49 protein-coding genes, 1 tRNA gene and 1 riboswitch (2 of these 51 cut by a window edge) are annotated in these 57,671 nt (G+C 40.1%); of the genes, 18 read left to right on the top strand and 32 right to left on the bottom strand.

Going from position 1 to position 57,671, the window contains the following annotated elements; genetic code table 11:
* Positions 1-1,340, bottom strand: the 5' portion of a protein-coding gene (gene trkA / locus EZJ28_RS02910; protein ID WP_131394721.1) for a Trk system potassium transporter TrkA. Its footprint begins 10 nt before the window's first position; the window shows 1,340 of its 1,350 coding nt (coding positions 1-1,340); its start codon is at positions 1,338-1,340; its stop codon lies beyond the left edge, outside the window.
* A 132-nt stretch (positions 1,341-1,472) separates the two neighbouring features.
* Between trkA and ubiE the strand changes: the two genes are divergently transcribed.
* Together ubiE and EZJ28_RS02900 are read left to right on the top strand one after the other, a co-directional pair.
* A complete protein-coding gene (gene ubiE / locus EZJ28_RS02905; protein WP_131394719.1) occupies positions 1,473-2,201 on the top strand; it encodes a bifunctional demethylmenaquinone methyltransferase/2-methoxy-6-polyprenyl-1,4-benzoquinol methylase UbiE in 729 nt (242 codons plus the stop codon).
* A 4-nt stretch (positions 2,202-2,205) separates the two neighbouring features.
* Positions 2,206-2,913 carry a porin family protein gene (locus tag EZJ28_RS02900; protein WP_131394717.1) on the top strand — a complete coding sequence of 236 codons (708 nt, stop codon included), beginning with the start codon at positions 2,206-2,208 and terminating at the stop codon, positions 2,911-2,913.
* Here the strand turns inward: EZJ28_RS02900 and EZJ28_RS02895 are convergent.
* On the bottom strand, positions 2,900-3,640 hold the full coding sequence (locus tag EZJ28_RS02895; protein ID WP_131394715.1) for an RNA methyltransferase: 741 nt from the start codon (positions 3,638-3,640) through the stop codon (positions 2,900-2,902). The two genes, EZJ28_RS02900 and EZJ28_RS02895, sit on opposite strands and share 14 nt — an antisense overlap.
* 37 nt (positions 3,641-3,677) lie before the next feature.
* Between EZJ28_RS02895 and EZJ28_RS02890 the strand changes: the two genes are divergently transcribed.
* The 9 genes from EZJ28_RS02890 (at position 3,678) to EZJ28_RS02850 (ending at position 14,559) form a co-directional block, all read left to right on the top strand.
* A complete protein-coding gene (locus EZJ28_RS02890) occupies positions 3,678-6,248 on the top strand; it encodes a BamA/TamA family outer membrane protein (protein ID WP_131394713.1) in 2,571 nt (856 codons plus the stop codon).
* A 44-nt stretch (positions 6,249-6,292) separates the two neighbouring features.
* Positions 6,293-7,360, top strand: coding sequence for a class II fructose-bisphosphate aldolase (gene fbaA / locus EZJ28_RS02885; RefSeq protein WP_131394711.1), 1,068 nt, complete (start codon positions 6,293-6,295; stop codon positions 7,358-7,360).
* 73 nt (positions 7,361-7,433) lie between these two features.
* Entirely contained in the window at positions 7,434-8,291 is an 858-nt protein-coding gene (gene accD / locus EZJ28_RS02880) for an acetyl-CoA carboxylase, carboxyltransferase subunit beta (RefSeq protein ID WP_131394709.1), read from the top strand.
* A gap of 110 nt (positions 8,292-8,401) precedes the next feature.
* The gene (rpsO, locus tag EZJ28_RS02875) at positions 8,402-8,671 is read left to right on the top strand and encodes a 30S ribosomal protein S15 (protein WP_131394707.1); all 270 of its coding nucleotides are present in this window, start codon (positions 8,402-8,404) and stop codon (positions 8,669-8,671) included.
* Between the two features lie 237 nt (positions 8,672-8,908).
* Complete coding sequence (locus tag EZJ28_RS02870) at positions 8,909-11,125, top strand: polyribonucleotide nucleotidyltransferase (protein WP_131394705.1); 2,217 nt, start codon at positions 8,909-8,911, stop codon at positions 11,123-11,125.
* Positions 11,126-11,388: 263 nt separating this feature from the next.
* Positions 11,389-12,252, top strand: a complete 864-nt coding sequence (locus EZJ28_RS02865; RefSeq protein WP_072552879.1) for an RNA polymerase sigma factor RpoD/SigA — start codon at positions 11,389-11,391, stop codon at positions 12,250-12,252.
* A gap of 199 nt (positions 12,253-12,451) precedes the next feature.
* Complete coding sequence (locus EZJ28_RS02860; protein ID WP_131394703.1) at positions 12,452-12,853, top strand: BLUF domain-containing protein; 402 nt, start codon at positions 12,452-12,454, stop codon at positions 12,851-12,853.
* 55 nt (positions 12,854-12,908) lie between these two features.
* Positions 12,909-13,571: a ribulose-phosphate 3-epimerase gene (gene rpe / locus EZJ28_RS02855; protein WP_131394701.1), complete on the top strand. Its 663-nt coding sequence runs from the start codon at positions 12,909-12,911 to the stop codon at positions 13,569-13,571.
* Positions 13,558-14,559: a YpdA family putative bacillithiol disulfide reductase gene (locus EZJ28_RS02850; RefSeq protein WP_131394699.1), complete on the top strand. Its 1,002-nt coding sequence runs from the start codon at positions 13,558-13,560 to the stop codon at positions 14,557-14,559. Before rpe ends, EZJ28_RS02850 begins: the two co-directional genes overlap by 14 nt.
* Positions 14,560-14,605: 46 nt before the next feature.
* Here the strand turns inward: EZJ28_RS02850 and EZJ28_RS02845 are convergent, their stop codons facing one another.
* From EZJ28_RS02845 to EZJ28_RS02835, 3 genes are all read right to left on the bottom strand, one after another.
* The gene (locus tag EZJ28_RS02845) at positions 14,606-14,965 is read right to left on the bottom strand and encodes a hypothetical protein (RefSeq protein ID WP_131394697.1); all 360 of its coding nucleotides are present in this window, start codon (positions 14,963-14,965) and stop codon (positions 14,606-14,608) included.
* 279 nt (positions 14,966-15,244) lie between these two features.
* Positions 15,245-15,318 (bottom strand) — tRNA-Arg (locus tag EZJ28_RS02840).
* A 13-nt stretch (positions 15,319-15,331) separates the two neighbouring features.
* Positions 15,332-15,781: a GatB/YqeY domain-containing protein gene (locus EZJ28_RS02835; protein ID WP_131394695.1), complete on the bottom strand. Its 450-nt coding sequence runs from the start codon at positions 15,779-15,781 to the stop codon at positions 15,332-15,334.
* A gap of 104 nt (positions 15,782-15,885) precedes the next feature.
* Between EZJ28_RS02835 and EZJ28_RS02830 the strand changes: the two genes are divergently transcribed.
* Genes EZJ28_RS02830 through EZJ28_RS02820 form a run of 3 tightly spaced genes read left to right on the top strand, consistent with a single transcriptional unit; the run spans position 15,886 to position 20,558 of the window.
* Positions 15,886-16,794: an alpha/beta hydrolase gene (locus tag EZJ28_RS02830; RefSeq protein ID WP_131394693.1), complete on the top strand. Its 909-nt coding sequence runs from the start codon at positions 15,886-15,888 to the stop codon at positions 16,792-16,794.
* Positions 16,791-17,969, top strand: a complete 1,179-nt coding sequence (locus tag EZJ28_RS02825) for a histidinol-phosphatase (RefSeq protein ID WP_131394691.1) — start codon at positions 16,791-16,793, stop codon at positions 17,967-17,969. The genes EZJ28_RS02830 and EZJ28_RS02825 overlap by 4 nt, the downstream gene beginning before the upstream one ends.
* Before the next feature lie 9 nt (positions 17,970-17,978).
* Positions 17,979-20,558, top strand: a complete 2,580-nt coding sequence (locus EZJ28_RS02820; RefSeq protein ID WP_131394689.1) for a glycoside hydrolase family 2 TIM barrel-domain containing protein — start codon at positions 17,979-17,981, stop codon at positions 20,556-20,558.
* A 55-nt stretch (positions 20,559-20,613) separates the two neighbouring features.
* Here the strand turns inward: EZJ28_RS02820 and bglX are convergent, their stop codons facing one another.
* From bglX to EZJ28_RS02785, 7 genes are all read right to left on the bottom strand, one after another.
* Positions 20,614-22,887, bottom strand: coding sequence for a beta-glucosidase BglX (gene bglX / locus EZJ28_RS02815; protein WP_131394687.1), 2,274 nt, complete (start codon positions 22,885-22,887; stop codon positions 20,614-20,616).
* Positions 22,888-22,930: 43 nt separating this feature from the next.
* Positions 22,931-23,731, bottom strand: coding sequence for a prolyl oligopeptidase family serine peptidase (locus EZJ28_RS02810; RefSeq protein WP_131394685.1), 801 nt, complete (start codon positions 23,729-23,731; stop codon positions 22,931-22,933).
* On the bottom strand, positions 23,721-25,100 hold the full coding sequence (locus EZJ28_RS02805; RefSeq protein WP_131394683.1) for a glucoamylase family protein: 1,380 nt from the start codon (positions 25,098-25,100) through the stop codon (positions 23,721-23,723). Before EZJ28_RS02805 ends, EZJ28_RS02810 begins: the two co-directional genes overlap by 11 nt.
* 30 nt (positions 25,101-25,130) lie before the next feature.
* On the bottom strand, positions 25,131-26,471 hold the full coding sequence (locus tag EZJ28_RS02800) for a glucoamylase family protein (protein ID WP_131394681.1): 1,341 nt from the start codon (positions 26,469-26,471) through the stop codon (positions 25,131-25,133).
* 3 nt (positions 26,472-26,474) lie between these two features.
* A complete protein-coding gene (locus EZJ28_RS02795; RefSeq protein WP_131394679.1) occupies positions 26,475-27,914 on the bottom strand; it encodes a RagB/SusD family nutrient uptake outer membrane protein in 1,440 nt (479 codons plus the stop codon).
* 10 nt (positions 27,915-27,924) lie between these two features.
* A complete protein-coding gene (locus tag EZJ28_RS02790) occupies positions 27,925-30,918 on the bottom strand; it encodes a TonB-dependent receptor (protein ID WP_131394677.1) in 2,994 nt (997 codons plus the stop codon).
* Positions 30,919-31,145: 227 nt separating this feature from the next.
* The gene (locus EZJ28_RS02785) at positions 31,146-33,887 is read right to left on the bottom strand and encodes a LuxR C-terminal-related transcriptional regulator (RefSeq protein ID WP_131394675.1); all 2,742 of its coding nucleotides are present in this window, start codon (positions 33,885-33,887) and stop codon (positions 31,146-31,148) included.
* Between the two features lie 94 nt (positions 33,888-33,981).
* Here EZJ28_RS02785 and EZJ28_RS02780 point away from each other — a divergent pair, with 94 nt between their 5' ends.
* From EZJ28_RS02780 to EZJ28_RS02770, 3 genes are all read left to right on the top strand, one after another.
* The gene (locus EZJ28_RS02780; RefSeq protein ID WP_131394673.1) at positions 33,982-35,676 is read left to right on the top strand and encodes a sulfatase; all 1,695 of its coding nucleotides are present in this window, start codon (positions 33,982-33,984) and stop codon (positions 35,674-35,676) included.
* Positions 35,677-36,026: 350 nt separating this feature from the next.
* The gene (locus tag EZJ28_RS02775) at positions 36,027-36,254 is read left to right on the top strand and encodes a hypothetical protein (RefSeq protein ID WP_131394671.1); all 228 of its coding nucleotides are present in this window, start codon (positions 36,027-36,029) and stop codon (positions 36,252-36,254) included.
* Positions 36,255-36,332: 78 nt separating this feature from the next.
* Entirely contained in the window at positions 36,333-36,578 is a 246-nt protein-coding gene (locus tag EZJ28_RS02770; RefSeq protein ID WP_131394670.1) for a hypothetical protein, read from the top strand.
* A 49-nt stretch (positions 36,579-36,627) separates the two neighbouring features.
* On the opposite strand, the gene EZJ28_RS02765 is transcribed toward EZJ28_RS02770, so the two are convergent.
* The 12 genes from EZJ28_RS02765 to EZJ28_RS02710 all read right to left on the bottom strand — a co-directional run bounded on the left by EZJ28_RS02765 (position 36,628) and on the right by EZJ28_RS02710 (position 47,218).
* Positions 36,628-37,605: a polyprenyl synthetase family protein gene (locus EZJ28_RS02765; protein WP_131394668.1), complete on the bottom strand. Its 978-nt coding sequence runs from the start codon at positions 37,603-37,605 to the stop codon at positions 36,628-36,630.
* A gap of 57 nt (positions 37,606-37,662) precedes the next feature.
* The gene (rlmN, locus tag EZJ28_RS02760) at positions 37,663-38,706 is read right to left on the bottom strand and encodes a 23S rRNA (adenine(2503)-C(2))-methyltransferase RlmN (protein ID WP_131394665.1); all 1,044 of its coding nucleotides are present in this window, start codon (positions 38,704-38,706) and stop codon (positions 37,663-37,665) included.
* 117 nt (positions 38,707-38,823) lie between these two features.
* Positions 38,824-39,879, bottom strand: coding sequence for a tRNA preQ1(34) S-adenosylmethionine ribosyltransferase-isomerase QueA (gene queA / locus EZJ28_RS02755; protein WP_207388425.1), 1,056 nt, complete (start codon positions 39,877-39,879; stop codon positions 38,824-38,826).
* Between the two features lie 75 nt (positions 39,880-39,954).
* Entirely contained in the window at positions 39,955-41,181 is a 1,227-nt protein-coding gene (locus EZJ28_RS02750; RefSeq protein WP_131394662.1) for a 3-phosphoshikimate 1-carboxyvinyltransferase, read from the bottom strand.
* 24 nt (positions 41,182-41,205) lie between these two features.
* Entirely contained in the window at positions 41,206-41,463 is a 258-nt protein-coding gene (locus tag EZJ28_RS02745) for a hypothetical protein (RefSeq protein WP_131394659.1), read from the bottom strand.
* Complete coding sequence (locus EZJ28_RS02740) at positions 41,463-41,789, bottom strand: nucleotide pyrophosphohydrolase (protein WP_131394656.1); 327 nt, start codon at positions 41,787-41,789, stop codon at positions 41,463-41,465. The genes EZJ28_RS02745 and EZJ28_RS02740 overlap by 1 nt, the downstream gene beginning before the upstream one ends.
* Entirely contained in the window at positions 41,790-42,242 is a 453-nt protein-coding gene (gene dtd / locus EZJ28_RS02735; RefSeq protein WP_131394653.1) for a D-aminoacyl-tRNA deacylase, read from the bottom strand.
* The gene (gene rsgA / locus EZJ28_RS02730; RefSeq protein ID WP_131394651.1) at positions 42,242-43,192 is read right to left on the bottom strand and encodes a ribosome small subunit-dependent GTPase A; all 951 of its coding nucleotides are present in this window, start codon (positions 43,190-43,192) and stop codon (positions 42,242-42,244) included. Before rsgA ends, dtd begins: the two co-directional genes overlap by 1 nt.
* 97 nt (positions 43,193-43,289) lie before the next feature.
* The gene (locus tag EZJ28_RS02725) at positions 43,290-44,378 is read right to left on the bottom strand and encodes a bifunctional 3-deoxy-7-phosphoheptulonate synthase/chorismate mutase type II (RefSeq protein ID WP_131394649.1); all 1,089 of its coding nucleotides are present in this window, start codon (positions 44,376-44,378) and stop codon (positions 43,290-43,292) included.
* Complete coding sequence (locus EZJ28_RS02720; RefSeq protein WP_131394646.1) at positions 44,368-45,252, bottom strand: prephenate dehydrogenase; 885 nt, start codon at positions 45,250-45,252, stop codon at positions 44,368-44,370. Before EZJ28_RS02720 ends, EZJ28_RS02725 begins: the two co-directional genes overlap by 11 nt.
* Entirely contained in the window at positions 45,249-46,394 is a 1,146-nt protein-coding gene (locus EZJ28_RS02715; protein ID WP_131394644.1) for a pyridoxal phosphate-dependent aminotransferase, read from the bottom strand. Before EZJ28_RS02715 ends, EZJ28_RS02720 begins: the two co-directional genes overlap by 4 nt.
* Positions 46,391-47,218 carry a prephenate dehydratase gene (locus tag EZJ28_RS02710; protein ID WP_131394641.1) on the bottom strand — a complete coding sequence of 276 codons (828 nt, stop codon included), beginning with the start codon at positions 47,216-47,218 and terminating at the stop codon, positions 46,391-46,393. Before EZJ28_RS02710 ends, EZJ28_RS02715 begins: the two co-directional genes overlap by 4 nt.
* Before the next feature lie 337 nt (positions 47,219-47,555).
* Here EZJ28_RS02710 and gldA point away from each other — a divergent pair, with 337 nt between their 5' ends.
* On the top strand, positions 47,556-48,473 hold the full coding sequence (gene gldA, locus EZJ28_RS02705; RefSeq protein ID WP_131394639.1) for a gliding motility-associated ABC transporter ATP-binding subunit GldA: 918 nt from the start codon (positions 47,556-47,558) through the stop codon (positions 48,471-48,473).
* Here gldA and EZJ28_RS02700 read toward each other — a convergent pair.
* From EZJ28_RS02700 to EZJ28_RS02665, 8 genes are all read right to left on the bottom strand, one after another.
* On the bottom strand, positions 48,460-49,209 hold the full coding sequence (locus EZJ28_RS02700; protein WP_131394637.1) for a head GIN domain-containing protein: 750 nt from the start codon (positions 49,207-49,209) through the stop codon (positions 48,460-48,462). The genes gldA and EZJ28_RS02700 overlap by 14 nt on opposite strands.
* A complete protein-coding gene (locus EZJ28_RS02695; RefSeq protein ID WP_131394634.1) occupies positions 49,206-50,309 on the bottom strand; it encodes an acyloxyacyl hydrolase in 1,104 nt (367 codons plus the stop codon). The genes EZJ28_RS02700 and EZJ28_RS02695 overlap by 4 nt, the downstream gene beginning before the upstream one ends.
* Before the next feature lie 51 nt (positions 50,310-50,360).
* Complete coding sequence (gene metF / locus EZJ28_RS02690) at positions 50,361-51,314, bottom strand: methylenetetrahydrofolate reductase [NAD(P)H] (RefSeq protein ID WP_131394632.1); 954 nt, start codon at positions 51,312-51,314, stop codon at positions 50,361-50,363.
* A 188-nt stretch (positions 51,315-51,502) separates the two neighbouring features.
* Positions 51,503-54,181 carry a methionine synthase gene (metH, locus tag EZJ28_RS02685; RefSeq protein ID WP_131394629.1) on the bottom strand — a complete coding sequence of 893 codons (2,679 nt, stop codon included), beginning with the start codon at positions 54,179-54,181 and terminating at the stop codon, positions 51,503-51,505.
* A 4-nt stretch (positions 54,182-54,185) separates the two neighbouring features.
* Positions 54,186-55,202 (bottom strand): homocysteine S-methyltransferase family protein, encoded by a 1,017-nt coding sequence (locus tag EZJ28_RS02680; RefSeq protein ID WP_131394626.1) that lies wholly within the window; start codon positions 55,200-55,202, stop codon positions 54,186-54,188.
* A 47-nt stretch (positions 55,203-55,249) separates the two neighbouring features.
* Positions 55,250-55,351: riboswitch (SAM riboswitch) on the bottom strand.
* Positions 55,352-55,501: 150 nt separating this feature from the next.
* The gene (locus tag EZJ28_RS02675) at positions 55,502-55,924 is read right to left on the bottom strand and encodes an OsmC family protein (protein ID WP_131394624.1); all 423 of its coding nucleotides are present in this window, start codon (positions 55,922-55,924) and stop codon (positions 55,502-55,504) included.
* A 69-nt stretch (positions 55,925-55,993) separates the two neighbouring features.
* Positions 55,994-56,485 carry an SRPBCC domain-containing protein gene (locus tag EZJ28_RS02670; RefSeq protein ID WP_131394621.1) on the bottom strand — a complete coding sequence of 164 codons (492 nt, stop codon included), beginning with the start codon at positions 56,483-56,485 and terminating at the stop codon, positions 55,994-55,996.
* 142 nt (positions 56,486-56,627) lie between these two features.
* On the bottom strand, positions 56,628-57,671 hold the 3' portion of the coding sequence (locus EZJ28_RS02665) for an NAD(P)/FAD-dependent oxidoreductase (RefSeq protein ID WP_131394618.1). 24 nt of this gene lie beyond the right edge of the window; the window shows 1,044 of its 1,068 coding nt (coding positions 25-1,068); the start codon falls outside the window, past its right edge; its stop codon occupies positions 56,628-56,630.

Below are 57,671 nucleotides of genomic sequence, written 5' to 3'. Positions count from 1 at the left end.
AGTTTTTCTACTTTATTGATAGAACGAGGTAGACAACATACTACAATTCTATCGCCGGGTTTGATAAGGAAATCTCCCAAAGCGATCATTCCTGTACCGTTTCTTATAATCCCTCCAATAATAGCCGATCGTGGAAAATCAAGATCTTTGATTCTCTTATCGCTCACCTGTGACTCAGGTTTTACTATGAATTCCAAAAGCTCGGCGTTCATATTATTGAGTTTGGTCATAGCGACCACCTCACCTTTTCTTACGTATCTGAAAATATTGTTTGCCGCAAGAAGTTTCTTATTTATAAGTGTATCTATCCCTATAGAGTGACTTAGTTGAAAGTAATCCATATTCTCTACCAGGGAGATAGTTTTTTTAACACTTTTAGACTTGGCCACCAAGCATGACATAATATTAGTTTCCGAATTACCAGTCACCGCTATGAACGCGTCCATATCATGGATATTCTCTTCTTCGAGCAATTCCACATTTCTTCCGTCTCCATTAATAATAAGCGTATCCGGCAATTCATCAGCAAGTTCATAGGCTTTCTCCCGATCTTTTTCAACCAGCTTTACCTTGAAATTATTCCGGCAAAGATCTTCGGCAGTTTTTCGTCCTATCTTACTTCCGCCTAAAACCATCACATTTTTAATATCCTGCCTTACTTTTCCTGTAAGTTTATATAATTCTTCCACTCCATTCTTCAATGTAATGAAATAAACCTGATCCCCGTCCTTAAATTGAGTATCTCCTCTAGGAATGAGTGTATACTGGGTCCCAAACCTCTGAATCGCAATAGGCACGAAATTCAATTCGGGAAATATTTGGGCAGCTTCTTTAACCGTCTTCCCCACAAAGGTCGCGGTTCTTGAAAGACTCACACCGATCATGGTTAAAGCACCATCTTCAAATTCATAGCTATCATTAAATGCAGACTGGTTTAGGAGCAGTTCGATCTCACGAGACGCCAGGGCTTCGGGTGAAATCAATTCATCGATCCCGAATCGGGTAAATCCTAATTCGCCCTGATTTTCCAGGAACTCCGTATTGGATATTCTAGCTATAGTCCGCTTGGCACCAAGCTGTTTTGCCAGTACACAAACCGTAATATTGGTAGCTTCACTGGAAGTTACGCTTATTACCATATCGGTATACTTCACCTGGGCCTCCTTAAGAATTTTAATAGAACTCGCATCGCCCTTCACCGTTTTGATATCCAGATGGGTATCTGAATAGGCCAAATTATCCCGATTTGGATCAATTAGCGTGATGTCCTGAGATTCAAAGGAAAGTAATTTAGCTAAATGAAATCCTACTTCACCTGCACCGGCGATTATTATTTTCATATAACAGCTTCAAATTGAAAGAGCAAAGTTAAGCTATTTTAAAGAAACGAAAAATCAGATGCTTAAGATAAAAATTTCATGATCTGTAAGGTATTTTAAGCATATAAGTTATCTTTGGCCCAAAGTTTTTTTATGGGTAAAAAGGTCACGCCTTACAAGGATTCTAAACTCTCCAAAAAGCAACAGGTTGAGCAGATGTTCGATAATATTTCGGATAACTATGACGGCTTGAACAGGGTCATTTCCCTGGGTACTGATGTAAAATGGAGAAAAAAAGTAGTAGCAGCAGTTGCAGCCACTAGTCCTGATAGTATACTTGATATTGCAACTGGCACGGGCGACCTTGCTATCCAAATGGCCCAGACCGAAGCCTCCCGCATAGTTGGTCTTGATCTTTCTGAAGGGATGCTGAAAGTTGGTCGTAGAAAGATCCATGAAAAAAATCTGGATCCCAGAATTGAAATGATCCAGGGGGATTCAGAAAACTTACCATTTGAAAGTAACTCTTTTGATGCTATTACCGTAGCTTTTGGAGTTAGGAACTTTGAAAACCTGGAAAAAGGTCTGGGAGAAATCTTCAGGGTTTTGAAACCTGGCGGTATTTTCGTAGTATTGGAAACCTCGGTACCCACCAAATTTCCCTACAAGCAAGGTTACCGATTTTATTCAAATTTCATATTGCCCGTGATTGGCAAAATATTTTCAAAAGATAAGAACGCATATTCTTATTTGAGTGAAAGTGCTGCAAATTTTCCCTATGGCTCTACTTTCAACAATATTTTGGAAAAAATCGGGTTTATAAATGTAAAAGATCTGCCTCAGACATTTGGCGTATCAACCATTTATATTGCTTCAAAGTAATACCATGAAGAAGATATTGACGATTGCGCTTATAGCATTAAGTGTTAGTGCTGCAAACGCCCAGATTTTTTCAGGAGAACGCGTGCTGAATCAACAAAATTTCGATCAACAGCGCTGGTCCTGGGGTTATTTCCTGGGATTTAATAAATATGATTTTGATTTTGACTATATAAATTATAATCCAAGTCCGGTAACCGGCCAGGATTTTCGGGTTGAAACTCGCTTTGGTTTTAATGTAGGTCTATTGGGAAATCTAAAACTTAGTCATAATCTGGACTTACGTCTTGAACCAGGTGTAAATTTCAATACACGTGGCTACCAGGCTTTAAAAGCGGATGCTGGAACCTACAGAGAAATAAGTTCTACGTATGTTCATATTCCGCTACTGTTGAAATTCAGTGCGAATCGACTTAACAACTTTAAACCTTTTGTAATTGGCGGGGTCTCCACTTCCATAAACCTTAGTAGTAATGAGAACAACCCTGACGATAACAGTGCAGGACAGTTCAGAATGACTACAAATTCCTATTATTACGAAGTAGGAGTCGGGATTGACCTTTACCTTTACTACTTCAAATTATCACCATCTATAAGAGGCGTATTTGCCATTAATGATGAACTTATCCGAGATGCTGATCCTAATAGTATTTACACAGGAAATGTAGATAAGATGTCTTCCAGGGCTATTTTTATAAACTTTACTTTTCAATAAAGTGACCTCTTCTGAACTCGCTTAAAATAACTGCTGTGGCGGTAGCCACATTAAGGCTTTCGGTTTCCTGGCGTTTCCCAAATTGTGGAATATTTATTCTATTTGTAAGAAGGCCTTCTATCTCTTTTGAAACACCGTTCGCTTCATTCCCCATGACAATAAATGCCGTTTCTGGGAAGGTACTTTCATATAAGTTCTCACCATCAAGCATAGCCCCATATACAGGAATCTTATCATTCTTCATTAGCAATTCTTTTAAATCGGTATATGAAACCTTCACCCTTGTAAGTGACCCCATACTGGCCTGTACGACTTTAGGATTATAACAATCTACCGTATCTCTGGAGCAGACCAGATTCTTAATCCCAAACCAGTCGCATAGACGTATTATAGTTCCCAGATTACCCGGATCCCTTATACCATCGAGAATTATAGTTAACCCTTCTATTTCAACCATTTCCTCTTCCGGGATCTGAAAAACAGCAAGCGCCTGTTGAGGAGTTGTAAGGAAGCTTATTTTTCCCAGCTCCCTTTCATTAATGTTCTGAAATAATTCTTTGGGCACTTCAAATGATGCCCCGGTGGTAAACAAGGAAACTAAGCTGAAACTGGATTTAAGGAATTCCCTGATACTTTTCACCCCTTCCACTACAAACAGCTCATGTTTATTTCTGAACTTTTTTTGAGAAAGACTTTTTATTAACTTAATCTGGTTTTTGCTAACCATACAAAAAATGTATTTTTGAGCCTCTAATCGCTACTGTTTGAAACGGCTTTTCGCAAAAATATTATTATTTTTTTTAACCTTCGTTTTAATATTAAGCTGCAACGCCGTAAAAAGACTGGAGCCGAACGAGCATCTTCTCGTGGAGAATACTATCCTTAACAATGGTGAGGAGGTAAAAGATTCCAGGGTCTACAGCCAGCTATATCAAGAGCCTAATACAAGCTTACTGGGAATTCCTTTCCGGCTTCACTTTTACAATCTTGCCCGTCCCAATATAGATAGCATCCTAACCGTAAAATATCTTGAGAATAAAAAAAGAAGAGATCGACTTATAGGCCTCCTTTCCAAAAAACAGTTTGACCGATTCATACATTCTAGGAAAGAATTTAACCAATGGATAAAGAGAACAGGAGAAGCACCAGTTATTGTAGATGAGGAAGAGACAAAAAAATCCCTGAACAGGTTAAAATCCTGGTATTGGAATAACGGGTGGTTCAATATTGAAGCAGATTACGAAATCATTCCTATTGAAGGGAAAGAAAAAAGAGCAAGAGTGGAATATAAGGTCAGCCCCCATGAGGCTTATATTGTTGATTCCATCCATACAGCTATTTCCTCCCAACCACTGGATTCTCTTTATGAAAGCCACAAAAGTGATAGCAAGATAAAGTCTGGAGTACAATACAGCACACTTGACTTCAATGAGGAAAGAGACAGACTCTCTCAACTATTTAGAAATAATGGCGTTTATAATTTTGATCAGGAATATATAAGTTTTGATGCCGATACGGTAAACACAGATCATAAGGTGAACACTACCCTCATCATTAAAAATCGAAGAAACAATATTGGGGACAGCATTGCTAGGATACCGTTTAAAATACACGAAGTCAGCAAGGTAAATATCTTTACTGATTACACTTATGCTAATAGAAATCGTCCTCTCACTGATAGTGCCAGCCATGAAGGCTACAGTTTATATGGTTTTGACAAAATGCGCTACCGCCCCGAAGCCATTACCGATGCGGTCTTTATAAGACCTGGGGAAATATACAGCGATCTTAATAGAACCAGAACCTATAACAGACTTAATTCCCTGAGGATTTTTAAGTATCCGAACATCCAGTTTACCCCAGATCCTGAAGACAGCACTTCTACAGATCTGGTTACGAATATATTCTTAACACCACTCCCACGGTACTCTTTAGGTTTTGATTTTGATATTTCCCAGAGTAATATTCAGGAATTTGGGATCGCGTTTGGAGGCTCTTTACTTATTCGAAATATCTTTAATGGGGCTGAGAATTTTGAGATATCCGGCCGCGGGAGTGTGGGTTCCTCAACCGATGCGGCAGGTAATAGTGATGATGACCGGTTTTTCGATATTTCTGAGATCGGAGCTGACATGAAGCTGACTTTCCCACGTATCTTTCTGCCTTTTAATACTGAAAAGTTCATTCCTAAATACACATCCCCTTTCACAACACTAAGTCTAGGTGTTAGCACACAGAATAATATAGGGCTGGATAAACAGAACTTTTCAGGGATCATCAACTACCGCTGGACGCCTTCCAAGCAATTATCTAACAGGCTGGACCTATTAAACATTCAGTACGTAAGGAATTTGAATGTAGGTAATTATTTTAATGTCTACCGAAATTCATACGAAGAACTTAATGACATAGTGGAAACAGGAAATGTTACCACTAGCGAGGAGTTCCTAAATGAGGAGGGAGAACTCATTATACCTAAAGGGGCCGACGACTTCATTAACGGAGTAAGTAATAATGACGGAACAACCGCCGGTCTTACTGAGGAACAAAGACAGAATATCGTAAACATTCGAGAAAGAAAGAACAGGCTTACGGAGAACAACCTGATTTTTGCCACTAATTACACCTATCTCTGGAATACAAAACAAAACCTTTACGATCAGGAGTTTTCGAGATTTCGTTTCAAGATAGAGACCGCCGGAAATTTCTTATCGGCTATAGCTGATGTTACGGGGATGGATAAAAACGAAAACGGAAGTTATGAAGTGCTTGGAGTAGCTTTCTCTCAATACGCTAAAACAGAAATTGATTTTATAAAGCATTGGGATCTTGGAAGTGATAATATCTTGGCCGCCCGTGCTTTTGGAGGAATTGCTATCCCTTATGGAAATGCAAACAGTATTCCTTTTGCCCGTAGTTTCTTTGCTGGAGGACCAAATGACAACCGGGCCTGGCAGGCTTATGACCTGGGACCAGGTAGCAGTGGGGGCAGAAATGAATTTAATGAGGCCAACATGAAACTTGCTTTTAATTTGGAATACAGATACAATCTGGTGGGCTCTCTTAATAGCGCATTTTTTATTGATGTTGGAAATATCTGGAACGTGGCCGATATAGTAGAAGATGAAGCTTCAACCTTTGAATCTTTTTCAGATCTGAAGGACATTGCGGTAGGCTCCGGATTTGGCCTCCGTTACGACTTTAACTTTTTTGTTCTTCGGTTTGATATAGGCTTCAAAACTTATGATCCCGCAAAACCTACCGACCATCGCTGGTTCAAGGATTACAACTTTAATCATGCAGTATATAATGTAGGGATCAATTATCCTTTCTAAGCCAGTTTATTTTATTATTTTTGTAAGCCTAATTCACAAAAATTATGAGTCATAACATTAAACCAGGCGTTGCCACAGGAAAAGAAGTACAGGAAATATTTAATTATGCTAAAAAGAAAGGATTTGCCCTTCCAGCAGTAAATGTTATTGGTTCAAGTAGCATCAATGCTGTTCTGGAAACTGCTGCAGAGTTAAATTCCCCTGTAATCATTCAGTTTTCTAATGGAGGAGCGCAATTTAATGCAGGAAAAGGTTTGTCCAACGAGAACGAACGCGCTGCGATCGCTGGCGGCGTTGCAGGTGCCAAACATGTACATGAAATGGCAAAAGCATACGGGGTTCCTGTAATAATGCATACAGATCATTGTGCAAAAAAATTACTCCCCTGGATTGATGGACTACTGGACGCCAGTGAAAAATATTTTGAGCAACACGGAAAGCCTCTTTACAGTTCTCATATGATCGATCTTTCTGAAGAGCCGCTTGAAGAAAACATGGAGATCTGTAAGAAATATTTACAGAGAATGTCCAAGATGGGAATGACCCTTGAAATTGAGTTGGGGATCACAGGTGGAGAAGAAGATGGAGTAGATAACACTGATGTAGACTCTTCAAAACTTTATACACAACCTGAAGAAGTTGCCTATGCTTATGAAGAATTGAGCAAAGTAAGCGACCAGTTTACCATTGCTGCGGCTTTTGGGAATGTTCACGGTGTATATAAACCAGGAAATGTAAAGTTGACTCCAACGATCCTTAAGGATTCCCAGGAATATATCACGAAGAAATACAATGTAGAAGAAAATCATATAGATTTCGTTTTCCACGGTGGAAGTGGTTCTACAGTTGAAGAAATTCGCGAAGCAATTGGATACGGAGTGATCAAAATGAACATTGATACCGATCTCCAGTATGCCTACCTGGAAGGAATACGTGATTATATGGCCAACAAGAAGGACTATTTAGCTGCACAGATAGGAAATCCTGAAGGAGAAGATGTGCCAAATAAGAAATATTATGACCCACGCAAATGGCTACGCGAGGGAGAACTAACTTTCAAGGCCCGTCTTAAAAAGGCTTTCGAAGATTTAAATAATGTAAACACACTTTAATAAAGAAAACTGACTTTCCTCAGGGAAAGTCCGTTTTCTTTATTAAATGACGAGTGGGAAAAATTTAAAGCACATGGCTTGGTTTAAAAGAACACAAAAAGGAATCCAAACACCTACCGAACATAAGAAAGATGTTCCCAAAGGTTTATGGTATAAATCTCCTACCGGTAAAATTGTTGATGCTGAACAGCTGGAAAGTAATTTTTATGTAAGTCCGGAGGATGGTTATCACGTAAGAATAGGAAGTAACGAATACTTTAAGATACTTTTTGATGATAACAAATTCAAGGAGCTAGATAAGGGCATGACAGCAAAAGATCCTCTGGATTTCGAGGATACAAAAAAATACACCGAACGTCTTAAAGCCGCCCAGGAAAAAACCGGATTAAAAGATGCTGTAAGAACAGCTGTTGGTAAATCCAAAGGCAAAGAACTGGTGATTGCCTGTATGGATTTTAAATTCGTTGGTGGAAGTATGGGGTCTGTTGTTGGTGAAAAGATAGCCCGTGCCGCAGATTATGCCTTAAAAAATAGGCTTCCCTTCATGATCATCTCCAAATCTGGAGGTGCCAGAATGCAGGAAGCAGCCCTATCTCTTATGCAACTGGCTAAGACTTCGGTTAAGCTGGCTCAGTTGGCCGATGCAAAAATCCCGTATATTTCATTATGTACAGACCCTACAACAGGTGGAACAACTGCCTCTTTTGCTATGCTGGGGGATATTAATATTTCTGAACCCGGCGCGCTTATTGGCTTTGCCGGCCCCAGGGTCGTTAAAGACACCACCGGAAAAGATCTTCCAAAGGACTTTCAAACCGCTGAATTTTTAAAGGAAAAAGGCTTTCTTGATTTCATTGTAAAACGTTCTGAATTAAAAGACAAGATCAACCTTTATCTGGATCTTATTCAAAATCAACCGGTAAGAAAATAGTTCTTATAAAATAAATTCCAGGTTTAAATAGGTATTATTCAAATTAGTAGTATCTTTGCCGCCTGACAGAAAAACTGTCAATACATAAAAATCATTTAAATAATATTGGAATGTATTTAACAAAAGAAAAGAAGGAAGAGATCTTCGAAAAGCACGGAAACGGAAAGAAAGACACAGGTTCTGCCGAAGGACAGATAGCTCTGTTCACACACAGAATTGCTCACTTATCTGAACATCTTAAGAAAAACCGCAAAGATTTTAACTCTGAGCGTTCACTGGTTAGGTTGGTAGGAAAAAGGAGAAGTCTTCTGGACTATCTTATGAAGAAAGATATTATGAGGTATCGTGCCATCGTAAAAGAGCTTGGATTAAGAAAATAATTTTCAGGGGGCTATATGCCCCCTTTTTTTATATATTTATTTCACCTGTTTCAGGTATTTATCGAAAATCTTCTGCTTTGCAGAATAAAAATTGTCATCCGCCAAGGCGGATAGTTTTTCATTGGTCCTACAAACAACTACACACAACACACAACCCGGCCGTCCGGATGGCGGAGACCTTTGTTTAACTAAATTTGATCTGGTTGAAGTTATTCAGATCAAGAATTCAAAATTATTATGATTCCAAAAACATTTAAAGAGGTTATCGATCTGGGTGATGGTAGGACCATCTCCCTCGAAACCGGAAAACTGGCAAAACAGGCTCACGGGTCGGTTGTTGTTCAAATGGGTAATGCCATGTTGCTTTGTACGGTGGTGTCTTCTTACACCCCTACCACAATGGATTTCTTTCCTTTAACACTGGATTACCGTGAAAAGTTTGCAGCTGCAGGGCGTTTTCCTGGCGGCTATTTTAAAAGGGAAGCCAGACCCAGTAGTGAAGAGATCCTGGTAATGCGTTTAGTGGACCGTGTACTTCGTCCATTATTCCCAAAAGATTACAAATTTGAGACCCAGGTAATGATCCAGCTGATGTCTCATGATGATGAAGTTATGCCCGATGCGCTTGCAGGACTGGCAGCTTCTGCAGCTATACAATTATCAGATATACCATTCGAGACCCCTATTTCTGAAGTAAGAGTAGCCCGAATTGATGGTGAATTCGTAATCAACCCAAGCAGCGAACAGCTTAAAGAAGCAGACATGGACGTGATGGTTGGAGCATCAGCAGATTCTGTGATGATGGTAGAAGGTGAAATGGACGAATGCTCTGAAGAAGAGATGGCTGAAGCTATCAAATACGCTCATGATGCCATAAAAGTTCAGTGTGAGGCTCAGGTAAAACTTGCTGAGGCTTTCGGGAAAAAAGAAACCCGTGAATATGAAGTAGCTGAAACCGATGAGGACATTCAGAAAAAAATTCATGAAGCCGTTTATCAGAAAGCTTATGACATTGCAAAATCAGGAACAAGCAAAAAAGAAAGAAGTGAAGCCTTTTCTCAATTAAAAGAAGAGGTCCTGGCAATGTTCTCTGAAGAAGAACTGGAAGAAAAAGGAAAAATGATCTCCGGATATTTCGGAGACGCTCATAAAAAAGCAGTTCGTGACCTTACCTTAAATGAAGGTATTCGTTTGGATGGAAGGAAAACGACCGACATCAGACCCATCTGGTGTGAAGTGGATTATCTACCATCTACTCACGGATCTGCCATCTTTACCAGAGGAGAAACACAGGCTTTAGCTACTGTTACTCTTGGAACTTCAAGGGAAGCCAACCAGGTAGATCTTCCAACCCAACAGGGTGAAGAAACATTCTATTTGCATTATAACTTCCCTCCTTTCTCTACAGGTGAGGCCTACCCTATCAGGGGAACTTCAAGACGTGAGATTGGTCACGGGAACCTAGCACAACGTGCACTTAAAGGTATGATCCCTGAGGACTGCCCATATACTGTAAGAGTAGTTTCGGAAGTACTGGAATCTAACGGATCATCTTCCATGGCCACTGTTTGTGCAGGGACTATGGCACTGATGGATGCCGGTGTGCAGTTGAAGAAACCTGTTTCAGGTATTGCGATGGGGCTAATCTCTGATGGTGATAATTATGCTGTACTTTCAGACATTCTGGGTGATGAAGATCATCTTGGTGATATGGATTTCAAAGTTACAGGAACCGAAGATGGTATCACGGCCTGCCAGATGGATATCAAGATAAAAGGACTTTCTTACGAGATCCTTGTGAATGCTCTTAAACAGGCACGTGATGGTCGACTTCATATTCTGAACAAACTTACAGAAACCATTTCTGAGCCAGGAAAAGCTGTAAAATCTCACGCTCCTAAAATCATTACCCAAAGAATTCCGGGAGAGTATATTGGCGCCCTTATTGGACCTGGAGGTAAAGTTATCCAGGAACTTCAAAAAGAAACCAAAACCGAGATCGTTATCAATGAAGATCCAGTGACCGAAGAAGGTATCGTGGAGATTCTTGGTACAGATCAGGAAGGCATCGATAAAGTTCTTGCAAAAATAGACTCCATCACCTTTAAGCCTGAAAAAGGAAGTGTGTATGAAGTTAAAGTGATCAAGATCCTTGACTTTGGTGCAGTGGTAGAATTTGTGGAAGCCCCAGGAAATGAAGTATTGCTTCATATCTCAGAACTGGCATGGGAGAGGACCAACAACGTGACCGATGTTGTTAACCTTGGAGACGTAATCGATGTTAAATATTTTGGTATCGATCCAAAAACACGCAAAGAGAAGGTTTCAAGAAAAGCTTTGTTACCAAGACCAGAAAGAAGTGATAATCGTGATCGCGATAATCGAAATTCTGACAGAAGCAAAGACAATCGCAACCGTGATAACAGGAATCGCGGAGACAGAAACAGGGATTAATTCCTTTTGTTTTATATAATAAGGAAGGGCCGCACTGATGCGGCCCTTTTTTATTTTAAAATATTCCATATTAACTGTAGGGAATGAAAATTCATCCGACTAAGGGACCCGGAATAAGTTTGAAACATCAAATTAACCCAGAAAATGAGAGGTTATTTAGTCCCTGGATAAAAAACTTGATCATTTTTGTAACATTTTGATTACTTCTTACGTATAATCTAGTACAAGGAACTATGCACCATTAAAATCCAAGTAGAAGATAGATGAGACAACTGAAGATTACGAAGCAGGTTACAAATCGTGAAACCGCTTCGTTAGACAAGTATTTGCAAGAAATTGGAAAAGTAGACCTGATCACCGCTGATGAAGAGGTAGAATTAGCGCAAAGGATCAAAGCCGGTGATAACCGTGCATTAGAAAAACTTACAAAAGCGAACCTTCGATTTGTAGTTTCTGTAGCAAAACAGTATCAAAATCAGGGATTAACCCTTCCTGATCTTATTAATGAAGGAAATTTAGGTTTGATCAAAGCTGCAAAGCGTTTTGATGAAACCCGTGGGTTTAAATTTATTTCATATGCCGTATGGTGGATTCGTCAAAGTATCCTTCAGGCATTGGCTGAACAATCCAGAATTGTTCGTTTACCATTGAACAAAATTGGTTCAATAAACAAGATTAATAAGACTTTCGCATTTTTAGAGCAATCTCACGAGCGTCCGCCAAGCGCTGAAGAGATCGCGAAAGAACTTGATATGACGATTAATGATGTAAAGGAGTCTATGAAAAACTCCGGCCGTCATGTATCTATGGATGCACCTCTTGTAGAAGGAGAAGATTCTAACCTGTATGACGTTTTACGCTCAGGGGAATCTCCAAATCCCGATAAGGAGCTATTGCATGAGTCACTCAGAACAGAGATTGAACGTGCTTTAGAGACCCTTACTCCAAGAGAAGCCGATGTAATAAGACTTTATTTTGGCCTGGGTGACCAACATCCTATGACTTTAGAAGAGATTGGCGAGACTTTTGATCTAACAAGAGAAAGAGTAAGACAAATTAAAGAAAAAGCCATAAGAAGATTAAAGCATACGTCTAGGAGTAAAATTTTAAAAACGTATCTTGGCTAAAGATATTTAAAGCAACAACAGTTTAGTGGCGGCGTGATGAACCGTCATGAAAATAACTGTTCGTTTTTTGATTGATGAATGACCCCGGAGTGATGACCGGGGTTTTTTCTTTTCATAATCTTAACTTATTTCATTCGTTTTTTGTGTAATTTCATAGTACGAACCTTGATATTCCTATCATTCGTTCTAAAATGTGATTATGCGATACGCCATCTGTTATGTAAGTACTGCCAAAGAAGGAATTTCTGACCAAGAAATTGAGGAAATTCTGAACAATTCTGAGGAAAATAACAACAAGAAAGATATTACCGGACTTCTTTTATATTCTGAAGGAAATTTTTTTCAGGTGATTGAAGGTGTAAAAGAGGATGTGAAGACCCTATATGAGAGGATAAAACGGGATAAAAGGCATAGCAATGTCATAAAACTATTTGAAACCTCTATTCACAAACCTTCCTTTGACGGATACAGAAGTGATTTGGTTACGGAAACCACTAAGTTTAATCCTGTAAAAATGCAGGATTACCGTCACCATCTGGAAGTTCTTGATCCAAAAACCAAACAGGCGGTGGAAAATGTGCTTAGGGCTTTTATATATTAAGTTATAGATAACACTATTTTCTTTCTATTTTTGCACAAATCATAACAACGCAAAAATGAAAGAAACATTGATCGCCCCTTCTATGCTCGCAGCCGATTTCGGGAATCTTCAGCGCGATACGGAAATGGTTAACAATAGCGAAGCCGACTGGTTTCATATTGATATCATGGATGGTGTATTCGTCCCTAATATTTCTTACGGAATGCCAGTCTTAAAAGCCATTAGCAAACATGCTGAGAAAACGATTGATGTTCACTTAATGATCGTTGATCCTGACAGATATATTAAAGATTTTGCCGAATTAGGTGCAGATATCCTTACGGTACATTATGAAGCCTGCACTCATTTACACAGAACTTTACAGGCTATTAAAGCGGAAGGTATGAAAGCCGGAGTTGCCATAAATCCCCATACCAGTGTGGATTTACTGAAAGATATTATCAATGATATCGACGTAGTACTTGTAATGAGTGTAAATCCCGGGTTTGGCGGTCAGAGCTTTATTGAGCATACATATAATAAGATTCAAAGGCTAAAAGAGATAATTTCGATTAATAATGCCAAAACCCTTATAGAGATCGACGGAGGCGTTACCGATATGAACGCTTCACAACTTTCAAAGGCAGGAGCCGATGTACTGGTAGCCGGAAGTTTTGTCTTTAAAGCAAAAGACCAGCCCCAAACTATAAAAAACCTTAAACAGCTTGCAAATTCCTGAGAATAATACATACGAATTAGTTATAATTGGTGGGGGCCCCATTGGAATAGCCTGTGCCCTGGAAGCCCAAAAGAAAAAGCTTTCCTATATAATCCTGGAAAAGGGTTGTCTGGTAAATTCTCTTTACCACTACCCTACCAACATGACTTTTTTCTCTACTTCCGAAAAACTGGAATTGGATAATATCCCTTTTATCAGTAATAATCCCAAACCCGGCAAGAGAGAAGCCCTGGAATACTACAGGAGAATTGCGACCTCCAATAAGATTAATATAAAGTTATTTGAAAAAGTTACTTCGGTAAATACAAAGCCCGATAAAACACATCTCATTACAACAACCAAAGCTGAATATTCAGCTGAAAATGTTATCGTGGCGACGGGCTTCTATGATATCCCTAATTATCTGGGGATACCCGGTGAAGACCTCCCTAAAGTCTCTCATTATTATAATGACCCTCATTACTATGCCACTCAGAAAACCATTGTGGTGGGTGCCAGTAACTCGGCCGTAGACGCTGCGCTGGAGATCTTTAGAAAAGGGGGCGATGTTACGATGATAGTGAGAAATCCTGAAATTGGGGAGAGGGTAAAATACTGGGTAAGGCCAGACATACTTAACAGAATTAAGGAGGGAAGCATCAAGGCCTATTTTAATTCAAATCTTAAAGAGATAAGGGATAATGAAGTGGTTATAGAAACCCCTGAAGGAGAAGATATTCTTGAGAATGATTTCGTGCTTCTTCTAACAGGTTACCGCCCCAATTTTGGATTCCTCCAGGATATGGGCATTAACTTATCGACAGATGGCCGTAAAATCCCACAGTATAATGAAGAAACCATGGAAACTAATGTCCCGGGAATCTTTCTTGCGGGTGTAATTTGTGGTGGAATTGAAACGCATAAATGGTTTATTGAGAACTCCCGGATTCATGCTGAAATGATCATGGACCATCTTAGTAAAAAAGAGAAAGCTCCTTCGAACAAATAAAAAAAGCAGCCCCAGGGCTGCTTTTAATTTTTTAAGAATTTATTCATTACATCACTACCACAGAACCGGATGTTAATCCCTTACGGCGGCTTATGATCCTTCCGTAGTATTCAAGATCTTCAGTATTGTTACGAAAAGAGTGATCTACTTTTTTCCCGATCTCTTCCAGAGGAAAAGTATAAATCTTTATCTCTGGATATCCATCAAATTTATCAGACTCATTAATACCCACTTCAATGGTATTGTCCTGTTTATTGTAAACAACAAACTCTGCCAGGAAATTATGCTTTATAAGATCGATACAATCCTGTGATAGCTCCTTGCATTCTTCACATTCAGAAACGTATACTTGCACAAGTTCCTGCAGTGAACTCCTCAGTTGATTAGTATTATAATATGCTGCCATAGGTGTTAGGTTTTTATCTATGCAGGCTAATTTAGAGCTTAAGCGTACTCCACAAAATTATTTATATAAGATTTAACGCCCCGGCTTAAAAAAAACAAAACAGAATTCGAATTTTTGCCCTTTCTTTTGCATAATATTTTAAGTTTTACTTAAAGTCTTCCATTTATATTAAAAATATTATCCAACTGCTATTTTCGAGTAGTAATAAAAACGAAACAGGAAGTAAGGAGAAATTTTAAACTAAAAAGTCCGTAACTTTCGCTACGGACTTTTATTCTGTGACCCAGGGAGGATTCGAACCCCCAACCCTCAGAGCCGAAATCTGATATTCTATCCAGTTGAACTACTGGGCCTCTCTATAAACTCTTAACTTAATTTCTTTCTTACAATAGTAGAGATGGTCTTGCCATCGGCTTTCCCGGCAAGTTCTGCCGTTGCCATTCCCATAACCTTCCCCATATCCTGCATTCCTGAAGCACCTGTTTTAGCAATGATCTCATCAACCTTTGCCTCAATTTCAGCTTCGCTAAGCTGTTCAGGAAGAAACTGCTCGATAACCTCAGCCTGTCTCAATTCTGGTTCAGCCAGGTCTTCCCTGCCCTGCTCCTTATAGATCTGAGCACTTTCCTTACGCTGTTTCACAAGCTTCTGTAGAAGTTTTAACTCCTCTTCTTCAGTAAGCCCGTCTTTTGAGGAAGATTCAGTATTTGCTAAAAGAATAGCGCTTTTAACTGCTCTTAAAGCTTCCAGTTTAGCACTGTCTTTCGCTTTCATTGCCGCCTTCATTTCGGCCATTACCTTATCCTGTAAACTCATAATTGAAAAATTATGCTGCGAAGATAAAGTTTTCTGCTTGAAATTACCACTTATTTATCCCTTCAAAATTAAGTATATTCCGTACTTAAAATTTATTATTCAGCATGAAAAAGATTCTATTCTACTGCATTGCATTTTTGGCCATTCAAAGCACTGTCGCTCAGGAAAAATACATTGACAGTCTTTACAAAGTCAATCCTGTTAAGACAGAAATTTATAGCACAAAAGACGGTGAAGACTTGATTATTGACCTCTATCAGCCCGGGAATTCTAATTCTGAAAAGACTCCGCTTATAATTTTTATGCATGGAGGAGGTTTTGCAGGCGGAAGCCCGAAAAATCCCCAGGAAGTCAAATTTGCCAAACTTGCCGCTGCAAAAGGATACAGTGTAGGCCTTATTTCTTATCGCTTAATGAGAAAAGGATCTAAAACAGGATTTGGATGTGATTTTGACGCTGCCGGAAAGATAGAAACATTTCAGTTCGCGGCAGAAGATTTTATGGATGCTGCCAGATTCATGACGAAAAATGCCGATAAATTCAACATAGATCCCGAAACAATAATTGTTGGAGGAAGTAGCGCGGGGGCTGAAGCCGTACTTAATGCGGTCTATAATCCTGATCTGATGTTTGAGGATTCAGAGAAATACTCTGATATAAAATTTTCAGCATTAATATCTCTTGCCGGGGCAATTGTTGACGTTCGATATCTAAAGAAAGAAAATACAATTCCGGGGATATTCTTTCACGGGACAGATGATAATCTGGTTCCCTATGCCACGGCTCCTCATCATTACTGTGAAAGCTCCAAACCAGGATATATTATCCTGGACGGCTCAAAAACCATAGTAGAAAAGCTTGATAAACTAAATAAATCTTATCTGTTCTATACTTTTCAGGATGCAAGACATGAGATTTCCGGAATGCCTTTTGAATATTTACCTGAAGTCTTTCAATTTCTTAAACAAGTAGTATTTAACCAAAATAAAATTCAATCCACCGTATTCAAATGAAAACGCCCTTATTAACCTTATTTACGCTCATCTTATCTGTTAGCCTAAACGCTCAGGAGAGCCAGTGGTATAAAGGAAACCTGCATACCCATTCCTATTGGAGCGATGGAGACGAATTCCCTGAAATGATCATGGACTGGTATAAGAAGAATGGTTATCAGTTCGTGGCACTCTCCGACCATAATATTTTAGCGGAAGGCGAAAAATGGAAAACTATTTCCAGTGACTCTCTTTATCAAGATGCTTTTAAGCAATATCTGAATAAATATGGAGAAGACTGGGTTAATTATAAAAAGGATGAGAAAGGACTACATGTTCAGTTAAAAACACTGGAAGAATTTCGTCCTTTATTCGAAAAACCTGAGGAGTTCATGATCTATAAGGCCGAGGAAGTGACTTCTTATCTTAAAGATAAAGCAGTTCATATGGGCGCCATAAATATCCAGGAAGTCATTGAACCTCAGGAAGGAAATACAATTGTTGAGCTTATTCAGAACAATCTGGATGCGATCATGGAACAGGAAAAAGAGACCGGCGAACCGGTGTTACAACATCTTAACCATCCCAATTTCACTTATGCTATAAAAGCTGAAGATATCATCCAGATAGATGGAGAAAGATTCTTTGAGGTTTTCAACGGGCATCCTCATGTTCATAATTATGGAGATAGCATTCATAACAGTACTGAAGAGATGTGGGACCAGGTGAATATTGCCTATCACTCAATGAACAAACCACTGCTAATGGGAATTGCGACCGATGATAGTCACCATTATCACAAATTTGGTGAGAAATACAGCAATGCCGGAAGAGGCTGGGTTACGGTAAGATCAGAAGAACTTACTCCGGGGTCTATTATTAATGCCATGGAAGCTGGGGATTTCTATGCCAGCACCGGCGTTGAACTATCCGATATTAAGTTTGAAAACAATGAACTGTTTATAGATATTGAAGAAGAGGCTGGGGTGAAATATGAGATCCAGTTCATTGGTGTGAAAAAAGGTTCTACGACAAGTGAAGTATTAAAAAAGTCCAGTGAGACCAACGCCAGTTTTGAAATTCCGGATGACGTCCTATTCGTGAGAGCAAAGATCATTTCAGATAGGCTCAAGAAAAATCCATATCGAGAAGGGGATACTGAAGTTGCCTGGACACAGCCGGTTTCAAATGATTAATATTTTAATATGAGAGTTTTCAAGTTTTTACTGATCGGTTTATTATTCATCAGTTTGAATTCTGAGGCACAGCGCCTGGTAAAAACCATTAATTCAGGCTGGCAATTTAAGCTGGAAACTTCAGAAGAAGAAAAGATCGTAAATATACCCCATACCTGGAACGCTCAGGACGCCTTTAATAATGGCACTTATTTCAGGGGAAAAGGAACTTATGAGAAAAAGCTATTTATTCCGCAAGAATGGCAAAAGAGCTCGGTATTCCTGAAATTTGAAGGAGCTAACCAGCACACCCAGGTTTTTGTCAATGACAAACCGGTTGGAGAACATACAGGAGGCTACACAGCCTTTGTTTTTGAATTGACAAATCATTTGAAATTTGGAGAAGCCAACCAGGTAAGAATTCTGGTTGATAATTCCCATGATCGGAATATCCCTCCACTGGAAGCCGACTTCAATTTTTATGGCGGAATCTATCGAGATCTCGAATTAATAGTTACCGGAAAGGATCATTTTAAACTTGAAGGAGAAGCCGCAGGAAATTTACTGGTAAAAACACCCGAAGTTTCTGCAGAACTTGCCAAAGTGAACTTTTCCGGAAACATCATCAGATCCGGTAATAAACAGACCCAACTTGAAATAAAAGTAACCGATCCTAATGGAAAAGTCATAAAAACCTTGACTCCAGCTCTTACAAAGGATCATTCAGATTTTTCTGTGGATTTTGAAATTAAAACCCCCCTACTCTGGTCTCCGGAACATCCCCATCTCTATGATATTACCGCAAACCTGGTAGATTCGGATTCTGAAGAAATACTGGACACTTATTCCACCAGCTTTGGATGCCGTTGGTTTAAAGCCGATCCCGAAAAAGGATTTTTTCTAAACGGGAAACCCATCAAACTAATAGGCGCAAACCGTCATCAGGATTTCGAGAATATGGGGAATGCCGTGCCTAATTCAATCCACAGGAAAGATTACCAGATGATCAAGGATATGGGCGCAAATTTTATAAGAACAGCCCATTATCCGCAGGATCCCGATGTTTATCGGATCTGTGACGAACTTGGTCTGCTTGTATGGACAGAAGTTCCGGTGATCAATGATGTGACAGACTCTGAAGCCTATCACCAGAATGCCATAGACATGCAGCGGGAACAGATCCTTCAGCTATACAATCATCCTTCGATCGTGTTCTGGGGGTATATGAACGAGATCTTTATCAGGCTGGTATTCACGAGGGATATGAATGAAGCCGACAAGAATGTCAAGATCCAGACCAGTGTGGAACTGGCTCAAAAACTCGAATCGGCAACCAAAGAACTCGATACTTCCAGATTGAGTGTGATGGCTCTGCACGAAAATGAAATCTATAATACCTCTAAAATTGCTGATATTCCTGATGTTATCGGCTGGAACCTATATTTTGGATGGTATACACCAGGATTGGAAAATCTCGGAAAATTCCTGGACAAACAACATGAGAGATACCCGGAAAGACCACTACTCATCTCAGAATATGGCCCGGGAAGTGATTCCAGGATTCAGACCAACGATCCCAGGCCCTGGGATTTCAGTGAAGCTTATCAATTAAAAAGTCATGTGAGTTATCTGAATCAGATCATGGAAAGAGATTATATGCTGGGAATGGCAGCCTGGAATTTTGCCGATTTCGGTTCTTCCGGCAGGCAGGACAGTCGGCCATTTATCAATCAGAAAGGTCTGGTTAACTTTAACAGGGAGCCAAAGGATGTTTATTATTACTACAAAGCGAGACTGAGCAAGGAAGATTTTGTTTATGTCGCCGGAAAGAATTTTACCACCCGCTATATAGATCAAAATGAAAAAGTAAAATTGAAGGTATTTTCAAATTCTGAAAAAGTAAAGGTCAAGATTGATGATAATATCGATAAGGAAGCAATTGTAAAGGACAATATTGCCGAATTCGATCTGGATCTTGAAGAAGGAAAGCATTCAATTAAGGCTATTTCCGGGAATACAAGCCATTCAAGAACTATAGAAGTTAAATTCAGAAATAACCTGATTAAAAATATAGCGAATGAGCCGCTAAGGATCAATGTAGGCAGTCATAGCGATTTTGTTGATGAAGAGACCGGCGAGATCTGGATAAGCGATCAGTCTTTTTCTGAAAATTCCTTTGGCTATAACGGCGGCGAAGTATTTCAACAATCAAAAAGCAAGTTCCAGGGAACGGCTTCTAATATCAAAGTAACAACAAAGGAACCGCTTTTTCAAACCATGCGGGAAGGCCTTGAGAGCTATAAGTTCAATGTTCCCAAAGGAATTTACAGGATCACTTTACTTATGGCTGAACCAAATAGAAGAGCCTCTAAAGAGAATATTTATAACCTGGGATCTGATGATGAGAAAACTTCTGATGAAATTCGAAATTTTGATATCCTGATCAATGGCAAAGTCGTAGAGCAAAATCTGAACCTGGCAAGGGATTATGGTGTCCTTCAGGCAGTTGAACTAAATTATGAGATCGCTTCGGAAAAGAATATTAAGGTTCAATTCAGACCGGATAATGGAAAACCGGTGCTATCTGGCATCAAGGTAGAAAAGCTATAAAAAAGCCCTGGCGTTCCGGAAAACAACCAGGGCTCAACAAACTAAAACTAGAGAATTACTTTTTCAAAGTGAAAGACCCATCAAATTCAGAATCTGAACTTCCTGCGATAAAGAATTCAAATTCCCCGGGTTCATACACATATTCAATGTTATAATTGTAAAATTTAAGATCTTCAGGAGTGATCGTAAAGGTCACTGTTTTAGACTCGCCCTTTTTGAGAGCGATCTTTTTAAAACCTTTAAGTTCTTTTCCGGGAGGCGTTACGCTTCTCACTACATCCCGAATGTAAAGCTGTACGATTTCTTCACCATCATAATTACCGGTATTCGTAACAGTCGCACTTAGCTCAATAGAACCATCGGCACTCATACTTTCAGAACTGGCTTTTACATCGCTATATTCAAAAGTGGTATAACTTAGTCCGTAACCGAATGGCAACAACGGTGAATTTGGGGAATCAAGATAATTGGTCTTGAACTTCTGGAACTCACCAGATTCAGGACCCGGCCTACCGGTGATCTTCATTCTGTAATGAATTGGCACCTGACCTACACTTCTTGGCCAGCTATTAGTTAATTTCCCTGAAGGATTATAGTCACCAAATAAAACATCTCCAACTGCATTTCCGGCTTCCACTCCAGGATGCCATATTTGGAGGATGCTTACCGGAAGGGCCATTTCTTCTGAAATATCAAGTGGCCTACCACTCATCAACACGAGTACCAACGGCTTACCTGTTTTTGCAAGCTCGTTGATCAGCCTCTTTTGGCTATCCGGAATAGTTATATCTGTACGACTTGCAGCCTCACCACTCATTTCGGTAGCCTCACCAACCACCGCGACGATAACGTCTGAATTATTAGACAGATCAAGAGCCTCCTTTAGTAGGGCGTCAGGAGACTCATTAGAGATCTGTATTCTTTCTCCAAATACATTAACTTTTTTCGCAAAAGTGCTGTCATCAGCAATATTAGCTCCCTTCGCATAGCTGATTTGTGCGTTTGGCGCGACATTTTTTAATCCTTCCAGAATCGGAACCGATAACTGGGGATTACCAGTGGGTGCCCAGGTACCAAGCATATTGTTCTTGCTATTTGCCAGAGGACCAACCAAAGCGATCTTAGCCTCTTTGTCTAACGGAAGGGTATTATTATGCTTTTTAAGTAACACGAAAGATCTGGTCGCAGCTTTTCTCGCCAGACTTCTGTTCTCCTCAGTAAGTATATCTTTTTCAGGTCGGCTTTCATCTGAATAGAGATAAGGATCATCCAACAGACCGATCTTATATTTAGCTTCAAGGATCCTTCTCGCGGCTTTAGTGATCTGCTCTTCTGAAACCAGACCTTCTTTTACAGACTTCTTCAAGGTGGTGAGAAAGCCTTCTCCCACCATATCCATATCCAGTCCTGCGTTGATCGCCAGCGCCGAAACGGCCTGTAAATCACCCAATCCATGAGCGATCATTTCGTTTACCGAAGTATAATCTGAAACCACAAATCCATCAAAACCCCATCTTTCCCGAAGCAGATCGGTAAGCAGCCATTTATTCCCTGAAGCAGGAATACCATCAATATCATTGAAAGAAGTCATTACACTACCAACTCCCGCATCTACTGCAGCTTTATATGGAGGAAGGTATTCGTTGAACATTTTCAGGCGGCTCATATCAACGGTGTTATAGTCCCTACCGGCCTCAGGGGCTCCGTATAAAGCCATATGCTTCACCGTTGCCATCATCGTATAAGGTGCAGTGAGATCTTCACCCTGATATCCCTGAACCATAGCTTTGGCTATCTCAGAGCCAAGATAAGGGTCTTCCCCAGCACCTTCGGCAATACGTCCCCATCGGGGATCTCTGGCGATATCCACCATGGGTGAGAAGTTCCAGTTAATCCCATCGGCGGTAGCTTCCTTAGCAGCCATTTTAGCCCCCTCTTTGATCAACTCCATATCCCAGCTGGAAGAAAGGCCCAGCGGAATTGGATAAGTGGTTTTATATCCATGAATAACATCTGCACCAATAAGAAGCGGAATTCCCAACCGGGAGTTCTTAACCGCTAATTCCTGTGCCTGTCTAACTTTTTCGGGACTGGAAACCCCAAATACACCCCCCACGTTTCCGGCCTTTATCTTGGTTTCTACATCTTCACTCACCACAGAGCCGGTAGCCACTCCTCCACCAGGAGTTAAAAGATTAAGTTGACCAATCTTTTCCTCAAGGGTCATTTTTGATAGCAATTCTTCTACCTCAGGAATTTTTTCCTGGGCATTCAGCATAGATATGCCCAAACATAATATCAAGGTTATTGAAACATAAATTTTTCTCATTCTCCTATATTTTATATTCTATTTTCTAATTGATTCTTGTAGACTAATTTTTATGATGAGAGAACAGCCACTCCAGCAGATAGGGTTCTGAAAATGCAGAATCCCAGCTATTGTGATTATCCTCTGGATACAATGATAATTTGGCATTTCCGCCATAGTGGTTAATACTTCTAGCCATGGCCTTGGAAAAACGGGACGGCACTATATCATCCTTTTCTCCATGGAAGATCCAGATATTAAATCCTGCCGGATAATTTTCGGCGATTTCTTCATTCGCACCTCCGCAAATGGCAAAGGCAGCCGCGAACATATCAGGTTTCTTAAAAATGATCTCATAAGTACCCATTCCGCCCATGGAAAGACCGCCTACATACACCCTGTCTGGATTGATAAAGTCTTTTGAAACGACAGTATCCATTAGTTGCATCACGAGATCAAGAGATCTGGTTGGTTCTTCTTTATTCTTAAAATCAAACTGAAAAGGCATAGTATCTCTTTTCACTTCCACCTTCGCCCAGTAATCTTTTTTTGGTGCCTGTGGAAAAATCACAATAGCAGGAAAGTTCTCCCGGTTCTCCTTTTTTAGAAACAGATCACTGCCGTGTACCAGCTGCGATTCATTATCATCTCCCCGTTCCCCCGCACCATGTAGAAAAAGTACAAGAGGATATTTCTTATCTTCAGAAAAACCTTCAGGATATAGTATCCTGTAATTAAGGGTATCTCCTTGTGCAATAAAATGTTCTTTTCTAAACTCTTCCCTGGTTTGAGCATTCAGTAGTAACGGAAATGCCAGTAAGACAGAACCGAACATTATCATAAAATATTTCAATCTATTCTTCATAATCAAAACCAAGTTTTTCAAGTCCGCTTTTCACTTCAGGAGCCTGCATGAACAGATCCCATATAAGCCCAGAACGGTAATTCTCTATCATTACCACCATAGGGCCCTGGTCTATTGCAAGATACCAGTCAGCTACCCATGGCTCTCCTTCAAGACTATATGCGTCATAAAATCCTGCAGGACCCCAGAGCAGATCATTTTGATCTGTAAAGAAATACCTCATAGCTCTAAGTGATTTTTCAGGAGTATATGGAATTGAGCTAATTGCTGCCGTAGGCGACACTACACCTCTATCTTCATCGGGGGAATGAGCGGCATAACCTACACTACCATCCTCCTTTCGTGTATAGCTGGCAGTAAGCCCCCAGGATTCGGGTCCATAAGTCTCAAAGCCTTTAGGGTTTTCCTGGCAATACTCATAATTGATATTAGTATGGTTCACATTCAGGTTCCAGTAATTAGCATACTTATCGGTAAGGCCTTTTGGATTAAGACCTAAGTAGGAATAATGAGCCCAGAAAAGAGGGCCTCCTTTATCTCCTCGGGTATTGTGCTTTAGAATGAGAGGAATTCCATAAGATTCAACATTAGTAGTAATATCACCTCCGCGAGCCCATCCTTCATGGTATACTTCCGGCTTAATAGAGTGATCGGGAGAAGCTGCAGCCATCACATAAGTAATAAGACATTCATTATAGCCCTGAATCACAAAATTTTTTTCGAATTCGTATTCCGGTGACCAGTGCCAAATAATTCCGTTTTTATTATTGGTATACCACTCCCATTCTATTCCTTTCCATAATTCGTCATATTTCCTGGCTACCGACTTTTCCCTGTCAGAACCATTTTTCAGGTATTCGCGAACCACTAAAAAGCCCTGTGCCAGAAACGATGTTTCTACAATATCACCACCATTATCTTTTTTACTGAATGCCTGCACCTCTCCTGTTTTACCATTCAACCAGTGTGACCAGGCTCCATGAAACCTTGGTGCATTATCAAGAAAGTCGGCTATTTTATCTAGCCTTGCGACCGCCGAATCACGGGGAATGAATCCGCGTTCTATTCCTGCAACGATTCCCATCAGGCCAAAACCTGTTCCTCCGGTAGTGACCACATGTGAATCATTCTTCGGGTAATTTCCATCGGGATGATAACGTTCACGGGCCAGGCCGCTGTTGGGCTCGGCATAATCCCAGAAAAATTTCAATGTTTGTTTCTGAACGGTATCCAGCAAAGCTTCATCAGATATTTGCATTTCTGAATCTGATACTTCCTTTTCTGAACCCGCTGCGTCTTTCTTATTGTCTTTACAGCCAATAAAGGCGAATCCTACTAGCAGAATTATTAAAAAAGATTTATTGAGCATTTTAAATTTCTTGAAGTAATATTTTAATTATTAAAGAAATCCCAGTTTCTCCAGCCCGTCCTTAATTTCCTGGTTGCTCATGAATAAGTCCCACAGGAGTTGAGAACGGTAATTTTCTATCATTGCCACAATGGGACCCTGGTCGATGGCAAGCCATCCGTCAGATACCCAATCATGCTCTTCTGAAAACGCATCGTAAAAGCCATATTCTCCCCAGAGCTCGTCATGTTTATCTTCATAAAAGTGCCTTAGGGCGGTCATGGATTTTTCCGGGCTATATGGAAAAGAAGACAATGCGGCGGTTGGAGTGATCACTCCAAGATCATTGGTAGGGCTATGTGCCGCATAGCCTTCGTGACTGTCTGAAGCCGTAAGGCCCCAGCTGTCTTCTCCATATCCTTCATAATTTTTGGGGTTATCTACAGAATATTCATAATTGATTAAGGTATGAGCTGTATTCTGCTCCCAGTAGTTGGCATATTCATCCTGAAGATTTCTAGGATCCAGACCAATAAATGAATAATGACTGAAAAATAAAGGACCTCCAAACAAAGGTCCTAGCGGCATATTTATACTATAATGTAGTCGATTTCTTCTAATGTTCCCATTTGAAGCCCATCCGCTCTTATAAACCTCTTTCTCTATAGAGTAAGTGGGAGATGAAGCTGCCAGTACGTAGGTGATAAGTGCTTCGTTCCATCCTTTAATTGGAAGGTTCATTTGAAAATCGTAATTAGGTGACCAGTGCCAGTACAAAACATCTTTTCCGTTTGTGTACCAGGTCCATTCTACATTTTCCCAGATCTCAGTAATTCGGGATCTAATATCATTTTCATCAAAATACGCTCTACATATGAGCAAACCCTGTATTAAAAAAGCCGTTTCCACCAAATCCCCACCGTCATCCATCTGGCTAAACGGTCGTGTCTGACCAGTGCTGGCCAGATACCAGTGAGAATAGGCCCCATGATAAGTTGGCACACTTTCAAGGAAGTCCAGAACCTTTTCAAGCCTTGTTACAGCTTCGGATTTTGTTATCCATCCTCTTTCTACCGCAGCGGGAAAGGTAGCCAAGCCAAAGCCTGTACCTCCTGTTGTAACCAGATTAGGAGATTGCCCTCCATATGCATCATCCTGAGATCGTTCTCGTGCCATCCCACTTACCGGCTCAGCAAAATCCCAGAAATAATTAAAGGTGGTCTCCTGAACCAGGTCCAGAAGTTCTTCATCACTAAGGGAAGGAACTTCTTCCCCTGCCTCCTCATTATCCGGTACTTCTGTGGCAGGACCTTCGGGTACCGAATCGGTACCCGAGTCACTGCTACATCCCATTATAATTAGTAAAAATAATATGCCAAGTTTCCATTTCATAGATTACCAAAGAGGGTTCTGCTCTAGCAATCCACCACTTTGGGCTATCTGTTCTTGTGGAATAGGGAATAGTTCATGTTTCCCTTCTACAAAAGGTACTCCGAAGGCTTGCATTACTTCAGCAGCACGTCCCTGGCGACGAAGATCAAAAATCCTATCTCCTTCCATGGCTAATTCAAGTCTTCTCTCTTTATAGATATCCAATAAAGTAAGAGTTTCAAGATCATCCAAACCGGCACGATCTCGAATTTCATTCACTTTTTCAAGAGCAGTATCTATATTACCAAGTTGAAAAGCAGCTTCAGCATTGATCAATAATACTTCTCCATATCTAATAAGACGAACGTTCTTTTCATCTGGGCTTTCCGCTTCCAGATGAACATATGCTTTCTGATTATACCTTTCGTTAGTCACGGTTTCAGGAACAAAACGGCCATCATATAAGGTTTCTCCTCTAAAAATGATTGTTCCGTCCATTCGTTCATCACCATCCTCATAAGCATTCACCAAATCTTCACTGGGAGAATTGAATCCCCAACCCCAGCCTCCCTGGCCTCGGGCACCCTGGGAAGTTCTGTAGTTATTAACTCCAAGACTTGGGGTTTCGCCTCTTCCCTGGATCTCAAAGATAGACTCCACTCCATTTTCAAACTCTTCTTTCCAAATGTCCTCATAATTGCTTTCCAGTTGATACTCTCCCGAATTTATCACTTCCTGAGAGTAATCATAGGCTGCCTGCCATTCCTGCTGATAAAGTTTCACCTTTGCCATAAGGGCCAGGGCTGCACCTTTTGGTGCTCTACCTAGATCACTGGGTGCGTATTCACTTTTAAAAGGAAGGTTATCAATAGCGAATTGAAGATCCTTTTCAATAAAAGTATACATCTCTTCTAAAGATGCTCTTTGATAAGCCCGGTTAATATCTTCTTCACTATTAGGATCCGGAATAAAATCTATTAGCGGCACTCCCCCGAACATCTGAACCATTCTGAAATACATCAAACCTCTTAGAAATCTAGCCTCTCCTAATAAACGATTCTTCAGATCATCTTCGATATCTACATCAGGCAGAAGTAAGATCGCTCTATTTGCCCTGGCAATTCCCTGATAATGGTTTTCCCAAAGGTTTCTAAATGAAGCTTCCGTTTCAGTATAGGTATATTCAGCATGGTTCTTCTGATATGTTCCGGTATCACCTGGATCACTTCCTTTATCTGCATTATCTGAAGTGATTTCTGTAGCTCCATACCACGGAAAAGAACTCATGTTAAAGCCTAAAAACTGATTATATATAGCGTTAACCAATTGCGGAGCAACATCTGGATCTGATAAGGCTACTTCCGGGGTTTCCTGTGAAGGATTTACTTCTAGAAAATCTTCACTACAAGAAACAAATCCAATAACAGCCAATATGATTAAAAACTTTCTATTTATGGTTTTCATAGTTTCTTTTTTATAAACTTAAGTTTAATCCTAAAATAAATGATTGAGTAGATGGATAAGCGTTTAGCTCTACCCCTGCATTAGATAATGGGCCTCCTGGAATTTCCGGAGTATAACCTGAATATGCCTGAGCGATGACAGGATTTTGAGCAGTAAAGTATACTCTCGCATTTCTAATAAACAACTCTTCAGCAAGCGGCAAGGTATATCCAAGCGTTATATTATTTATTCTAAGGAAATCTCCTTTTTCTAAATAATAATCTGAAGATAAGGGTACAGCGTTAAATGGGGCTGGTTCAGTATTTGAAGGATTCTGAGGTGTCCATCTATTATCAAAAACTTCCTGCTCTATATTCTCATTACTAAACCTGTTGGCCTTTTTACCGTTGTAAACATAGTTACCCCAGTTTCCATAGCCATCTAAATTAAAGTCCCAGTTCTTATAATTCATAGAGAAATTGAATCCTCCAAAATTCTTAGGAGTATAAGCTCCAAAAAACTTCTTATCAGCATCGTTAATGGTTCCGCTATTATCAACATCATCATAAATGAACTGACCATTTTCGTCTACTCCGGTAACATCTAACAACCAGAAACTACCAAGTGGCTGGCCTTCAACCACTTTTTTAGTGATCTGACCATTACCTATACTTCCTCCAGTATTTTCAGCGAAGAACTGATTTGTAACTTTTTCGAGTTCATTATTATTAAAAGTAAGATTACCTCCAATGCTATAGCTGAAATCTTCTCCAATATTATCACTCCAGTTTAAGACAATTTCCACTCCTTCATTTCGCACCTGTCCGGCTGGTGTAAGTGTGGTGCCGCTAAATCCAAAAGCATCTGGTAATTCCACAGGCAGAATGGCATTTCGGTTTAGACGATTATAATAATCTATTTCTCCGGAAAGTTTATTTTCCAAAAATCCGAACTCCAAACCGATATCAAACTCCTCTGTAGTCTCCCAGGATAGAGCAGGATCAATCAATTCATTGATCGTTCCTCCCTCGTTAATAGATTCATCAGGCCCAAACGGGTAGTTTAATCCTGTTGCAAAGGTTAGGATGTTCAATGGTACATTCTGGTTTCCTAGTTCTCCAAAACTACCTCGAAGTTTTAGAAAGCTGATTGTTTCTGAACCAAGTAAAAATTCTTCTTCAGATATAACCCAACCGGCACCCACAGAGAAAAAGTTACCCCATTTGTTGCCTTCCTGGAACTGACTGGAACCGTCACGTCTAATTGTGGCAGTTAATAAATATTTACTGTCATAATCATAATTCGCTCTTGCAAAGTATGAATTCAATCTTATCAGGTTTCCAGACCTTCCAGAGGATAATTGAGGTTCTTCATCACCATTATTTAAAAACCAAAAATCACTTTGTGGTGGAACATTATAACGAACACCTCTTAAATATTCGCCATTCATAATGCCATTGGAACCTAACAGTTCTTCTACAGTGGTACCTAAGGTAAGTTTGAAATTATGAACATCGTTTAAAGAGTGATTGAGAGTTACGAAATTGTCTAATACCCAACGATAATTGTTGTTCTTAGTGGTGATTAGCGTATTTTTTGGACTATCTGCTGAATAGTCATCCACCGTACGGGTTGGATCCCCAGATAAGAATAGATCAAGATTAGGAACAAAAGATCTGCTTCTAAAATATTCTGTTTCTATACCGAATCTGGATGTGAAATCTATCCAATCAGCAATATCAGCCTCGATAGTAAATGTTCCCTGTAACCTTAAATTCTTCTGTTGCTGATTATTGTAGAACAAATCGCGAACAGGATTACCCACATTATTGATTCCGGTTGAAGACCCAAACTTACCTGCGAATTCATTCCCTTGAGGATATCTCACCGGGATGATAGGAGTTTGTTTGTATGCATTATTGAATGCTCCAAATGGCTTTGGAATTTCATCGGATAATGCCGCACTTACCTGTTGACTGAATTTGATCCTTTCTACCAGGTCAAATTCTGTATTACTTCTTAAAGTAAGCCTATTAAAATCATTCCCTTTTAGTATACCTTCTTCCTCATAATACCCGGCACTAAAAAATGTTCTTACCTTTTCGCTACCAGCTGTGATTGAAAGGTTATTACTTGAAATACTTCCAGATCTGGTGATTTCATCAAACCAATCAGTATTAAATTCCTGATTTTCAGAAAATCTCGGATCATCTCCATCAGCCTGCAGCGCTTCATTGGAATAGATAGCAAAAGACCTTGAATCGGCCATCTTAACTTTTCTTAATTCCGATTTAATACCATAAGAGGATTCAATATTAATTTCTGTAGCTCCGGCTTTACCTTTTTTGGTCGTAACGATAATAACCCCATTAGCACCTCTATTACCATAAATCGCAAGAGAGGATGCATCTTTAAGAATATCAATATTTGTGATATCATTAGGATTTATGTTATCTATATTATCGGTAAGAATTCCATCTACAACATATAAAGGATTTTGCCCTCCGAAAGCTGTTCCAAGTCCTCTAATAAAAACATCAGGAGTTGACCCCGGAGCTCCGGAAGGTGTAATCTGAACACCGGCTGCTCTACCCTGAATGGATTGCATTGGGGAAGACGCAGGCTGGCGCGTGATTTCTTCGGTACTTACACGACTAATACTTCCTGTTAAATCCTGTTTTCTCTGGCTACCATACCCTACAATGACTACCTCCTCTAATTGTCCGGTATCCTCTGTAAGACTAACAGCATAATCGGAACTAGTAGTTACTTCTATTTCCTGTGCTGCGAAACCAAGAAAAGTCACACGAAACACATCTCCAACCTCAACATTCTCTAAAGTGAAGTTTCCATCGAAGTCAGTCACATCAAAAATCTCCTTACCAATCACCTTCACTTCGGCACCCGGTAAGGGCACATCATTGGCATCGGTGACGACACCATTAACAGTTTTAGTTTGCTGAGCGTAATTCATACTAATGAAAGTCATGAAAAATGCACAAGCCAAGAATAATTTTACTTTCATACTCGTGAGTGTTTTTGCTTTAATTGTTACTGAAAGATACGCCCAAAGGGCTTTTTCACGCAAACGTTGTAGTACACATCTACTACTTCAGGTTAAAATACACAATAAATACTTGATTTTCAAGTATTTAATATTATTTTGAAGTAAAATTTTAGGATAATTTTTTGATTATGATGTAGTATTGTAGTAGTCATTTTTAGGAATTATCACCCCCTGTTTTTAAGAATTTAAAAATTCTTGATAAGGAATTTTGTGAGATTCACATCACTATCAAGTTTCATTTTCTTTCTTAAGCGATATCGATGAACTTCCACACCCCTTACAGAAATCCCCATTAAAGGAGCGATTTCTTTAGAACTAAGATTCATTTTAAGATAGGAACACAATTTAAGGTCCTTACTGGTAAGTTTCGGGTACCGTTTAAGAAGGTCTTTAAAGAAATCCTCATGCACTTCATTAAAGTTGGTCTCAAAAACCTTCCATTCGTCCTTATTTTTTACAGCGGTATTAATCTTATTCATAATATGTTTAATACGAAACTGATTGGAAAATTTATTCTTATCCTTACTCAATTCACCCTGAATCTCCATCAAGACTTCATTCTTTTTTGCGGCCATCATGGTTGTATTGGCAAGTTCTTTTCGCTTAAGATCAATTTCGTTCATCAATCTTTGCTTTTCAAGCATATTCAAACGTTCTGAATGTTCTTTTTCAAATTTTTCTTCCAGTTGTAGTTGATGTTTCTTAAGCTTCTGTTTGTTAACCCAATAAATAAATAAGAATATTAGAATAAGAAATAAAACATACACGGCTTTCATCCAAACTGAAAAGTACCAGGGAGGAGCTATTGAAAAATACAGGATCTCTGCCGGCAAAGTTTTGTTCATATTCTCACCTGCAGCCTTTAGTTGTAATTCATAATCTCCGTGTTTTAAGTTTCGGAAATTAATCTCGCCACCCGTTACAATTCCACTAAGACTCTCCTCCCCTTTAAGCTCATATATTACCTCACCGGCCTCAGAAACAGGCATACCCGCTTTAATTGTAATATTACGGCTTTGTTTATAGGGAATTGCAGCCGGATCTTTCAAAGAGTATCGTTCAATCTCATCAGAAAATTCTTTAATAAAAGGCGCACTAATCCATTCCGCTTCCCGTTGTCTCCTAAGTCTATTGAGATTTAACCTTGCAAACCCATCATTCAAGGTTACATAGAATATGGAATCATTGAGCCTTACCAAATTCTCATTTCCCTTTACCATACGATTATTCAGTTTTTGCGCTGGAATAGAAAATTGTTCATCTTTTAAATCGGTAATTACCAAAGACCCCTCAAGAGTATTAATAAATATATACTCAGAATCTCCCTTATATACCAGCCGGGAATGATCATAAGATGCCAATTCTTTAGACCTCTCAAAGGTTTGGGTAAAAGGATTATATTTATACCACTTTTCATCGATATAGGTTAGAATCTGATCATTAACTTTATAGATCTTCGGACTAAAATTCTTACTATCCCCTAACGGAGAAACTTTTTCGATTTCAAATTCCTCCCATCCATCTGTGGTTATACGGTAAAGACCTTCATAAGGATGCGCAGCCCATATCTTATCGTCACCTTCAAACACAATTTCCTTGACAGGAAAATTTATCTCTTCCAGGACTTCTAATTCAGCATTTCCAGGATCAAAAAGACTTAGCCCGGTATAATGACCTATTAAGTATTTATCGTTCTCTTTCAGCTTTTTTATCACAAAACTTCCCGTCCTGTTATCTATAGGAACAAAGCTGTTATTAACAATTTTATATGTACCCGTATTATGGTTAGCATATAAGGTATTATCTATAACTTCCAGGTTCCAGGTATGATCGGTAGCATTTTCAATAAGTTCCGGGCCACTATTTCCGATTCTGTAAACACCAGTATTACTTGCCAAATAATATTCTCCCCTGTAAATCTGAAGATCGTAAACAGCTCCTACTTCCCCTGTATTATCTGTATAAAATTTAATAGGTTCATGGAGATCAACATAATCCACACCTTTATCCAATGCCAGCCATAATTTATCCCGGGCATAGGCCATACCAAGAACAGTATTGTTTTGAAGACCGGAGGCACGGTTATAGACATGATAGGTGCTGCCCGAAATATCATAGTGCACTATTCCGTTTTTGATTGTACCAAGTACCAGTTCGTTATCAGAAACTGAAATGATATGATTCAATTCGGATTTTTGCAGAAATTCATTCAACTCATTGTCCCAAAACCTTCTAACTTTGTTATTTGCATAGTAATACAATCCTTCTTTTCCTCCAATGTATAAGGTATCTCCTGCTGATTCAATATCAATCACATTAATATTCATAATGACATCGAGATTCCCCTCCAAAGGCGTCAGTTTTCCAGAAACATCTAAGGATACCAGCCCGTTCTTTCTTGGAGCTAGTATTAGTTGATCCTTATAATTTCCCATAGCCGTGGAAACAATTTCCTCGATCTTAGAGATCTTATTATCCTGATATTTATATACCGCACCAAATGACCTAAAATAAATAGCGTCATTATAAGAAGTTATTTCCCAAAATTCATCGCTCTGCATATCAATGTCCTTCATTAGAGAAGTCAGGGAAACATAATTCATGCATCCCTCATCGGTAGTTTCCCAGTACCCGAATTCCTGATAGGAGCCTATAAATACCTTTCCATTATAAGGATAAACTGAACGGATAATAGATCGGCTTTCCAAGGGAAAAAGTTCCCAGTTCACACCGTCAAAAACCAATAATCCCTGATTGTTGGCTGCATAGACCACCCCCCTTTCGTCCAAAGCAATATCCCAGTTCTGACTAGCTGCCGCATATTCTGCCGGAGAATAGTTTTGTATAGGTGGGACAAATTCCTGCGAATAGGAAGAAGTAATTGTTATGACACATATTATCAATAACTTATATAAATATGGTTTCATATTGTATACCCAATTGTGCAATTATTGTGCAGGCGAAAAGTAACAATTTTACAGCAAAACTTTTGTATTTTTCCCTTCTTAAAATTTTAAAACAATGAATCGACCATCCTTTTTTAAACGGTATTTTATTGCATTTGTCCTGAGCATTCCACTTTTTTTCTCAAGTTGCAAAAACATCGAAGAATCTAAGGCAGAAGTAGAAAAAAATAAAAGACCCAACATTGTGTTTATAATGTCTGATGATCATGCCGAACAGGCAATCAGCGCATACGGGCATCCGGTAAGTCAATTGGCACCTACTCCAAATATTGACAGAATAGCTAATAACGGTGCCAAATTTCTCAATAATTTCTGCACCAATTCTATTTGTGGTCCAAGCCGGGCGGTGATTCTTACAGGTAAATTTAGTCATATCAATGGGTTTCGAATGAATGGTGAAGTATTTGACGGATCTCAGCCAACCCTGCCAAAATACTTGAAAGGCGCTGGTTATCAGACCGCCATAGTAGGGAAATGGCATTTACATGGGAAACCCCAGGGATTTGATTACTGGAATATTCTGAATGACCAGGGAAATTATTACAACCCTGAATTTATCCACGAAAATGACACCACCATTGTGAATGGTTATGCCACAGACATCATTACTGACATGGGCCTGGACTGGCTTAAAAATAAAAGAAATGGTGATAAACCCTTCTTTTTAATGGTTCACCATAAGGCTCCGCATCGTAACTGGATGCCACCACTAAGGCATATCAACACCTATGATTCCATAAATTTTCCTTTACCGGACACCTATTTCTCGAAACATGAAAATCAGGTAGCTGCGCAAGAGCAATTACAAACCATTTATGAGGATATGTATGAAGGGCATGACCTGAAAATGACCGTATCCAAGGGAAGTGACTCGCTAAGGCATAATCCGTGGAAATCTGATTTTAACAGGATGACCAGGGAACAGAGAGATGCATGGGATGATGCTTACCGCGCAAAGAATGATGCCTTCCATGATGCAAATCTTTCCGGGAGGGAATTGGCAGAATGGAAAGGTCAGCGTTACCTTCATGACTATATGGGAACGGTTACCGCCGTTGATGAGGGTGTAGGAAAAATTCTTGATTACCTGGAAGAACAGGGACTTACAGAAAACACAATTATAGTATACACTACTGACCAGGGTTTCTACCTTGGAGAAAAAGGTTTCTTTGATAAGCGCTTTATGTATGAGGAATCCCTCGCCATGCCATTATTGATGCAATATCCCCCGGCCATAGAACCGGGAACCACTATTGATGCACTTACACAGAATCTGGATTTCGCTCCTACGTTTCTGGATTTTGCCGGCGCTGAGATTCCATCAGAAATGCAGGGTAAATCTCTGAAACCATTACTAACCGGAAAAGCTGATGACGAAGATTTCCGGGATGCTGTTTATTACCACTATTATGATTTTCCGGCATTTCATATGGTGAAAAGACAATATGGAGTAAGGACAGATCGCTATAAAATCATTCATTTTTATGACGATATAGACACATGGGAACTTTACGATCTTAAGAAAGATCCACAGGAAGAAAATAACCTTTATGGAAATCCCGAATATGCAGATGTGCAGAAAAGATTACATGATAAACTGAAATCGCTTCAGGAAAAATATGAAGTTACAGAGGAAGAATTTCAAACCACGCCAGAAGAGCAGGTTAAAAGAGCTTATAGAAATTTTGCAAGACTCGCAGGTGAGGATCCGGAAACTTACCCAAAAGAGAAAAAGACTGAAATAGATTAAACAACTTTAATTTAACTTTTATCAACCACCACTTTTTAAAAAATGATTGATCTAAGCAGAAAATTTGCGGCCTATTATAACAGGATAAAATCGAATTTGAATCCCTGAGACTTCCCAGAAATATAGGGATCTCAGGAGCAAAAGAACAGTATTTTGACGATGGAAAAATCAATTTTCAGAAATTGTGGAAATAATATTTTCACCGTAGGATTATTAAAAACCTAGCGAACATGGGACTTCACATACAACATGGGCCTAAACCTTACTGGAAATATTTAAGTGAAAAGAGTCCTTTTGCATAATCAAAAATTGTTTAACTTTGTTTCTTCAACTAATTAAACATTTTAACAATGAAAAAATTATTCTTACTATTTGCCGTAGCAACAATGTCATTATCAATCTACTCTTGTAGAGAAACTACAGAAGAAAAAACCGAAGATGCCGTAGAGGCAATGGGTGAAGATATCGAAAGTGGTGCCGAAGAAGCTGGTCAAGAAATTGAAGAGGCCGGTGAAGAGGTAGAAAATGAAATGGAACAAGAAGTAGAAGAAGAAGTAAATGAGACTGATGACAATTAATCATCTTCTTGCTTAATAAAGATTAAAGCCATTCATTCCCTGAATGGCTTTTTTTAATTAACCCTAAAATCAAATAAAATGAAAAAATCAGTAATCTTAATTCTGGCTATGATATTTAGCCTTTCTATTTATTCCTGCCGCGAAACCACTCAGGAAAAAACTGAAGAAGCTGCAGAAGCTATTGGTGAGGATATTGAAGCCGGAGCCAGAGAAGCAGGAGAAAAAATTAAAAAAGGAGCCGAAAAAGTTGAAGAGGAAATCGATGAAGAAATTCACGACACTGATGATGTAAATAATGAAGAGGCTACCGATGACGCAGCTTAGCTGCTGAACACACTCCAAATAAAAAAGCGAAGTGATAAACTTCGCTTTTTTATTTTTTCCGTTCTATAACATAGTTTACCATGAGCTCAAGACTCTCACGGTACGGAGAGTCAGGATAATCTTCCAGGATAAGCATAGCTTCCTTTTGAAATTCTTTCATCCTTTTCACCGCGTAATCCAAACCTCCGTTATTCTTTACAAACTCTATGACCTCTTTAACCCGCTTCTTATCCTTGTTGTGGTTTTTAACCGAGTTTATCAGCCACTTCTTCTCCTCGTCTGAAACTTTATTCAGTGTATAAATTAAAGGAAGTGTCATTTTTTGTTCCTTGATATCGATCCCTGTTGGTTTACCTATCTTTTCAGTTCCATAATCAAAAAGATCGTCTTTAATTTGAAAGGCCATCCCAATAAGTTCTCCAAACCTTCTCATTTTCGCGATCTCATTACTTTCAGGCCTTACCGAGGCAGCACCCAGACTACAGCAGGCCGCTATAAGAGTAGCCGTCTTCTGTCGGATGATATCGTAATAAACGGTTTCGGTAATATCAAGCCTTCGAGCCTTCTCAATCTGAAGCAATTCCCCTTCACTCATCTCCTTTACGGCAACAGAAATTATTTTAAGTAGATCAAAATCATTGTTATCTATAGATAGTAACAACCCCTTGGATAACAGATAATCCCCTACCAGCACTGCTATCTTATTCTTCCAAAGAGCATTAATACTGAAAAATCCCCGTCTTCTGTTAGAATCATCCACAACGTCATCATGCACAAGGGTAGCCGTATGGATTAGTTCGATGACCGAGGCTCCACGGTAAGTCCTTTCATTCACACTACCATCAGAGACCATCTTAGCCACCAGAAAGACAAACATGGGGCGCATTTGCTTCCCCTTTCTGTTTACTATGTAATGTGTGATTCGATTTAGGAGGGCAACTTTGGAAGACATGGATTCGAAGAACTTCTTCTCAAAAAGTTCCATCTCTTTTTCTACCGGCAGCTTTATTTGGGAAATTACCTTCATAAAGGCCGTAAATATACATATTTATACTGAAGGAAAAGCCCCCGAAACATTAATGAATTAAGCAGATTTATTTGCAAGCTGACCACAGGCCGCATCTATATCCTTTCCTCTTGATCGTCTTACAGTTACCGTAATACCGTTCTCCTCAAGAATATTCTGATACATATTCGTAGCTTCTGAAGCCGCCTGCTGGAAATCACCATCATCTATGGGATTATACTCAATAAGATTCACCTTACACGGAACATATTTACAGAATTTCAATAGCGCCCGGGCGTCTTCAGGAGTATCATTGATATCCTTCCAGACAATATACTCATAGGTGATCCTGCTTTTTGTCTTAGAGTACCAGTACTCCAGCGCTTCCCTAAGATCTTCCAGCGGAAAGGTCTCATTAAAAGGCATAATCTGGGAACGAACCTCATTTCTTGCCGAATGCAGAGAAACAGCCAGTTTTATCTTGGCTTCATCATCTGCCAGTTTCTTGATCATTTTTGGAACCCCCGAGGTGGAAACGGTTATTCGTTTTGGCGACATTCCTAAACCTTCAGGCGAGGTGATCTTTTCAATTGCCTTCATTACATTGTTATAATTCATCAAAGGCTCTCCCATCCCCATAAAGACAATATTGGAAAGAGGCCGATCAAAGTATAGGCGGCTTTCGTTGTCTATTGCCACCACCTGATCGTAGATCTCATCAGGATTCAGGTTTCGCATTCTCTTTAACCTGGCGGTTGCGCAGAACTGGCAATCAAGGCTGCAACCAACCTGAGACGAAACACAGGCGGTAGTGCGTGATTTGGTAGGAATAAGAACAGATTCAACGGTAAGACTATCGTGCAGCTTTACAGCGTTCTTAATGGTACCATCACTGCTTCGTTGCATCCTGTCCACACGAATATGGTTGATAACAAAGTTATCTTTTAGCATCTCTCTTGTCTCTTTTGAGATATTGGTCATATCATCAAAAGAATGCGCAGCTTTGTTCCACAGCCATTCATATACCTGGGTACCTCTAAAGGATTTATCACCGCGAGAGACAAAAAACTCCTGTAGTTGTTCTTTGGTAAGTGCCCGTATGTCTTTTTTCTTTTCCTTCACGCTGCTAAATTACGAAGTTAATATGGAAACCTTCAGTCAGATTATTTTCAGATGCTTACAAAAAAGGCCATAAACCGGAAAGATCAGGTTATGGCCTTTTGTATATAGAAATATTGATTATAAGATCAACATAGCATCTCCATAGGTATAGAACCTGTATTTTTCCTTTACAGCTTCCTCATAAGCCTTCTTCATAAAATCATGTCCGGCAAAAGCCGAAACCATCATCAGCAAGGTAGACTTTGGTGTATGGAAATTGGTGATCATACAATTCGCGATGTTGAAATCGTATGGAGGGAAAATGAACTTATTTGTCCATCCTCCAAATTCATTAAGTGTTTGATTGGATGAAACAGCACTTTCAAGGACTCTCATTACCGTAGTTCCTACTGCACAAACCTTTCGTTTCTCCAGTTTCGCTTTATTGATAACCTCGGTCGCATCTTTGGTAATGAAGGCTTCTTCGCTATCCATCTTATGTTTGGAAAGATCTTCAACCTCCACCGGACTAAAGGTTCCAAGGCCCACATGAAGAGTTACCTCAGCAAAATCAACACCTTTGATCTCAAGTCTTTTTAAAAGATGTTTTGAAAAGTGAAGTCCTGCAGTGGGAGCAGCAACTGCTCCTTCATTTTTCGCATAAATAGTCTGGTAACGTTCTTCATCTTCAGGCTCTACATCTCTCTTTATATATTTAGGAAGTGGCGTTTGTCCCAGTTCTTTCAATTTCTTTCTGAAATCACTGTAAGATCCGTCATAAAGAAATCTCAAAGTTCTACCTCTGGAGGTAGTATTATCTATAACCTCAGCCACAAGACTCTCGTCCTCTCCAAAATAAAGTTTATTACCTATTCTGATCTTTCTTGCAGGATCTACAAGTACATCCCATAATTTGGTTTCAGGATTCAATTCCCTTAAAAGGAATACCTCGATCCTTGCCCCGGTCTTTTCTTTATTACCGTATAACCTGGCCGGAAACACCTTGGTATTATTAAGAACCATCACATCTTCCGGTTCAAAATAATCGATTATATCTTTAAATTTTTTATGCTCAATCGTCTGCTCTTTCCGATTTAGAACCATAAGTCTGGCTTCATCCCTGTGTTCAGACGGATATTCAGCCAAAAGTTCTTTAGGCAGATCAAAATTGAAGTGTGATAGTTTCATTCCCATAGTTCCAGTTTTAAAAGCTGCAAATATACAATCTCAAAACAGGGGTTGTCAAGTAAATGACTATTTATTTGGGAATTATGCAGATTCTGTGGTGCTAAAGCCCAATTTCCTAAGGTCTTTCCAAAAATCGGGATAAGATTTTGAGACCACGTCAGCATCCTCAACAAATAAAGGCACCTTTAAAGCGAGGGGAGCAAAGGCCATGGCCATCCGGTGATCATTATAGGTCTCAACATGAACGCCTTCATTTAAATTATCAGATGGAAAAAGCTGAAGACAATCATGCGTTATAATAACCTTCGCTCCAAACTTCTCCATTTCATTCTTTAAAGCCTGAAGTCTGTCGGTTTCCTTGATCTTTAAAGTATGTAGTCCTTCCAGTTCACATTCCATACCCAGGGCAAGACAGGTCACTGCAATTGTCTGGGCGATATCAGGTGAATTACAAAGGTCTTCATGGATTCTTCTTGATCTTTTAGTATTGTTCTTCTTCAAAACAATACTGTCTCCTTCATAAGTGGTTTCCACTCCAAAATGCTTGTAAATTTCTGCCAGGCACGAGTCACCCTGCCTGCTTGTCTTTCTATAATTGGAAAGTCTGATTTCTGCGGTATTCGAAATCGCCGCGATACTATAGAAATATGAAGCCGAACTCCAATCAGACTCCACAGCAATTGTAGAGGGCGGTAAACTTTCTGAAGGCTCTATATATATGCGGTCTTCGTTAAATCTGCCCTTTATCCCCGCATGCTGAAGGAGCTCAAGGCTCATTAAAATATAAGGGGTAGAAGTTATTCTTCCGTCAAGTATGATCTCCAGGCCATTAGGCAATGACGCACCAATAAGCATTAGGGCTGAAACGTACTGACTGCTTACATTTGCCTGCAGTTTAATAGAATCTGCATGAAGTTTTTTACCCCGGATCTTAAGCGGGGGATAACCCGCTTCGTATAAGTATTCTATATCAGCTCCCATTCGCTGCAGCGCATCTACCAGCAATCTTATGGGCCGCTCTTTCATCCTCTTACTTCCTGTAATATTTACTTCACAACCTTCCTTGGATGCAAAATATGCTGTAAGGAAACGCATTGCAGTTCCGGCATGATGTATATCAATGGTTCCATTCCCTTTTTCAAGAGCTTTTTTAAGAACCACAGTATCATCACTATTTGAAAGATTTTCTATTTGAATATCAGGATACAGCGCCTGAAGGATCAGCAATCGGTTAGATTCACTTTTAGAACCAGTGATCTTTAATTCTGCTTTCAGGTCTAATTCGTTGTTTGAAACTGCTAGGGTCATTAGAAACAATCAAGGTTTAATTACTCATTTATTTTTCTTTTCCTTACTATGGAACTGTCCGAAGGCTAATATGAAACCATAGAGAAAAGCAGCAAGGAACTGAGCTATGATAAATCTGAATAATTTACCATCTGAAGTTCTTTCTTCAAAAAATTCCCCAAAGGCAAATCCTCCGTATTCGAACAACATGGTGATTAGGTTATAAAGAATAAGAAAGGAAAGGCCAAGCCAGAACACAGATTTCCAGAAACTTTTCTGAGAAACTATAGATTTAAAGTTCATTATTGGAGTTTTTTGTTGTTCTTATGCCTGTCTTTATCTCTTTTGGTCTTTAAATCCAGTTTCTTATCAAAAGCTTCCTGCAGATCAACACCTGTTTGATTTGCCAGACAAAGCACCACGAATACAACATCGGCAAGCTCTTCTCCCAGGTCCTTTTCCTTATCGCTCTCTTTTTCGCTTTGCTCACCATACCTACGGGCAATTATCCGGGCCACTTCGCCAACCTCTTCAGTAAGCTGTGCCATATTAGTAAGCTCGTTAAAATAACGAACCCCATGTTCTTTAATCCATTTATCTACCGCTTTCTGTGCGTTCGAAATATCCATTTATTCTCTGTTTTTAGAATCTATCAAAATCGTGACCGGACCATCATTTAGAAGGGAAACCTTCATATCTGCTCCAAACTTTCCTACACCCACCTCTTTTCCTAAATTACCTTCAAATTCATCAATGAATTTAAGGTATAACGGTTCTGCAACCTCTGGCTTGGCAGCTTTAATGTAACTGGGACGATTTCCTTTTTTTGTACTTGCGTGAAGGGTAAACTGGCTTACCACAATCGCATCACCACCTACATCCCTCAGAGAATCATTCATTACCCCATCTTCATCATTGAAGATGCGCATATTGATTATCTTTCTGCAAAGCCAGTCTATATCCTCTTCATTATCATCATCCTCTATTCCTAACAATATTAAAAGGCCTTCATGAATTACCGCACATACCTTATGGTCTACTGTCACCGATGCTTCTGAAACTCTCTGTAATACTGCTCTCATTATTTGTTCTGGTATTGATCTATCCTGTAATTATCATCTTCTCCCTCCATGATCTGGAGGTAACTCTTATACCTGGACCAGGCTATTTCTCCATTTTCAAGCGCTTCTTTTACAGCACATTTAGGCTCTTCCAGGTGCAGGCAATTATGAAATTTACAATCCTGCTTTCTTTCAAAGAATTCAGGAAAATAATCACCTATCTCCTCTCTTTCCATATCCACCACACCAAAACCTTTTATCCCCGGTGTATCAATAATACGCGCGTCAAAACTAAGATCGAACATTTCTGCAAAAGTGGTGGTATGCTGACCCTGACTGTGCTGTCGTGAAATCTCAGCGGTCTTCAGGTCCAGAGAAGGCTCAATAGCATTGATAAGAGTAGATTTTCCGGTACCGCTATGCCCAGAGATCATGCTGGTTTTACCAGTCATCATTTCCTTTACCTTATCTACATTCTTTCCTTTTTTGGCCGAAATACCAATGCATTCATATCCGGCAGAACGATACATTTCAGCGAGGTATTTCACCTCGGCAAGTTCTTCTATGGAATAAGTGTCTATTTTATTAAAAAGAAGCACGGCCGTGATATCATAAGCCTCGGCCGTTACCAGAAACCTATCAATAAATGTGGTTAATGTTGGAGGATTATTCAAAGTGACAAGCAGGAAAACCTGATCAATATTGGAAGCAATGATATGTGTTTGCTTGGATAGGTTTACCGATTTCCGGATGATATAATTATCCCTCTCAAGGATTTTTTTTATGACTCCGGTTTTATCATCAGCTCCCTCTTCAGGGTCAAAGATCACCTTATCTCCTACAGCCACCGGATTGGTACTCTTGATTCCCTGAATGCGGAACTTCCCTTTGATCCGGCACTCATAGAAATCACCATCTTCGGTCTTCACCTGATACCAGCTACCTGTAGACTTATAAACGGTTCCCTGCATTATTGTAAATTATCCATATTATAAGATCAATATAATTCTTCCAATGCAAATTTAACTGAATAATTTCACAAGATTCCAGTAGGAACCGGGTATTCCTTTACCCGATCCCGTCCAGTATCTTTTGCTGGTGGTTAATAGACTCCTGGTGAATAGCCTTGAACATTCTTAGAACAAATTCCTCACTAAGCCCTTTTTCTTCTCCTTCCAGCACCATTTTACCAAGAATCTCATTCCATCTTTTTGTTTGTAAAATAGCGACGTTCTGGTCTTTCTTAACCTGACCGATCTCTTCTGAAATTTTCATCCTTTTTGAAAGTATATCAAGGATCTGACTGTCGGCAATATCAATTTTAGACCTTAGTGTATTTAACTTATTCTGAAATTCCTCGCTGGCGGAAACTTCTTTTCTTACCTGCAGATCTTTCATAATTTGAACCAGAGTTTCAGGAGTTATTTGTTGTGCGGCATCGCTCCATGCTTTATCAGGTGTATGGTGTGTTTCCACCATTATTCCGTCATAATTAAGATCCAGGCCGGTTTGACAAAGATCAAAGATGATATCTCTTCTTCCTGCTATATGAGAAGGATCAAGAATAAGAGGAAGGTCAGGGAACTTATTCTGAAGTTCGATAGGGATCTGCCATTCAGGATTGTTTCTGTATTTCGTTTTCTCATAAGTGGAAAAGCCTCTGTGAATTACTCCCAGATTTGAAATATCTGCGGTATATAGTCTTTCAACGGCCCCCAGCCATAAAGAAAGATCAGGATTCACCGGGTTTTTTACCAGCACTATTTTGTCAGTTCCTTTCAGGGCGTCTGCTATTTCCTGTACAATAAAAGGGGATACTGTAGTTCGCGCCCCGATCCAGAGTATATCCACATCGTGCTTTAGAGCCAGATCTACATGATTAGGGTTCGCAACCTCGGTTGTAGTAAGCATACCTGTTTCTTCCTTGGCCTTCTGAAGCCATTTTAACCCCAGTGCACCTACTCCTTCAAAGTTGCCGGGTCTTGTTCTCGGCTTCCAGATTCCCGCTCTAAGTACCGTTGCATCACTGTCTTTTAACTGATGCGCGATGGTTAAAACCTGTTCTTCCGTTTCGGCACTACAAGGGCCTGCAATTACAAGTGGATGAGATAAATTGAAATCATCCAGCCATTTTCTAAGTTCGCTGCTATTTTCCATTTTCCAGTATTTTTAAATTTTCATTCTGTGTTATTCCGTTTAATACGTCTTTAATATGATTCGTTTTATGCATTTCCTGAAAGACCTCTTCAAAATCGTTTGCCTCCATAAGTTGCCTGAAGTGCTTAAGATTGGAGATATATTCATCCAGGGTTTCTATCACATTTTTCTTATTCTGCCTGAAGATAGGCGTCCACATTTCAGGTGAACTTTTAGCCAGTCGTACCGTGGAAGCAAAACCACTACCTGCCAGATCGAAAATATCCCGTTCATTCTTCTCTTTCTCCAAAACAGTCTTCCCGAGCATAAAAGAACTTATATGAGATAAATGAGAAACGTAAGCTATATGGCGGTCATGTGAAACAGGGTCCATATATCTTATCCTCATCCCGATGGCATGAAATATTTCCAGAGCCTTTTCCTGAAGCTTGAAGGCCGTTTTTTCTATTTCACAAATAATATTCGTTTTGTATTTAAAAAGACCGTGAAGTGCTGCCGTAGGTCCTGAAAATTCAGTTCCTGCAATAGGATGGCCCGCCAGATAGTTCCTGCGTTTAGGATGTTTCGCGACCTTTTCGCATAATTCTTCTTTGGTTGAACCGGCATCGGTCACCACGCAGTTCTCATTTACGACATCAAGAATTTTAGGTAAAATTTCCATGGAAGCGTCTACAGGAATAGCCAGGTAAACAAAATCGGCGTTCACGAGATCATCAAAACCTGCCTTATGATCTATTAGGCCGGCCTCCAGGGCTTCCTGAAGATGTTTTTCATTATGATCAATTCCAAAGATCTCCACATCTTTGACCTCTGCCTTGACATCCAAAGCAAAAGATCCACCTATAAGCCCGGTTCCTATTATATAAACTTTCATCTTCTAATTCGGTTTAATGCCTTTTCTATTAATTCTTCCGGAGCGCAAAGCGAAAATCTCACATAACCTTCTCCATTAGCTCCAAAAATGAATCCCGGTGCGATAAAAACATCGTGATTGTAAAGCAGATCGTCTACTATGTCTTCTGAAGTCTTTCCTTGCGGAACTTTTGCCCATACAAAAAGACCTGCCTGATCCTTTGCAGCTTCACAGCCCAGTTCATTGACCACTTGAAGGATCATTTCCTTTCTATTGGAATAGGTCTTATTCTGCTCATCGAACCAATCCTGGGAGAGCTTAAGAGCTTCTACAGCTCCCGCCTGAACGGGGTAGAACATCCCACTGTCCATATTCGATTTAACCCTGAGAACAGAATTAATATTTTTCTCACTACCTACAAGCATTCCAACTCTCCAGCCAGCCATATTGAAACTCTTGCTAAGAGAGTTCAGTTCCATCACATAATCGCTCAGTTTATCATTCCTCAATATACTTTTAGGATTCTCATTTTGTATAAAACTGTATGGATTATCGTTCACTACCAGTATTTCATGTTTTTCGGCAAAAGCTGTGATCTCATCAAAGAATGATTTGGGTGCCACAGAGCCGGTTGGCATATGAGGATAATTCACCCACATTAATTTTACTTTACTAAGATCCTGTTTTGATAACTTCTCCAGATCGGGGAGCCAGTCATTCTCTGCATTCAGCTCGTAATTTCTTTCAGTGACATCCAGTAATTTTGAAACCGAACTATAGGTAGGATAACCAGGATCCGGCAACAGAACCTCATCACCTGGATTCAGAAATGCCATGGAAATATGCATGATACCTTCTTTACTTCCCATAAGAGGTAAAATTTCGGTTTCGGGATTCAGGCTTCGATCGTAGAATTCATCATAAAAACCCGCGATTGCATCCCTTAATTCCTTGATGCCTTTATATGGCTGATACTGGTGAGCTCCACTGGAACCTACAGCTTTATTAAGCGCTTCGATCACCTGAGGTGGCGGAGCAAGATCGGGGCTACCTATCCCGAGGTTAATGATATCCTTCCCTTTTGAACGTAGCTCGGCTACCTCTCTTAACTTTTTTGAGAAGTAGTATTCCTGTACATTATCAAGTCGTTTTGCCGTGATCATGACAAATTGTTTTTATAAATTCCAAAAATTCTTAATCCTTCGGTCATCAGCTTCAGCACATCCATCGCTCTCTCAAAGTCTTCAGGCATTTCAAAGGTCACATCTACAAAAAATGAATATTTCCAGGGCTCATCAATGATAGGTAATGACTGAATCTTGGTCATATCCAGGTAACAATCCCTTAAGATATTAAGGACCGAAACCAGGCTACCCCTTTCACTTTTAAGATCGAATTTGATGGAGGCTTTATCAAGCTTTTCTCCATTCGGTTTCTTATGTTCGGTTCCCAGCACCAGGAATCGTGTCGCATTGCTTTTAATGGTATGTATCTCTTTTGCCAGTATCTCCAGACCATACATTTCGGCTGCTGCCGGACTCGCCACCGCCGCCACTTTCTTCCGGCCTTCCTCATGTATTCTTTTGGCAGCCTCGGCGGTATCTGCATCCTCGATCAGTTTAATATGAGGATACTGCTTAAAGAACTGCTTACACTGGAGCAGCGCCATAGGGTGCGAAAACACTTTTTTAATATCGGCTATCTCCTGACCTTTCAGCGCCATAAGATTCATATTTACCGGGGTGTAATGTTCACCAACCACACTCAGGTTATACTCATCTATGAGGGCATAGTTCGGCAAAATAGAACCCGCGATACTATTCTCGATCGCCATTACCGCTTCATCAGATTCTTTTGCGGCCAGTTTCTGAGCGAGCTCCTGAAACGAAAGGTGCTCCATCACTTCCACATCTTTATGATAATAATCCATGGCTACCAGATGATGAAAGGAGCCTTTAATGCCCTGAATCCCTATTTTTTTGTTCATATAGCTATCAAAAAAAAGTCTCGATTTTTGATCGAGACTTTTATATAATTTTATTTCAGTTAATCATATAGCATTCCCGATCCTATCTCTAGAATAGAAATAAAAATAATAGAATGCGTTCCAGCTAATTAACCTTGTCATTGTCAATAATTATGAATGACTAAAGTAGTGCTTAAATTTTAGTTTCAAAATATTTATTTCTGAAATTTTGCAGTTTTCTGATATTCGGAAAATCCACTGCTTTTTACTGAGGATTACAATTTAGAGCCTTAATTATTCGTTGGAAGATTGAAAAGTTTTCATCGGCAGGCCTGATAATTATTCCTAATTTTGACCTATGTCTATCACTGTTACTAACATCTCGAAGCATTTCGGAAAGCAAAAAGCGCTGGATAACGTCAATTTCAGTATTTCGAAAGGTGAAATTGTTGGTTTTCTGGGTCCGAATGGTGCAGGCAAATCAACCCTGATGAAGATCCTTACCGGATATCTTTCTGCAGATGAAGGGGAAGCTGAAATTAGCGATATGGATCTGAAGGACCGGGTATCAGAAATTCAGCAACGTATTGGATACCTGCCCGAGCATAATCCTTTATACACTGAAATGTTCGTTAGGGAATACCTCAGGTTTTGTGCTTCGGTCTATAATATCGAGAAGAAACGAGTTGAAGAAGTTATAAAGCTTACCGGTCTTACACCTGAAGCCAATAAAAAAATTGAACAGCTATCCAAAGGTTACCGTCAAAGGGTGGGGCTTGCAGCCGCGCTTCTGCATGATCCTGAAGTACTTATTCTGGATGAGCCAACCACAGGACTGGATCCCAACCAGCTTGTAGAGATCAGGACACTTATTAAGAATATAGGTAAGAACCGGCCGGATGGAAAACCGGGGAAAACCGTTTTCCTATCAACTCATATCATGCAGGAAGTGGAAGCGATTTGCGACCGCGTAATTATTATTAATAAAGGAAAGATCGTTGCCGATAAAAAACTGAAGGACCTGAGAGATGAAAATGAACAGATCATTTTTGTGGAATTCGACTACCGGATCGAGGAAGTAGCACTAAAGAAAATCCCAAATCTTGTTTCGGCAAAAAATACCGGCGGATTCACTTATGAACTTAAGTTCGACACCAATAAAGATATGAGACCCGTGGTTTTTGATTTCGCTCATGACAATGGCTTAAAAACCCTTCAGCTTAATCAAAAAACAAAGAACCTGGAAAGTCTGTTCTCAGAGCTTACTCAAAAATAAGTTTCCCTTTAAAATGTTCGGTCACATTTACAACCGGTGGCCGGTTCACCGAAATAATATCCCCGTAACTGTATATATCCCCCTTAAGACTCTGTTGCGGATTCACAATAAGTTTATTGGTCCCGCGATGGAAGATATCGCAATGCTGCACTATAAGATTTCTTGCTTCCAGCCTTCCGTCCCCTGCGGCAAAGAAGGCATTGAAATTCTCAACCTTTCCCGTGAGGAAAAAATTGGAGATATGATCGGTGGTGATTCGCAGATTCTGAACATCAAGATCTAAAATGAAATCCCCGTCGGTATGAATATCAGGATCCTTTTCCTGGTTTAAGGATCTCAGCCATAGTTCAGGGTAACTTAAAGTGCCAATACTTTCAATCGCACTGGCGGTACTCGTCTGTATCCAGTTTATATTCGGACTGGTAACATAGACTTTAGTGATCTCATACTCCCTGAAGAGGTTACAGGCATTCTCATTTCTCAGGATAAGCCGACCATCCTGTACCCTTACAGCCACATCATTAATCAGATTTTCGCCAGTTTCGATCACTACCTTTTGTTTATCTCCCTGTTCAATAAAAAGTTTTACCCTTTCATAAACCATAATTTCGGTAAACGGATCAAGCTTCACTTCTTCCTGGATAATAGCCCCTGCGGTCTGGAAACAATCAGGCGCCTCTTCAGAACTACAGCCTGAAATCAATAATATCATTATAAGCCCTAAAAACTTTCTCATAACCTGTACCCTATTGAAAATTCCACTGCTTCAGCATTCGCTCCATGCGAGCGTACGGTTGCCGAAGCCCACCAGTCTTTGGTGATCTCCCTTTGAAGCCCTATGCGGTTGTACACCTGTTCCACGTAACTTTTATAAGGATAGTAGGCATAATATCCAAGTTGAGTGATCAGAGACATTTTATTGAACGTGAGTTGATGCCCTACAAAAACCCCGACCCGTTTAGCGTCTGCATCAGGATCATTCTCCTGCTGAGGAAAAGCCACAGCTTTATAGGCAATGAATTCCTCAAGAGAACGGGACATTATAAGTTCAGCACCTCCCAATAAAGTACTTTTTCGGTTTATCACCTTATCAGCATACGCCGCGACGGTTAAAAAAGGTAGCTGCGGTGAGCCGACTACACCGGTGGAGTTAACCCCGCTTCGAACGGCAAAATTATAATGCACCGGTTCCTTGTATTTTTCCTTTTCATCTTTCGGAACATACGCGGGATGAGCTTCGTGGTCCAGCAGATAATTCACCCCCAGATTAAAGGTAAAAGTATTTGTACTGGTATTCGGCGATTTAATATCGGCATTGGAATAATGAATTACCGAAACTCCGGCCTGTAAACCGAATCCGTTAATAATGTTCTTTTTATGATAATTACCCATCAGGTAAGTGGTGCTTAAAAGGTGAGAGCCAAAAGCATTGTTCATATAGTTCTCATCCGGGTCATACGGATTGGTATTATATGCCAGGCCCTGACCTATCCTGAACATCATATTCCTTTTAAAAAAATAGAAACTGAAATGAGCATATAATCCATAAGTCTCGCCCAAATATTGATTCTTAAGGTCCTGGTAGGTGAAAGAATACCCAAAATCAGGATAATTATAGCGCCGCTCCCAATCTTTTAAACCATAGGTCTTTTGATTCCAACTGAGTATAAGCCCTGTAGGATGTCCGGTTATCAGGTGCCCGATATCCCGGTTATGCTCCATGATGGTACCGTAAAAATAACTACCATCCAACGAATAGAATTTGGGAGTTTTTTCCTTCTGCCCCTGCAGGAACAGGCAACATAAGAAAAGTAAGCATGGGACGGTTTTTTTCATACGAAAGCAAATCTAACATATTTACGAAAAAACTCCCTATTGGTTGATCTTCTAAAAAACCGCGGCTGCTATCTTTTGAATATTACTGCTTTTCCCCATGGAATAATAATGAACCGTGGGCACGCCGGCATCTACGAGTTCCTTTGATTGTTTAATGCACCATTCCACTCCAACCTGTCTTACCTCTGCATTGGTCTTACATTTTTCAACTTCATGGATCAGCTCTTCCGGAAGATCAATTTTAAACACCTGGGGTAAGATCTGCAAATGTCTCTCTACCGCGATAGGCTTGATCCCAGGAATTATCGGCACGTCAATCCCCATTTTTTTAGCTTCTTCCACAAACCGGAAAAATTTAGAGTTATCGAAGAACATTTGTGTCACGATATAATCGGCCCCGGCATCTACCTTTTCCTTTAAACGCTTAAGATCTGACTGTAAAGATGGAGCTTCAAGATGCTTTTCAGGATAACCGGCCACCCCAATGCAGAAATCCGATTTATGATCGGCCTCGATCACATCATGAAGATATTTACCGTCGTTCATGTTCCTGATCTGCTTCACCAGGTCACAGGCATATTTATGGCCTCCTTCAGAAGCTTCAAAATACTTCTGATGATTCATCGCATCCCCACGCAGGGCCATTACATTTTCAATTCCCAGATAATGACAATCCACCAGAAGATATTCGGTCTCTTCCCTGGTAAACCCTCCACATAGCACATGCGGAACGGTATCCACGTTATACTTATGTTTTATCGCAGCACAGATTCCTACAGTCCCGGGACGCATTCGTGTAATCTGCCTGTCAAGGAGACCGTCCTTCTCCACATAAACGTACTCTTCTCGTGAGGTAGTAACATCAATAAAAGGCGGCTTGAACTCCATCAAGGGATCAATATTATCATAGAGTTCCCGGATATTCTTTCCTTTCTTCGGCGGAATTATCTCGAAGGAAAATAAAGTTTTGCCATTAGCTTTTTTGATGTGTTCTGTTACTTTCATTAAAACTATAATTCTTTGTTTATGGGCGTTGCCCTGCGGGCCGGGCTTTTCGCTGTATCTTTTACCTTATGCTTCGTCAAGCTCAGCATGACAGGTAAAGGATGCCGCTGCAATCCCTAACGCTCTTACTCTCTATCATTTTCTTAGACCTCACAGGTTTCGAAAACCTGTGAGGTCTGCTTCCGAACTTAATCAGCTATATTCGGATTCAGCCATTTCTCGGCTTTCTCCAAGCTTATTCCTTTTCTCTCAGCAAAATCCTTCACCTGATCTTTCTTGATCTTTCCTACACCAAAATATCTGGCTTCAGGATTCGCAAAATAATAGCCACTTACACTAGCGGCAGGCCACATTGCGAGGCTTTCCGTGAGCTTCACTCCTATCTTTTCTTCCACTTTAAGGACATCCCAAATAGTGAGCTTTTCAAGATGATCGGGACAGGCAGGATATCCCGGTGCAGGCCGAATTCCTTTATAACTCTCCTTTATGAGTTCTTCATTGCTTAAATTCTCATCCGCAGCGTAACCCCATTCCTGAGTTCTAACCTGCTTATGAAGGTATTCTGCAAAAGCTTCGGCCAGCCTGTCGGCAAGGGCCTTGATCATAATTGAATTATAATCGTCATGATCTTTTTGAAATTTCGCGGCAAGCTCTTCAGTCCCAAAACCTGTGGTCACACAGAAACATCCCATATAATCCTGAATTCCACTTTCCTTTGGAGCAACAAAATCGGCCAGCGCGAAATTTGGTTTCCCGCCATGCTTTTTCAATTGCTGTCTCAGGGTTCTGAAAATTGCTTCATTCTCGTTTGAACCATCCTGATACTTTATCTCAATGTCATCATCATTTATAGAGTTCGCAGGAAAAAGTCCGTAGACCGCTTTTGCTTTCAGTAGACCTTCATCCAGTATCTTTTTCAAAAGAACCTGGGCATCATTGAACAGACTTTGTGCCTGCTCTCCCACCTTTTCATCCTTAAGGATATCTGGATAACGGCCATGCAGATCCCAGCTTCTGAAAAACGGAGACCAGTCCAGATAATCTTCAAGTTTTTTAAGGTCAAAATCCTCGATTACCTGTATTCCTAATTTCTTAGGTTTCACAATTGAGGTGCTTTCCCAGTCGATCTGATATTTGTTCTTTCTTGCTTCTTCTATACTTAGAAAAGATTTGACCTTGCTCCTTTTCTTGAAATTCTCCCTGAATTTATCGTATTCAAGCTTCAGATCGCTTTTATATTTTTCACGAGTGCTTTCTTTCAGAAGATCACCAACAACAGTCACAGCGCGGGAAGCATCATTCACGTGAGCCACCGCATGTTTGTACTGCGGATCTATTTTCACAGCAGTGTGGGCTTTCGAAGTCGTTGCCCCACCTATTAATAAAGGGACAGAGAACTCCTGTCGCTCCATCTCTTTGGCGAGGTATACCATCTCATCAAGAGAAGGTGTTATGAGTCCGCTTAGCCCAATGGCATCCACATTCTCTTTTTTAGCAGTTTCGATGATCTTTTCCGGCGGCACCATCACCCCAAGATCTATGATTTCGTAATTGTTACATCCAAGTACCACAGCTACTATATTCTTACCAATATCATGTACATCACCTTTCACCGTAGCCATCAAAACCTTTCCAGCTGACTGGCGGGCATTGGATTTATCAGCTTCTATATATGGCAGCAAATAAGCCACCGCTTTCTTCATAACTCTGGCCGATTTCACCACCTGCGGAAGAAACATTTTTCCACTACCAAACAGATCACCTACCACATTCATTCCTATCATTAAAGGTCCTTCAATAACATCCAGAGGCCTTTCGGCTTCCTGTCTTGCCTGCTCCACATCTTCAACAATAAAGGCATCGATCCCCTTTACCAGGGCATGGGTAATACGTTCCTGCAACGGATTTTCCCGCCAGGAAAGATCAACCTTATTCTCCTTTTTCTTCCCAACTACATTTTCGGCAAAAGCCAGAAGCCTTTCAGTAGCATCATCACGCCGGTCCAGGATCACATCTTCCACATGCTCCAGCAGGTCTTTCGGGATCTCATCATAAACTTCCAGCATACCCGGATTCACGATTCCCATATTCATTCCGGCCTTTATCGCATGGTAAAGGAATACCGAATGCATGGCCTCTCGAACAGGATTATTTCCGCGGAAGGAGAAAGAAACATTACTAACTCCTCCACTAACACTGCAATAAGGAAGGTTCTCCTTCACCCATCGAGTTCCTTCGATAAAATCGATGGCATTTCTCCTATGCTCATCCATTCCGGTTCCTACCGGGAATATATTCAGGTCAAAAATGATGTCTTCAGGCGGAAAATTCACCTTCTTGGTAAGTATATCATAAGAGCGTTTAGCGATCTCTATACGTCTCTCATAATTATCGGCCTGGCCAATCTCATCAAAGGCCATAACGATCACGGCCGCACCGTATCTTCTTATCTTTTTCGCATGTTCAATAAATTCTCCTTCACCCTCTTTAAGACTGATGGAATTCACCACGCATTTTCCCTGAACCACCTGAAGTCCTGCTTCGATGATTTCCCATTTTGAACTATCTATCATAATGGGAACACGTGCAATATCAGGCTCGGCCACGACCAGATTCAGGAATTTAACCATGGCTTCCTTGCCGTCTATAAGTCCGTCATCCATATTTATATCAATGATCTGGGCGCCGCCCTCCACCTGTTCACGGGCAATATCAAGGGCTTCATCATATCTCTCCTCCTTGATGAGTCTCAGGAATTTTCTTGAACCGGCTACATTGGTGCGTTCCCCAACATTTACAAAATTGCTTTCGGGAGTGATCACAAGAGGTTCCAGCCCGGATAATTTTAATGGTCTTATTTGTGACATATACCTAAGCGCTTTGAAGTTGAGGATTCTTTTTAATGGCTCGCGGCTTGTAGTCCTTCGCTATTTCAGCGATCGCTTTTATATGCTTTGGGGTTGTTCCGCAACAACCTCCTAAAATATTTACAAGACCTTTTTCAAGATATTCCTTTATCTGAGCCGCCATTTCCCCTGCATCCTGATCGTATTCACCAAATGCATTGGGCAGCCCGGCATTAGGATAGGCAGAAACGCCGAATTCAGTATTCCTGGCCACTGCCTCAAGGTGAGGTGTAAGTTGTTTTGCGCCCAGGGCACAATTAAAACCAATGCTGAGCAATGGAATGTGAGATATCGAGATCAGAAATGCTTCGGCAGTCTGTCCCGAAAGTGTCCTCCCGGAAGCATCAGTGATGGTACCGCTTACCATTACAGGAATATTGACATTGAGTTCCTCTTTAAGTTCATCTATAGCAAATAAAGCCGCCTTTGCATTCAAAGTATCAAAAACGGTTTCCACAAGCAGAACATCCACGCCTCCTTCAATAAGTGCCCTTGCCTGCTGTTTATAGGCCTGTTGCAATTCCACAAAAGAGATAGCCCTAAAACCGGGATCGTTTACATCAGGAGACATGCTGGCCGTCTTATTGGTAGGACCCATAGCACCGGCCACAAATCTTGGCTTATCAGGATTTTCTTCTGTAAGTTCCTGAGCTACTTTTTTTGCGATCCTTGCCGATTCATAATTAAGCTCATGAACGAGCTCCTCCATTTTATAATCGGCCATAGCGATGGTAGTGCCAGAGAATGTATTGGTTTCCACGATATCGGCGCCCGCTTCAAAATATTTTCTATGTATTTCAGCGATCGCTTCAGGCTGGGTGATAGACAAAAGGTCATTATTACCTTTCAGTGAAACGGGCCAGCCTGCAAATCTTTCTCCACGGAAATCCTCTTCAGAGAAATTATATTCCTGAAGCATGGTCCCCATGGCACCATCCAGAATCAATATTTTTTTTGAGAGTAACTCTTCTAATTTTGACATATTTACTTAATTAAGGTTATCAAAAAAAGAAGACAGAAAAGAAGTCTTTGTTATCTATCCAATTACATCGGTAGAATGTAGCACCTTCTCCCTAAGGAGGGTTGCCAAGGTTTCAACGGGTCTATTCCCTCAACCTTTCTTGATAACACTAATAAAAAATGAACTTATGAGGCCAAATATAGGGCGAAGCAGGGGAAATGCAAATAAGTTAAAGAGGAAATGAGTTAAAGAAGTAAAAATTACCGCTTAAAACTAAATTTTCTAATCACTCTTTCCCTTTTTATTCTTTAACTAAATTATTAATCCACTTTTTCTCCATTCAACAAGATCGAATAACTGATCTCTGCCGCTTTTTCAAGCATTTTTGCAACCGAACAATATTTATCCATCGACAATTCCACGGCTCTTTTCACCTTAGCCGGAGGAACATCTCCTTTGAGAATAAATTCCAGGTGGATCTTTTTGAAGACATTTGGAATTGCTCCGTCTTCCCTGAAACCCTCTACCTCAACCTGAAGATCTTCGAGCTCATGATGCTGTTTACGAAGTATCATGACCACATCAATACTACTGCATCCTGCTATCCCGCGAAGGATCATATCCATAGGGCTTGAACCTCTGGGATCTTCTTCAGACTTATTATCCAGTAATACGATATCACCTCTTTCATTTTTAGTTTCAAAAAGGTAACTGTCATTGATTCTCTTTAAACTGATCTTCATTGAAATAATTTTTCACAAAGATAGCATTCCTGATTCGGAATTCGCAATCCAGGGTTTGAACTATACTTTTTAGGTTTTGAATAATTCATCCAGTTGCAGAAGACCGGCCGTAAAACCTTCCTGAAACCCCATATTCAAGACGACATCCAGGTCCTCTGTCTTTTCATACTTCGTTTTTATCGTAACCATGGTGTGAGCTCCTTCAGGCTCAAACTCCACTTTCCAGTATGATTTTGGAAGTTCTTCATTAATATTCCCGTTTTCATCACAAAATGCGTCAACCCCTTCAATTCTTTGCTCCGGTATTACCTCTTTATATTCTACCAACGAATAATGTTGCTCGCCTTCCGGACTCTCCATCACGTAGAACCATTTCCCGCCATCCCTTAATTTCATCAATTTGGTGGTGGCCTTCCATGGTTTTGGCGCCCACCACTTATCAAGGGTTTCCGGTAACGTCCATGCCGACCATACCACATCTAAAGGCGCGGCAAATTCCTTTTCAACAATAATCGAATTCGTCTCCCTGTCTATTCTAAAGTTCAATTTCAAAGTTGCCATGTACTTCTTAATTTAGCGGAAAATCAAATATTCCAGCGATCCTGCTTAAGGCTAATTTAAAGCATTCCCACTTAAAGCTCTGAAAACATGGAGTTAAAAACACCATAAAATCACTAAGACTTCAGAAGCTAATTATCATCAACTAATTAACTCCTATACTCTGTACAACTTCTTTTTTAGCTTCTTTCTTGCTTCCATCGAATCCTTCCACTCCACCAACAGTGGTATACTTCAACACATATTTTTTATCTGGATAAATTCTATGGTAAGCACTCTGACACATGATCGCTGCTTCATGAAAACCCGAAAGTATAAGTTTCAACTTACCTTTATAGGTATTCACATCTCCTATGGCATACACACCAGGAATATTGGTTTGATAGTCGTACGAATTATCTACTTTAATGGCATTTTTCTCAATTTCAAGACCCCAGTTTCCTATTGGTCCCAGTTTAGGAGAAAGTCCGAACAGAGGGATAAATTCATCCACTTCTCTGAATTCCTCTCCTCGAGCTTCATCTTTATGACGGATAACGACCTTTTCAAGTTTCTTCTCTCCTCTGAGACCAACTACCTCGGCATTGGTGACAAGATCTATCTTACCAAGTTTCGCCAATTCTGAGACCTGCTCAACAGAATCCAGAGCTCCCCTGAATTCTCTTCTTCTATGCACAAGGGCCACCTCTGCAGCAACATCGGCGAGGTAAATTGCCCAATCCAAAGCAGAATCACCTCCGCCGGCGATCACCACTCTTTTATCACGATATACTTCGGGATCTTTTATAAAATAGGATACTCCCCTATCCTCATAATCGGCAATATTCGTAATAGGGGGTTTCCTCGGTTCGAAGGATCCCAGTCCGCCAGCGATTGCAACCACCGGTGCATGATGCTGTGTTCCTTTATTCGTGGTAACGATAAATGTACCGTCATCCAGTTTTTCCAGGGTCTCTGCACGTTCACCAAGCGTAAAACCAGGAGAGAAGGGCTTTATCTGCTCCATCAGGTTGTTTACAAGATCTCCCGCCAGTATCTCTGGAAATGCCGGAATATCGTAGATAGGCTTTTTTGGATATATTTCTGAACACTGTCCTCCTGGTTGCGGTAAAGCATCTATAAGGTGTGTCTTCAACTTTAAAAGTCCTGCTTCAAACACGGTGAACAATCCCGTTGGTCCTGCTCCTAT

The sequence above is a fragment of the Gramella sp. KN1008 genome (assembly GCF_004332155.1).
Classification (GTDB): Bacteria; Bacteroidota; Bacteroidia; order Flavobacteriales; family Flavobacteriaceae; genus Christiangramia.
The sequence above is the reverse complement of the archived record's forward strand: the minus strand, read 5'-3'. Positions and strand labels throughout refer to the sequence as shown.

What these genes read in the sequence shown, in the direction of transcription:
- bglX (WP_131394687.1), bottom strand. Translation starts at nt 22,887, where the DNA reads ATGAGAAAAATTTATGTTTCAATAACCTTGATATTATGTTTGGGCATA.
- rsgA (WP_131394651.1), bottom strand. Translation starts at nt 43,192, where the DNA reads ATGCAGGGAACCGTTTATAAGTCTACAGGTAGCTGGTATCAGGTGAAG.
- dtd (WP_131394653.1), bottom strand. Translation starts at nt 42,242, where the DNA reads ATGAGAGCAGTATTACAGAGAGTTTCAGAAGCATCGGTGACAGTAGAC.
- EZJ28_RS02900 (WP_131394717.1), top strand. Translation starts at nt 2,206, where the DNA reads ATGAAGAAGATATTGACGATTGCGCTTATAGCATTAAGTGTTAGTGCT.
- EZJ28_RS02745 (WP_131394659.1), bottom strand. Translation starts at nt 41,463, where the DNA reads ATGAACTTTAAATCTATAGTTTCTCAGAAAAGTTTCTGGAAATCTGTG.
- rpe (WP_131394701.1), top strand. Translation starts at nt 12,909, where the DNA reads ATGAAAGAAACATTGATCGCCCCTTCTATGCTCGCAGCCGATTTCGGG.
- EZJ28_RS02785 (WP_131394675.1), bottom strand. Translation starts at nt 33,887, where the DNA reads ATGAAACCATATTTATATAAGTTATTGATAATATGTGTCATAACAATT.
- ubiE (WP_131394719.1), top strand. Translation starts at nt 1,473, where the DNA reads ATGGGTAAAAAGGTCACGCCTTACAAGGATTCTAAACTCTCCAAAAAG.
- accD (WP_131394709.1), top strand. Translation starts at nt 7,434, where the DNA reads ATGGCTTGGTTTAAAAGAACACAAAAAGGAATCCAAACACCTACCGAA.
- EZJ28_RS02680 (WP_131394626.1), bottom strand. Translation starts at nt 55,202, where the DNA reads ATGTCAAAATTAGAAGAGTTACTCTCAAAAAAAATATTGATTCTGGAT.
- EZJ28_RS02750 (WP_131394662.1), bottom strand. Translation starts at nt 41,181, where the DNA reads ATGACCCTAGCAGTTTCAAACAACGAATTAGACCTGAAAGCAGAATTA.
- EZJ28_RS02805 (WP_131394683.1), bottom strand. Translation starts at nt 25,100, where the DNA reads ATGCTCAATAAATCTTTTTTAATAATTCTGCTAGTAGGATTCGCCTTT.
- metH (WP_131394629.1), bottom strand. Translation starts at nt 54,181, where the DNA reads ATGTCACAAATAAGACCATTAAAATTATCCGGGCTGGAACCTCTTGTG.
- EZJ28_RS02695 (WP_131394634.1), bottom strand. Translation starts at nt 50,309, where the DNA reads ATGAAAAAAACCGTCCCATGCTTACTTTTCTTATGTTGCCTGTTCCTG.
- EZJ28_RS02860 (WP_131394703.1), top strand. Translation starts at nt 12,452, where the DNA reads ATGCGATACGCCATCTGTTATGTAAGTACTGCCAAAGAAGGAATTTCT.
- EZJ28_RS02765 (WP_131394668.1), bottom strand. Translation starts at nt 37,605, where the DNA reads ATGAAGGTAATTTCCCAAATAAAGCTGCCGGTAGAAAAAGAGATGGAA.
- EZJ28_RS02870 (WP_131394705.1), top strand. Translation starts at nt 8,909, where the DNA reads ATGATTCCAAAAACATTTAAAGAGGTTATCGATCTGGGTGATGGTAGG.
- EZJ28_RS02835 (WP_131394695.1), bottom strand. Translation starts at nt 15,781, where the DNA reads ATGAGTTTACAGGATAAGGTAATGGCCGAAATGAAGGCGGCAATGAAA.
- EZJ28_RS02715 (WP_131394644.1), bottom strand. Translation starts at nt 46,394, where the DNA reads ATGATCACGGCAAAACGACTTGATAATGTACAGGAATACTACTTCTCA.
- EZJ28_RS02720 (WP_131394646.1), bottom strand. Translation starts at nt 45,252, where the DNA reads ATGAAAGTTTATATAATAGGAACCGGGCTTATAGGTGGATCTTTTGCT.
- EZJ28_RS02825 (WP_131394691.1), top strand. Translation starts at nt 16,791, where the DNA reads ATGAAAACGCCCTTATTAACCTTATTTACGCTCATCTTATCTGTTAGC.
- EZJ28_RS02845 (WP_131394697.1), bottom strand. Translation starts at nt 14,965, where the DNA reads ATGGCAGCATATTATAATACTAATCAACTGAGGAGTTCACTGCAGGAA.
- fbaA (WP_131394711.1), top strand. Translation starts at nt 6,293, where the DNA reads ATGAGTCATAACATTAAACCAGGCGTTGCCACAGGAAAAGAAGTACAG.
- EZJ28_RS02710 (WP_131394641.1), bottom strand. Translation starts at nt 47,218, where the DNA reads ATGAACAAAAAAATAGGGATTCAGGGCATTAAAGGCTCCTTTCATCAT.
- EZJ28_RS02810 (WP_131394685.1), bottom strand. Translation starts at nt 23,731, where the DNA reads ATGAAGAATAGATTGAAATATTTTATGATAATGTTCGGTTCTGTCTTA.
- EZJ28_RS02795 (WP_131394679.1), bottom strand. Translation starts at nt 27,914, where the DNA reads ATGAAAACCATAAATAGAAAGTTTTTAATCATATTGGCTGTTATTGGA.
- queA (WP_207388425.1), bottom strand. Translation starts at nt 39,879, where the DNA reads ATGGGAATGAAACTATCACACTTCAATTTTGATCTGCCTAAAGAACTT.
- gldA (WP_131394639.1), top strand. Translation starts at nt 47,556, where the DNA reads ATGTCTATCACTGTTACTAACATCTCGAAGCATTTCGGAAAGCAAAAA.
- EZJ28_RS02895 (WP_131394715.1), bottom strand. Translation starts at nt 3,640, where the DNA reads ATGGTTAGCAAAAACCAGATTAAGTTAATAAAAAGTCTTTCTCAAAAA.
- EZJ28_RS02820 (WP_131394689.1), top strand. Translation starts at nt 17,979, where the DNA reads ATGAGAGTTTTCAAGTTTTTACTGATCGGTTTATTATTCATCAGTTTG.
- EZJ28_RS02800 (WP_131394681.1), bottom strand. Translation starts at nt 26,471, where the DNA reads ATGAAATGGAAACTTGGCATATTATTTTTACTAATTATAATGGGATGT.
- EZJ28_RS02675 (WP_131394624.1), bottom strand. Translation starts at nt 55,924, where the DNA reads ATGAAGATCAGTTTAAAGAGAATCAATGACAGTTACCTTTTTGAAACT.
- EZJ28_RS02830 (WP_131394693.1), top strand. Translation starts at nt 15,886, where the DNA reads ATGAAAAAGATTCTATTCTACTGCATTGCATTTTTGGCCATTCAAAGC.
- EZJ28_RS02780 (WP_131394673.1), top strand. Translation starts at nt 33,982, where the DNA reads ATGAATCGACCATCCTTTTTTAAACGGTATTTTATTGCATTTGTCCTG.
- EZJ28_RS02725 (WP_131394649.1), bottom strand. Translation starts at nt 44,378, where the DNA reads ATGGAAAATAGCAGCGAACTTAGAAAATGGCTGGATGATTTCAATTTA.
- rpsO (WP_131394707.1), top strand. Translation starts at nt 8,402, where the DNA reads ATGTATTTAACAAAAGAAAAGAAGGAAGAGATCTTCGAAAAGCACGGA.
- EZJ28_RS02670 (WP_131394621.1), bottom strand. Translation starts at nt 56,485, where the DNA reads ATGGCAACTTTGAAATTGAACTTTAGAATAGACAGGGAGACGAATTCG.
- EZJ28_RS02700 (WP_131394637.1), bottom strand. Translation starts at nt 49,209, where the DNA reads ATGAGAAAGTTTTTAGGGCTTATAATGATATTATTGATTTCAGGCTGT.
- EZJ28_RS02790 (WP_131394677.1), bottom strand. Translation starts at nt 30,918, where the DNA reads ATGAAAGTAAAATTATTCTTGGCTTGTGCATTTTTCATGACTTTCATT.
- EZJ28_RS02775 (WP_131394671.1), top strand. Translation starts at nt 36,027, where the DNA reads ATGAAAAAATTATTCTTACTATTTGCCGTAGCAACAATGTCATTATCA.
- EZJ28_RS02740 (WP_131394656.1), bottom strand. Translation starts at nt 41,789, where the DNA reads ATGGATATTTCGAACGCACAGAAAGCGGTAGATAAATGGATTAAAGAA.
- metF (WP_131394632.1), bottom strand. Translation starts at nt 51,314, where the DNA reads ATGAAAGTAACAGAACACATCAAAAAAGCTAATGGCAAAACTTTATTT.
- EZJ28_RS02865 (WP_072552879.1), top strand. Translation starts at nt 11,389, where the DNA reads ATGAGACAACTGAAGATTACGAAGCAGGTTACAAATCGTGAAACCGCT.
- EZJ28_RS02770 (WP_131394670.1), top strand. Translation starts at nt 36,333, where the DNA reads ATGAAAAAATCAGTAATCTTAATTCTGGCTATGATATTTAGCCTTTCT.